Raw genomic sequence first — 55,222 nt, forward strand, 5'->3', positions numbered from 1 at the left:
CTTCCTTTCGATGTACCAGAACCAGCGTATCCGGATACGGATCTCGGTGCGCGAGGAAGACATGGTTCCGTCGATCGTCGATGTGCACCCCTCGGCCAACTGGTTCGAGCGTGAAGTGTTCGACATGTTCGGCATTCTGTTCTCGGGCCACCCGGACCTGCGACGCATCCTGACCGACTATGGGTTCCGCGGCTATCCGCTGCGCAAGGATTTCCCGACCACCGGGTATATCGAAGTCCGCTATGACGAAGCGCAGAAACGGGTCGTGTACGAACCGGTCTCGCTGGTTCAGGAGTATCGCCAGTTTGATTTCATGAGCCCGTGGGAAGGTGCGAACTATGTTCTGCCGGGGGATGAAAAACAGGAGACCTGACAATGGGTGGCATCTGGTGGCTGATCCTTTCTGCACTGACCATCATTCCGATGGTGAAGATTTTGCCGTTTTTTGGGATCAACAAATACTGGTGCCTTCTTTGCCTGGTCCCATTCGGCACGATCGCGTTGCTGTGGTGGGTCGGGTTGAAACTGCAGGAACTGGAGCGCCGCTGAGATGGTCATGCTGCTGGGGGAACTGATTGCGTTGGGTGCGCTGGGGGTTCTGCTGGCGGGGGCCGCGGCCAAGGCGCTTGAGGCGGAAAAGGTCCGGGTTCGGGCCGAAGCGAAAAAGAAACGAGGGCGTTGATGGACGGCTCAAGATACGATGACGGCAGCACGGACGCGCTGAGCGGAGAACAGAAGATCCGCAATTTCAACATCAACTTCGGCCCGCAGCACCCTGCGGCGCACGGAGTTTTGCGTCTTGTGCTTGAGCTGGACGGCGAGATCGTCGAGCGTTGCGACCCACATATCGGCCTGCTGCACCGCGGTACCGAAAAGCTGATGGAAAGCCGGACGTATCTGCAGAACCTGCCATATTTCGACCGGTTGGACTATGTGGCGCCGATGAACCAGGAACATGCCTGGTGCCTGGCCATCGAAAAGCTGACCGGCGTCGGAGTTCCGCGCCGGGCCTCGTTGATCCGGGTCCTGTATTCCGAGATTGGGCGCGTTTTGAACCATCTGCTCAACGTGACCACGCAGGCGATGGACGTGGGCGCGCTGACCCCGCCGCTGTGGGGCTTTGAAGAGCGCGAAAAGCTGATGGTGTTCTACGAGCGTGCCTGCGGTGCGCGCCTGCACGCGGCCTATTTCCGCCCCGGCGGTGTGCATCAGGACTTGCCGCCCGAGTTGCTGGATGACATCGAGACCTGGAGCCACGAGTTCCCCGCCGTTCTGGACGACATTGACGGGCTGCTGACCGAGAACCGCATCTTCAAACAGCGCAACTGCGACATCGGCGTGGTCACCGAGGAGGATATCCAGCAATACGGCTTCTCGGGCGTGATGGTGCGCGGATCGGGCTTGGCCTGGGACCTGCGTCGCGCGCAACCCTATGAATGCTACGACGAGTTTGAGTTCCAGATCCCCGTTGGCAAGAACGGGGACTGCTACGATCGTTACCTGGTGCGGATGGAAGAAATGCGCCAGTCGGTGTCGATCATCCGGCAGGCCATCGCCAAGCTGCGCGACTGCCCGGGCGACATTTTGGCCCGCGGCAAGATCACCCCGCCGAAACGCTCGGACATGAAGACCTCGATGGAGAGCCTGATCCATCACTTCAAACTTTACACCGAAGGCTTCCACGTCCCCGCAGGCGAAGTCTATGCCGCCGTCGAAGCGCCCAAAGGCGAGTTCGGCGTTTATCTGGTCGCCGACGGCACCAACAAGCCGTACCGCGCCAAGCTGCGTGCGCCCGGTTTCCTGCACCTACAAGCCATGGACCACGTCGCCAAGGGCCACCAACTGGCCGACGTCGCTGCCATCATTGGCACCATGGACGTCGTATTTGGAGAGATTGACCGCTAATGCTCCGCCGTCTTCATCCCGAACAACCCGAAAGCTTTGCCTTCACCGCCGCCAACCAGCAATGGGCCGAAGCGCAGATCACCAAATACCCCGAGGGCCGTCAGGCCAGCGCGGTCATCCCGCTGCTCTGGCGCGCGCAAGAGCAGGAGGGTTGGCTGAGCCGCCCGGCGATTGAAACCGTCGCTGACATGCTGGGCATGTCCTACATCCGGGTGCTTGAGGTTGCGTCCTTCTACTTCATGTTCCAGCTGCAACCGGTTGGTTCCATTGCGCATATTCAGGTTTGTGGCACGACGTCCTGCATGATCTGCGGGGCCGAGGATCTGATTGCTGTCTGCCGCGAAAAGATCGCGCCCAAGCCGCACCAGCTGTCGGCGGACGGCAAGCTGAGCTGGGAAGAGGTCGAGTGCCTGGGTTCCTGCACCAACGCGCCGATGGCACAGATCGGTAAAGACTATTACGAGGACCTGACCGCCGAGAGTTTTGGTCGGATCATTGATGAACTGGCCGCTGGCAAGGTTCCGGAGCCCGGGCCCCAGAATGGGCGCTATGCGGCCGAGCCTCTGGGCGGGGTGACCAGCCTGAAGGACTACGAGGGTGGCAAGGCAAAGCACAATGCCAGTGTACAACTGGCGACGGAACTGGGCGATACCGTCAAGCGCATCGACGGAAACGAGGTTCCGATACTAACGCCATGGTTGGGCAAGGATGGCAAGGCCGCCGGAGCGAAAGCCGCACCCAAGCCGCCGAAGGTGCCAGAGCAGGGCAAACCAGCCGCCCGTCAGGCCGCGCCCAAGAAATCCGCCAAGGCGGAGCCATCTTCGCCCGAGGGCGCCGCGGCCAAGCCAGAAGCGACTGAGGCTCAGCCCGAAACGCTGAGCGGTGCGCGCGACGGCAAGCCCGACGACCTCAAGCTGCTGAAAGGTGTGGGGCCGAAGCTCGAGCAGACGCTGAACGAGCTCGGGTTCTACCACTTCGATCAGATCGCAGCTTGGACGCCAGAACATGTCGCCTGGGTTGATGCCCGGCTGAAGTTCAAGGGCCGGATCGAACGCGACGGTTGGATCGAGCAGGCGGCCAAGCTGGCTGCTGGCGAGGAAACCGAATTTGCCAAACGTGCCAAGCAAGACGGCACCTACGAAGACTGAGAGACGGTGCCCGATACGGGCATCGGAGTGTGATGGACAAGGACAAGGAACAGGCCATCGCCCGCAAGGGCCGACATATCGGCGTGGTCATCGCGGTGACCATGCTGTTGTGGCTTGCCATGACCCTGTTCATCGGCCCGGCGCTGGAGCTGCCGGGACGCTTTGCGCTGCTGTTTGATTTCGCCGCGATCGCGGCGTTCATCTATGCGGGCGTCAACATATTTCAACTCTGGCGCATGCGTCAGGACAGCTGAAGGTAACACGCGATGCTGAAGGATCAGGACCGGATCTTTACCAACATCTACGGGATGCACGAGCGCACCTTGAAGGGCGCCCAGGCCCGGGGGCATTGGGACGGCACTGCTGGCCTGATGGAAAAGGGTCGTGACTGGATCATCCAGACGATGAAAGACTCAGGGTTGCGCGGGCGTGGCGGTGCGGGCTTCCCGACTGGCCTGAAATGGTCGTTCATGCCGAAGGAAAGCGATGGCCGCCCGTCCTATCTGGTGGTCAACGCCGACGAATCCGAACCGGGCACCTGCAAGGACCGCGAGATCATGCGCCACGATCCGCACACGCTGATCGAAGGCTGCCTGATTGCGTCTTTCGCGATGAATGCGCACACCTGCTACATCTACCTGCGCGGCGAGTACATTCGTGAGCGCGAGGCACTGCAGGCTGCAATTGACGAAGCCTATGACGCGGGCCTTCTGGGCAAGAATGCCGCTGGATCAGGATGGGATTTCGACCTGTTCCTGCATCACGGGGCAGGCGCCTACATCTGTGGTGAGGAAACCGCCCTGATCGAAAGCCTCGAAGGTAAGAAGGGCATGCCGCGCATGAAGCCGCCGTTCCCGGCGGGGGCGGGTTTGTATGGCTGCCCGACCACGGTGAACAACGTGGAATCCATCGCCGTCGTGCCCACGATCCTGCGCCGCGGTGCCGACTGGTTCGCCGGTTTCGGTCGCCAGAACAACGCGGGCACCAAGCTGTTTGCCGTCTCGGGTCACGTCAATACCCCCTGTGTGGTCGAAGAGGCGATGTCGATCAGCTTTGAAGAATTGATCGAGACCCATTGCGGTGGCATCCGCGGCGGGTGGGACAACCTGTTGGCCGTGATCCCCGGTGGATCGTCCGTGCCTTGCGTGCGCGGCGAGAACATGCGCGACGCGATCATGGATTTCGACTATCTGCGCAACGACCTGGGCTCGGGGCTTGGCACGGCGGCGGTGATCGTGATGGACAAGTCCACCGACATCATCAAGGCCATCTGGCGCCTGTCGAAATTCTACAAGCACGAAAGCTGCGGCCAGTGTACGCCCTGCCGCGAAGGCACGGGCTGGATGATGCGGGTGATGGATCGCCTGGTACGCGGCGAGGCCGAACTGGAAGAGATCGACATGCTGTTCGAGGTGACCAAGCAGGTCGAAGGCCATACGATCTGTGCGCTGGGTGACGCGGCCGCATGGCCGATCCAGGGCCTGATCCGCAACTTCCGCGAAGAAATCGAAGACCGCATCAAGGCTCAGAAATCGGGCCGTATGGGTGCGATGGCGGCGGAGTGACAACGATGGAAGCCTATGCAGAGTATTCCCACGCGATTGCGTCTTTGGTGATTTTCACACTGGTCGTTTTGTTCCTGTCGCCGTTTTCGGCACTGGCGAAACAGGGCAAGGGGCTGGCTCCTGGCGCGACCCCCGACCAGGACTACGCCGACAAGGCCTATCGCCTGAACCGTTCCTACCTGAACGGCACCGAGACTTTGCCCGCGTTTCTGGCCGTTACTGTGGCAGCCATTCTATTGGGCGCCAGCCCGTTCTGGGTGAACTGGCTGGCCGCGATTGCCTTGGTCGCGCGACTGGTGATGCTTGTCGTACACATTCAAGGCGTCGGCAAACCGCATAGCGGTATTCGTTCTGTCCTGTATGTGGTGGCGTGGGCCTGCATGTTCGTGATTGGGATCCTTGCATTGGTGGCTGCGTTCTGATGGCCGTCACACTTGTTGATATCACCGCGAACCTGCGTCGCCCGGCTGTCGGTGTCCTTGTTCTGCTGACGCTGCTTTCGGCCTGCGGGACAGCGCCAACAAGCGACCGGATCCTGTTTGACGGCAAGTCGTTTCGGGCCAAGGCAAAGCCGGTCGACAAGAAACGGTCGCCTGCGGATTTCACCGTGACGATCAAAGGCGTGTCGGCTTCGCTGGACGGCGCGCGCGAAGCTGGTCGGTACGAGGGCACCCGGTTCTGCATTCAGAATTTCGGTTCCTCCCGCATTGCGTGGAAGGTTGGTCCTGACACCGAACCGCAAAACCTGCGCGTCGAAAATGACAGCCTGACATTTGCCGGAGCCTGTCAACGACCATGAGCTTCGCTATTGCATATCCTGCGCTGATCGGACGGTCGTTATTGCATAACAGCCGTGTCGCGGAACGTCTTGGGGAACCCAAGACGAAAGGATATGTCATGAAACTTGTGAAACTTGCCGCATTTGCCTGCGCGATGGCGTTGCCCGTTTCGGCGGACGCCAAGCCGCCCTTGCGCGAAGTCAAGGAAATCGACAACGAGCTCTACTACATCGCCATCGCAAATGAGATCTCGGAATACTGCCCGTCGATCAGTGGGCGGCGTATGAAAGCAATCGGTGTGATGTGGAGCCTGCGGTCCAAGGCCAACAGCCTGGGTTATTCGGACGGCGAGATCCGGGCCTATGTCGAGTCGGATTCCGAAAAGGCGCGGATGCGAGCCAAAGGCGAAAAATACCTCGCGCAGAACGGCGTGAGCTACGGAAAAGCTGAAACATTCTGTGCCCTGGGGCGCAAGGAAATCGAACGAAACAGCGCCATTGGCGTGTATTTGAGGGCGAACTAGACCATGTCTGACCTCCGCAAGATCGTAATCGACGACAAGGAAATCGAAGTCGATGGCGCGATGACCCTGATCCAGGCCTGCGAACAGGCCGGGGTCGAGGTGCCACGGTTCTGCTATCATGAGCGCCTGTCGATTGCTGGTAACTGCCGCATGTGCCTGGTCGAGGTCGTGGGCGGGCCGCCCAAGCCCGCCGCCTCGTGCGCGATGCAGGTGCGCGATCTGCGCCCAGGGCCGGAAGGTCAACCGCCGGTGGTCAAGACCAACTCTCCCATGGTCAAGAAGGCCCGGGAAGGGGTCATGGAGTTTCTGCTGATCAACCACCCCTTGGATTGCCCGATCTGCGACCAGGGGGGGGAATGCGATCTGCAGGACCAGGCAATGGCCTACGGTATGTCGGCCAGCCGGTTCAAAGAAGCCAAGCGGGCCGTCGATGATCTGGATCTGGGTCCGCTGGTTGGTACGGCCATGACCCGCTGCATCAGCTGTACCCGCTGTGTGCGTTTCACGACCGAGATCGCGGGTATCGACCAGATGGGCCAGACGGGCCGGGGCGAGGATGCGGAAATTACCTCGTACCTGAACCAGACGCTGGATTCGAACCTGCAGGGCAACATCATTGACCTGTGCCCGGTGGGGGCGCTGACTTCCAAGCCTTATGCCTTTACCGCACGCCCGTGGGAACTGACAAAGACCGAAACCATCGACGTGATGGATGCGCTGGGATCGAACATTCGTGTCGATACCAAGGGCCGCGAAGTGATGCGCATTCTGCCGCGCAACCATGATGGCGTGAACGAAGAGTGGATCTCGGACAAGACGCGTTTCGTCTGGGACGGTTTGCGCCGTCAACGTCTGGACACGCCCTATATCCGTGAAAACGGTCGCCTGCGCGCCGCCAGCTGGCCCGAGGCTTTGGCCACCGCCGCAGCGGCGATGAAGGGCAAGAAGGTTGCCGGTCTGATCGGCGATCTGGTTCCTGTCGAAGCCGCCTTTGCGTTGAAGCAGATGATTGAGGGGCTGGGTGGCAAGGTCGAATGCCGAACCGACAATGCCCGCCTGCCTATCGGCAACCGTTCGGGCTATGTCGGCAATGTGACGATCGAGGAGATCGACACGGCGAAAGAGATCATCCTGATCGGCACCAACCCGCGGGACGAGGCCCCGGTGCTGAATGCGCGCATCCGCAAGGCGTGGCTGGCGGGCGCCGATGTCAAATTGATCGGCCCGACCGTTGATCTGACTTATGACTACGAGCATCTTGGCACCGACCGCGATGCGCTGGCCAAGGCCAAGGCAAGCAATGAAGCCGTTGTGATCGTCGGACAGGGCGCCGTGTCCGAGGCAGACGGTCTGGCTGTTTTGGCCGCCGCGCGCGCGCTGTCGGGTCGGATGCTTGTTCTGCACACTGCGGCCGCCCGCGTTGGTGCGATGGATGTGGGTGCCGCGACGGAGGGTGGCCTTGAGGCTGCAATCGACGGCGCCGAGGTGATCTTCAACCTGGGCGCGGACGAGGTCGATATCGATGCGGGCCCGTTTGTCATCTACCAAGGCAGCCACGGAGACCGCGGTGCACACCGCGCCGACGTCATCCTGCCTAGCGCGGCCTATACCGAGGAAAACGGTCTCTTCGTCAACACCGAGGGTCGCCCTCAATTGGCGATGCGCGCCGGATTTGCGCCGGGTGAAGCCAAGGAAAACTGGGCGATCCTGCGGGCGCTTTCGGCGGAGTTGGGCGAGAAACTTCCTTATGACACGTTGGCCCAGCTGCGGCAAAAGCTGATCGAAGCAGTGCCGCATCTGGCCGGGATCGACCAAGTGCCCGAGAACGAAGAACAGGCAATCGAGGCCGGACCTTTGGGGCAGGCCGATTTCCGGACCGTGATCAAGGATTTCTATCTGACCAACCCGATTGCACGAGCCTCGCAGTTGATGGCCGAGCTTTCGGCGCTGGCCAAGGTTCGCGGTGACCAAAAGATTGCCGCGGAATGAGGCTTGCGACGACCATAAACCGCAAAGCGGGCGGAAACCCGAGCTCGTTTTTCCGAGAGGAGATGCGAGGGGCGTGGTCGTGTGTTTTGCCGAATGAAATGAAGGAAAAAGGTGGCGTGCAGGCAGCGGATGCTGTTTACACCAACTCGCCAAACCAATCGCAGGCGACGCGAGTCTCCGACCGGCCGGTCGGGCCTCGCGATGGCAGCGGAAAACGGAATACCCACGGTGTGAGGACCAATGGCTGAATTCTTTGACACCCCAGGCGGAATAGCCCTGATCATATTGGCGCAGGTGCTGGCCGTCGTGGCCTTCGTGATGATCTCGCTGTTGTTTCTGGTCTATGGCGACCGCAAGATCTGGGCCGCGGTCCAGATGCGTCGCGGTCCCAACGTGGTTGGCGTTTACGGCCTGCTGCAATCGGTGGCGGACGCGCTGAAATACGTCGTCAAAGAGGTGGTGATCCCTGCCGGCGCGGACCGGACTGTGTTCATTCTGGCGCCGCTGACGTCCTTCGTCCTGGCCATGATCGCCTGGGCAGTCATTCCGTTCAATGACGGCTGGGTCCTGTCCGACATCAACGTGGCTATCCTCTATGTGTTCGCAGTGTCCTCGCTAGAGGTGTACGGCGTGATCATGGGCGGATGGGCATCGAACTCGAAATACCCGTTCCTGGGCTCGTTGCGCTCGGCCGCGCAGATGATTTCTTATGAGGTTTCGATCGGCCTGATCATCATCGGGGTGATCATTTCGACCGGGTCGATGAATTTTGGTGACATCGTGCGGGCGCAGGATGGCTCGTTCGGGTTCTTCAGCTGGTACTGGCTGCCGCATTTCCCGATGGTCTTCCTGTTCTTCATCTCGGCCCTGGCCGAGACCAACCGCCCGCCGTTCGACCTGCCCGAAGCGGAATCGGAACTGGTCGCCGGTTATCAAGTCGAATACTCGGCAACGCCCTTCCTGCTGTTCATGGCGGGCGAATACATCGCCATATTCCTGATGTGCGCGCTGACCACGCTGTTGTTCTTCGGTGGCTGGCTGTCGCCGATCCCCGGCCTGCCCGATGGTGTGCTGTGGATGGTCGCCAAGATGGCGTTCTTCTTCTTCCTCTTCGCGATGGTCAAGGCAATCACGCCCCGCTACCGCTATGACCAGCTGATGCGGCTGGGCTGGAAAGTGTTCCTGCCGTTCAGCCTGGTGTGGGTGGTGTTCGTGGCCTTTGCGGCGAAATTCGACTGGTTCTGGGGTGCATTCGCCCGTTGGAGCGTAGGAGGCTGACAATGGCAAATATCGACTATACCCGCGCGGCCAAATACTTCCTTCTGCAGGATTTCTGGGTCGGCATGAAGCTGGGGCTGAAGTACTTCTTCGCGCCCAAGGCAACCGTGAATTACCCGCACGAAAAGGGTCCGCTGTCGCCCCGGTTCCGCGGTGAACACGCCCTGCGCCGTTATCCAAACGGCGAGGAGCGCTGCATCGCCTGCAAATTGTGCGAGGCTGTGTGCCCCGCGCAGGCCATCACAATCGACGCCGAACCGCGCCAGGACGGCAGCCGCCGTACCACGCGATATGACATCGACATGACCAAGTGCATCTACTGCGGCTTCTGCCAAGAGGCCTGCCCGGTCGATGCCATCGTCGAAGGACCTAATTTCGAATTCGCCACGGAAACCCGCGAAGAGCTGTTCTATGACAAGCAGAAGCTGCTGGACAACGGTGAACGCTGGGAAGCCGAGATCGCCCGCAATCTGGAACTGGACGCGCCCTACCGATGAGCGATCCGACGAAAAACCCATTCGAGCAGATGCTCAGACAGGCGCATGACATGGCCAAGGCGTTCAACCCGGCGCTGGAGAGCTATTCGCCCGTCGACGCGATGCGCGGCTTCGAGGCGCTGTGGCCGACCATGCCCAAAGAGGTCATGGAGATGATGTTCGGCAACACCGTCAATCCGGGCGGACTGGATGCCAAGACCCGCCTGTTGCTGACGCTGGCCGGGCTGACCTGTCAGGGCGCACAGGCCGACACGGCCCTGCGCCAGACGGTACGCCATGCCATCGAGGCAGGGGCCAAGAAACAAGAGATCGTGGAAACGATCGGTCAGATGTCGGTCTTTGCCGGCATCCCGGCCATGACCCGGGCGCTGGAACTGGCGCAGGAGGCCATGGGCGAAAACGAGGAAGATGACCAATGAGCGTATTTGCCTTTTACCTCTTTGCCATCAGCGCCATCACCGGCGGGCTGTTCACCGTGATCAGCCGGCAGCCGGTGCATTCGGTGCTGTGGCTGATCCTGGCCTTCCTTTCGTCGGCGGGACTGTTCGTGCTGCTGGGGGCGGAATTCGTCGCCATGCTGCTGATCATCGTCTATGTCGGCGCGGTGGCGGTGCTGTTCCTGTTCGTGGTGATGATGCTGGACGTGGACTTTGCCGAGCTCAAGGCCGAGATGGCGCGCTACATGCCTTTGGCCCTGCTGATCGGTCTGGTCATCCTGATGCAGTTCGTCATGGCCTTTGGCGCTTGGGACAGTGCGCAAGGCGCGGCGGCCAACCTGGCCCAGCCGATCCCTGCCGACCGCCACAACACCGAGGCGCTGGGTGTCATCCTTTACGATCAATACTTCCTTCTGTTCCAACTGGCGGGTCTGATCCTGCTGGTGGCCATGATCGGCGCCATCGTGCTGACGCTGCGCCACCGCAAGGACATCAAGCGTCAGGACATCGTCGGCCAGATGATGCGTGACCCGGCCAAGGCGATGGAGCTGAAGGATGTGAAACCGGGGCAGGGACTTTGAGACGATGATCGGACTTGAACACTATCTTACCGTCGCGGCGACTCTGTTCGTCATCGGCATCTTCGGTCTCTTCCTGAACCGCAAGAACGTCATCATCCTGCTGATGAGCATCGAACTGATGCTGTTGGCGGTGAACATCAACCTCGTGGCGTTTTCCAGCTTTCTCGGCGATCTGGTCGGGCAGGTGTTTACGCTGTTCGTGCTGACCGTGGCCGCGGCCGAGGCTGCGATCGGGCTGGCCATTCTGGTCTGCTTCTTCCGCAACCGCGGCACCATCGCGGTTGAAGACGTCAACATGATGAAGGGGTAAGGGATCATGGAAACCACAATCCTCTTTGCCCCGCTCGTGGGCGCGCTGATCTGCGGCTTTGGCTGGAAGTTCATCGGCGAAAAGGCCGCGCTGTGGACGGCCACGGGCCTGCTGTTCCTGGCCTGTCTGCTGTCCTGGATCGTCTTCTTCAGCTTTGACGGACAGACCCAGCAGATCGAGATCATGCGCTGGATCGAGAGCGGCTCGCTGTCGACCTCGTGGGCCATTCGTCTGGACCGGCTGACCGCCATAATGCTGATCGTCGTCACCACGGTTTCGGCGCTCGTGCACCTTTATTCGTTCGGCTACATGGATCACGACCCGCAGTGGCGCGAGGGCGAAAGCTACAAGCCGCGCTTCTTTGCATATCTGTCCTTCTTCACCTTCGCCATGCTGATGCTGGTGACGGCCGACAACCTCGTACAGATGTTCTTCGGCTGGGAAGGCGTGGGCGTCGCGTCGTACCTGCTGATCGGTTTTTACTATCGCAAACCCTCGGCCAATGCGGCGGCGATGAAAGCGTTCATCGTCAACCGTGTGGGCGACTTCGGCTTCGCGCTTGGGATATTTGCGCTGTTCTTCCTGACCGACAGCATCAACTTCTCGGATATCTTTGCCGCTGCACCCCAGCTGGCAGAAACGCAACTGACCTTCCTGTGGGGCGAATGGACCGCGATCGAGGTCATCTGCGTGCTACTGTTCATCGGTGCGATGGGCAAGTCGGCGCAGTTGATCCTGCACACCTGGTTGCCGGACGCGATGGAGGGCCCGACGCCCGTGTCGGCGCTGATCCACGCAGCCACCATGGTGACGGCCGGTGTGTTCCTGGTTTGCCGTATGTCGCCGCTGATGGAGTTTGCGCCTGGAGCAACCGGGTTCGTCACCGTTGTGGGGGCTGCCACCGCTTTCTTTGCCGCGACCGTGGGCTTGGTGCAGACGGACATCAAACGCGTGATCGCCTATTCGACCTGCTCGCAGCTGGGCTACATGTTCGTGGCCGCAGGCGTGGGCATGTATTCGGCGGCGATGTTCCACCTGTTCACGCATGCCTTCTTCAAGGCGCTCTTGTTCCTGGGGGCGGGTTCGGTGATCCACGCCATGCACCACGAACAGGACATGATGAACTATGGCAACCTGCGCAAGAAGATCCCCTATACCTTCTGGGCGATGATGATCGGTACCCTGGCCATCACCGGTGTCGGCATCCCGCTGACCACGATCGGCTTTGCTGGCTTCTTGTCCAAGGATGCCATCATCGAAAGCGCCTATGCCGGCGGATCGGCCTTCGGGTTCTGGGCGCTGGTGATCGCGGCCGCGATGACCTCGTTCTACAGCTGGCGCTTGATCTTCCTGACCTTCTATGGCGAGGAGCGGGGCGACAAGCACACGCATGAGCACGCGCATGAAAGCCCGATGGTCATGCTGGTGCCGCTGGGTGTTCTGTCGCTGGGCGCCGTGTTCGCGGGTATGATCTGGTACAACAACTTCTTCGGTCACGCCGATCAGGTGGGCAAGTTCTATGGCATTCCGGTTGCCGAGGCGCATGCCGACGCCGGTGACCATGCCAAGGCCGATGAACATGGCGACGACACGCATGCCACCGAATCCCATGGCGACGAGGCTGCGCATGATGACAAGGCGAAGGGCGGAGATCACCACTATGCCTTTGTCGGCAAACCGGGCGAGGGTGCGCTGTACATCGCGCCGGACAACCATGTTCTGGACGACGCGCATGCGGCGCCGAAATGGGTCAAGGTCTCGCCGTTCATCGCAATGGTTCTGGGCTTTGGACTGGCCTACCTGTTCTACATCGTGAACCCGGCGCTGCCGGGCCGCCTGGCCGAGAACCAGCGTCCGCTGTACCTGTTCCTCAAGAACAAGTGGTACTTTGACGAAATCTACGACGCGATCCTTGTCAAACCGACTGTGGCCCTTGGCCGGTTCCTGTGGAAGGGCGGTGACGGCAAGACGATCGACGGTTTCCTGAACGGAGTAGCAATGGGCGTCGTTCCCTTCTTCACCCGCCTCGCAGGCAAGGCGCAGACGGGCTACATCTTCACTTACGCCTTCTGGATGGTTCTGGGGATCGCCGCCCTGGTCACCTGGATGTCGATCGGCGGAGGCGCAAACTGATGGACAATATCCTATCCATTGTAACGTTCATTCCGGCCATTTCCGCCGGTCTGATGGCGCTGTTCCTGCATGGGAACGATGTGGCCGCACAGCGCAATGCCAAGTGGATCGCGCTGGTTGCGACCACAGTGACCTTCCTTGTTTCGATCGGAATCTATACTGAGTTCGACCCATCGAACACCGGCTTCCAGATGGTGGAAGAGGGTCAGTGGCTGCTGGGCCTGAAGTACAAGATGGGCGTGGATGGCATCAGCGTTCTGTTCGTGCTGCTGACCACCTTCATCATGCCGCTGACCATCTTGGCCAGCTGGAACGTGACCGACCGGGTCAAGGAATACATGATCGCCTTCCTGCTTCTGGAAACGCTGATGCTCGGCGTGTTCATGGCGCTGGATCTGGTGCTGTTCTACCTGTTCTTCGAAGCCGGGCTGATCCCGATGTTCCTGATCATCGGGATCTGGGGCGGCAAGGACCGGATCTACGCCAGCTTCAAGTTCTTCCTCTACACCTTCCTCGGCTCGGTTCTGATGCTGGTGGCGATGGTGGCGATGTATGCGGATGCAGGCACAACGGACATTGCCGCGCTCATGACGCACCAGTTCTCGTCCGAGAGCTTCAGCGTGCTGGGTGTCCACATTGTCGGCGGTATGCAGACGCTGATGTTCCTCGCGTTCTTTGCGTCCTTCGCGGTGAAGATGCCGATGTGGCCCGTGCACACCTGGTTGCCAGACGCGCACGTTCAGGCACCGACGGCGGGCTCGGTCGTGCTGGCGGCAATTCTGCTGAAGATGGGTGGCTATGGTTTCCTGCGTTTCAGCTTGCCCATGTTCCCTGTCGGGTCGGCCGTGATGACCGATCTGGTGCTGTGGCTGTCGGCAATCGCCGTGGTCTATACCTCGTTGGTGGCGCTGGTGCAGGAGGACATGAAAAAGCTGATCGCCTATTCTTCGGTCGCGCATATGGGTTTTGTGACCATGGGCATCTTTGCCGCCAACCAGCAGGGCATCGACGGGGCGATTTTCCAGATGCTCAGCCACGGGTTCATCTCGGCCGCGCTGTTCCTTTGTGTTGGCGTGATCTACGACCGGATGCACACCCGCGACATCGAGGCCTATGGCGGCCTGGTGATCCGGATGCCGGCCTATGCGTTGGTGTTCATGCTGTTCACCATGGCCAATGTGGGTCTGCCGGGCACCAGCGGGTTCATCGGCGAATTCCTGACGCTGATGGGCACCTTCCAGGTCAACACCTGGGTGACCGCAGTGGCGGCCAGCGGTGTGATCTTCTCGGCGGCTTACGCGCTGTGGCTGTATCGCCGCGTGGTCTTTGGCGACCTGATCAAGGAAAGCCTCAAGTCGATCACCGACATGAGCACACGCGAACGCCTGATCTTTGCGCCGCTGATCGTCATGACCATCCTGCTGGGCGTTTATCCGTCGCTGGTCACCGACGTGATCGGCAATTCGACCGCTGCGCTGATTTCGAACTATGACACGGCTCTGGCCGCGGCCGAGGCCGCGACCCAGGTCGCTTCGCACTAAGGGAGCTTTGGAGACATGATCCAGGCTGATCTCACTGTAATTCTGCCGGAAATCATTCTGGCGATCTATGCGATGGCGGCGCTGATCGGAGCTGTCTACACCAGCAAGGATGCGCTGGCTCCGGTTCTGGTCTGGACGACGGCCGGACTGATGGCGGCGCTGTCGTTCTGGATCGCGTCGAACGGCTCGGGGACCAACGTGGCCTTCAACGGCATGTTCATCGACGACGGGTTCGCCCGATTTGCTAAGGTCGCAATCCTGCTATCTGCCGCAGCGGTTTTGGTCATGAGCCAGGAATATATGGCGCGCCGGAACCTGCTGCGTTTCGAGTATCCATTGCTGGTGGCTTTGGCAGCGGTCGGCATGATGATGATGGTCAGCGCCGGCGATCTGATGTCGCTCTATATGGGTCTCGAGCTGCAGTCGCTGTCTCTGTATGTCGTGGCGGCCCTGCGCCGTGACAGCGCCAAATCGACCGAGGCAGGGCTGAAGTATTTCGTTCTGGGTGCGCTCAGTTCGGGATTGCTGCTGTTCGGCGCATCTCTGGTCTATGGGTTCACCGGCACGACGCTGTTCTCGGGTATCATCAACACGGTGCACCACGGAGATGTCTCCGTTGGCCTTCTGTTCGGCCTTGTTCTGCTGATCTCGGGTCTGGCATTCAAGATCTCGGCGGTTCCGTTCCACATGTGGACACCGGACGTTTACGAGGGCTCGCCCACCCCGGTGACGGCTTTCTTTGCAACCGCACCCAAAGTTGCAGCGATGGCCTTGTTCGCGCGCGTTCTGCATGATGCGTTCGGCGGTGCCATCGCGGACTGGCAGCAGGTGATCGTGCTGCTTTCGGTCCTGTCGATGTTGCTGGGGGCCGTGGCTGCCATCGGGCAGCGCGACATCAAACGGCTGATGGCCTATTCGTCAATTGCACATATGGGGTACGCGCTGATCGGTCTGGCCGCGGGCACCGAATTGGGTGTCAAAGCGATGCTGATGTATCTGGCGATCTATGTGACCATGAATATCGGCACCTTCGCCTTCATCCTGATGATGGAGCGCGACGGCAAGCCGGTGACAGACATCGACGCCCTGCGCCAGTATTCCAAGCGGGACCCGGGCAAGGCGCTGGCCGTGCTGATCCTGATGTTCAGCCTTGCCGGCGTACCGCCAATGCTGGGGTTCTTCGCCAAGTTCGGCGTCTGGCAGGCCGGTGTGCAAGCTGACCTGATTGGGTTGGTTATTGCATCGGCAATCGCCTCGGTGATCGGTGCCTTCTACTACCTGCGGATCGTCTTCTACATGTATTTCGGCGACGAAAACGAAGATCCGATCGAAACCCGCTCGACCCCGGTATTGTGGGTTGCTCTGATGGGGTCGGCCGCATTGATGTTGATCGGTGTGGTCTACCAGTTCGGGATCGAGGGCGCAGCGGCAGCCGCGGCGACGACGCTTGTCAACTGACCGTTTCAACAAAATCTGGAAAGGGGCTCGGCCATCAGGCCGGGCCTTTTTGGCATGAGCACCTGGCCCCAAGGATACGGTCTGCATATCCTGCAGGAAGTTGACAGCACCCTGAATGAGGCCGCGCGGATCGCACCCACTGCAACAGGTCCGGTCTGGATCATGGCGCATCATCAAACCGCCGCGCGTGGCAGGCGCGGCCGGGCGTGGTCCAACCCCCAGGGCAACTTGGCAGCAACCTTGTTGCTGCGGCCCGAGGGCAATCCAGAGCAGGCAGCCCTTCGCAGCTTTGTTGCCGCGCTGGCGCTTTTTGATGCCTGTGTTTCGGTCACCGGTCGCGCACAGGGGTTCGCATTGAAATGGCCGAATGACGTGTTGTTGAACGGCGGGAAACTGGCCGGCATCCTGTTGGAAAGCACGGGGCAGGGGCGCGACGTATCCCACCTTGCGATCGGCATCGGGGTGAACCTCGCAGACGCGCCTGATCCTGAGACAGTTGAGCAGGGAGCTCTGCGGCCCGTTTCGTTGTTGTCGGAAACCGGGGCTCAGGTGTCCGCCGAGGATTTTCTGACTGAGCTCGCCGATGCCTACGCAAAGCTCGAACTGCAGTTTGTTACCTACGGGTTTGAACCGATCCGCAAAGCGTGGCTGGACCGGGCCGCGAAGCTGGGCGAGGTGATTACCGCGCGCACAGGTGCTTCGGAAACCGTCGGGACCTTTGAAACGGTGGACGCGGGCGGCAACCTTGTCCTAAACACCGCCAAGGGCCGCGTCAGCATTCCGGCGGCAGACGTTTATTTCTGAAAGGGGCGCATATGCTTCTGGCCATTGACTGCGGCAACACGAACACCGTTTTCTCGATCTGGGATGGCGAGAAATTCCTGTGTACGCTGCGCACCTCGACCCACCATGCCCGCACGGCCGACGCTTACTTCACCTGGTACTCGACCTTGGTGAAACACTACGGGATCGAAGCTGACATCACCGACGTCATCATCGCCTCGACCGTGCCGCGGGTGGTGTTCAACCTGCGCGTATTTGCCGACCGGTTCTTTGGATGCCGGCCGCTGGTGGTGGGCAAGCCCGATTGCGAGTTGCCGGTGGCGCCGCGCGTTGATGAAGGGACGATTCCCGGTCCTGACCGTCTGGCGAATGCGGCCGGTGCATTTGATCGGCACGGCGGGAATGTCGTGGTGGTGGATTTCGGAACTGCCACGAATTTCGATGTGGTCGCTGCCGATGGCGCCTATGTCGGGGGGGTAATCGCCCCCGGCGTGAACCTCAGTCTCGAGGCATTGCACCAGGGCGCTGCAGCTCTGCCGCATATCGACGTGACGCGTCCCGAGAAAGTCATCGGCACAAACACGGTTGGATGTATCCAGTCAGGTGTGTATTGGGGGTATTCCGGCCTCATCGAAGGTTTGATCGACAGGATCAAGGCGGAATACGGAATGCCCATGAAGGTCATAGGAACAGGTGGTCTTGCACCGCTGTTCGATCAGGCCGATGTGGGCTTTGATGCAATTGAAGACGATCTGACGATGCACGGGCTTACCGTGATCCATCGCTACAACAAGGATACTGGCTCGGCATGAGCAGCGAAAGACTGATCTACTTGCCGCTCGGCGGCGCGGGCGAAATCGGTATGAACGCCTATGTCTACGGCTATGGCAAACCCGGTCAGGAACGCCTGATCCTGGTCGATCTGGGCGTGACCTTTCCCGACATGGATACAACGCCGGGCGTCGATCTGATCTACGCCGACATTTCTTGGTTGAAGGAACGTGCGGATCGGCTTGAGGCGATCTTCGTCACCCATGCGCACGAGGATCACGTCGGTGCCGTGGCCCATTGCCATGAGGCCCTTGGCGCGCCGGTCTACGCGCGTGCCTTCACCGCAAATATCGCGCGCCGCAAAATGGAAGATGCCGGACATCCGCCCGAAGCCGTGCGCACCGTTTCCGCCTGGCCCGAGCAGATCAAGGCTGGTCCGTTTACGGTCGGGTTCCTGCCCGTTTCGCATTCGATCCCCGAGAGTGCGGCGCTGGTGATCGACACGCCGGCTGGCCGTGTCGTGCATACCGGTGATTTCAAACTGGACACCAATCCGGTTGTGGGCGAACCGTTTGATCCCGATCTTTGGGCCGAAGTGGCCAAGCCCGGGGTCAAGGCGTTGGTTTGTGACAGCACCAACGTGTTTTCCTCGCATCCCGGTCGCTCGGAGTCGGAGGTTGGGCCGGCCATCACCCAATTGGTCGAGGACGCGACCGGTATGGTGGTTGCAACGACCTTTGCGTCGAATGTCGCGCGGGTCAAAACGCTGGCCGAGGCTGGGCATCGGGCGGGTCGGTCGGTGGTTCTGTTGGGCCGGGCCATGCGCCGTATGATCGAGGCTGCGACCGAGACCGGTATCCTGTCTGATTTTCCCCGCGTGATCAGCGCTGAGGAAGCCTTGGATCTGCCCCGCCAGAACCTGATGCTGATCGTCACCGGCAGCCAGGGTGAGCGCCGCGCGGCCAGCGCGCAGTTGGCGCGCGGCAAATACCGGGGGATCGAGCTGAAGGATGGCGACCTGTTCCTGTTCTCCTCGAAGACCATTCCGGGGAATGAACGCGGTGTGATCCGCATCATGAACCAACTGAGCGAAAAAGGCGTCGACGTGGTCGATGACAGCGCTGGCTTGTACCACGTTTCCGGCCACGCCAACCGCCCTGATCTTGAGCAGATGCATGCCTTGGTCGATCCTCAGATCGTCGTTCCAATGCACGGTGAACACAGGCATCTGCGGGAACACGCCAAGCTGGCCGAGGCCGCAGGTCGTGCCGGTGTCCTGGCGGTCAATGGCACGATGCTGGATCTGTCGGGGAACGCGCCCGAGGTCGTGGATTATGTCGAGACCGGCCGGACCTACCTGGACGGTTCCGTCAAGATTGGCGCGCTGGACGGTGTGGTGCGGGACCGTATCCGCATGGCTCTGAACGGGCACGTGACCGTAACTGTAATCCTGGACGAAGACGACGAGCCACTGGGCGAGCCTTGGTGCGATAGCATGGGCCTGCCGGAAACCGGCGTGTCGCGGGCCGGATTGATCGAGGTGCTGGAAGAGGACCTGAACCAGTTCCTGATGCGGGCTGATGTCAAAACGCTGCGGGACGATGACAAGCTGGAAGAAGCCATGCGTCGCATCGTTCGCCAAAGTTCGCAGATCGAAATCGGCAAAAAGCCCGAAGTCACAGTTGTGGTAAGCCGAATGAAATAAGGTGGCTCAGTCTGCTTCGGGCATCGCGTGGCCCTTGAGGCGCTGGAACAGGCTGGCTTCTTCGTTGTTCAGAAAGAACGGCACAGAGTCGGGGGGCGTTGTATCTGATACGCGCGCCTCGACTTCCGACAGAACAACCTCGGTGATGAACGGCAAGTCGAACTCCCGCGCCTGTTCCAACGGAATCCACTGTAGATGTGACAGCTCATCCGAAGCCTGGCTGAAGTCGTCCAGATCACCGTCGATGGCATCTGCGTCCAAAAGAAAAAAACGGGCGTCGAACCGTCGTGGGCGTCCGGGCGGGGTAACCGCGCGGAACACGAACTGCAGCGCTTCAGCCGACGGAATGTAGCCTCTTTCCGCGAAGCCGGTCCAGGCATGTGGAACCGGACCCGGCCAGGTATCCCGGGCACCGAGGATAAGCCCGGTCTCCTCCCACAACTCGCGAATTGCCGCCGCCGCCAGTGGCACATGCAGCCCGGCAGGGGCCTGATCGCTCAGCCGTTGCCGGCAAATCTCGGGTACCGGAGTGGCCAGCGGAACTAGCGCGTCTTCGGCATCCACGGCACCTCCCGGAAACACGAACTTGTTCGGCATGAAGGCCGCCGCGGCACCACGTTGGCCCATCAGGATCGACGGGGTTCGAAAACGGTCGCGCAAAACGATGATCGTCGCGGCGTCGCGAATTGCGGATTTGTCCACGGTCATGAGAGGCTCAGCTGCATTAACGGATCACTTGCTGTCGTCGAACCCGTGCATCTTCCGGGCCCATTGAACGCCGACGACCGCTCCTTTGAGTCTGGGCAGAAGGAACAGCGACAGCGCAACGCACGCGATCGAAAAGCCGATTGCCATGGCCCACGGAGACGGGCGCAGGCCGACGTAAGTGACATGCAGCGCCGGAGCCAGAAGATGTCCGACCAGCAGAATGGTCAAGTAGGCCGGCCCGTCATCTGCCCTGTGGTGAAACAATTCCTGACCGCAGTTTGCGCAGGTATCATTCACCTTCAGGTAGCTATGCAACAGCTTGCCTTTGCCGCAGTTGGGGCATTTGCACCGGAACCCTTTCACGATGGCGGGCCACGTGGGGCGTTCCTCCTGAGGGAGGGTGTCGATGGTTTGATCTGTCATCTTGATACTCGCGCTCGGATTTCGGGGATATTGCGCTTGTTTCATCCCGCAGAAAAGGGGGGTGCGTCGCTTTGCACCGACCCTATCGAAAATATTGACCGGAAATGCAGGTTTCAATGCCGGAAAAAATCTACGGACAGCGACGGAAACTTTGCCGGGCTGCGTTTGAATGAATGTAAGCAGCGGCACAGGGCCGCGACAACAAAGGAAACGAGCAATGAAGAGCGCAAAATTTATCTCGGCCATCATTCTTTCTGCAGTTGCCGTCACCGGGACGGCTGCGCTGGCCAAAGGACCTCGCGACCGTGAACCGGTGAGCTTTCAGGAGCTGGATGCCAACGGGGACGGCCAGGTGACCAAGGCCGAGATGGAGGCCCATCGCCTGCAGAAGTTCACCTCGGCCGATACCGACGGTGACGGAAAGATCAGCGTCGAAGAAATGCAGGCCGAGGCCCAGAAGAAGGCAAACGACCGCGTTTCCGACATGTTCGAGCGTCATGATGCCGACAAAGACGGCTTTCTGACTGCGGACGAGTTGCCGAAACCGCGCCGGGCTGACAAGATGTTTGACCGCCTTGATGTGGATGGAAACGGATCTCTGTCCGAGCAGGAGTTCGCCAATGCACGGGATGGAATGGGTCGGCACCACAAGAAGGGTGGCCGCCCGGACCCAGACAACAACTGACGCAGGATGAAGGACGTGCCGTCCTCTGCGCATACTGTCCGCGGCGACACGGTCGCCGCGGATGCCTGCAGCGACGACGTGTTGCTGAAGCGGTTTGCCGAAGGCGACGCCCAGGCAGCACGCCTGTTGACCGATCGGTTGGGGCCGCGGTGCTATTCGGTTGCTCTGCGCATGTTGAACAACAGGGCAGAGGCCGAAGACGTAACCCAGGAAGCGATGCTTCGGCTGTGGAAAGTGGCGGCGGACTGGGTTCCGGGGCAGGCCAAGATCTCGACCTGGTTGTACCGCGTGGTCTTGAACCTGTGTGTCGATCTGCGGCGGAAGAAAACAGCAGGCACATTGGACGATGTGCCAGAGCCTGAGGACGACCAGCCCAGTGTCGTGGACCGAATGCAGCAAAACGCCCGCGTGGATGCGTTGCAAGCGGCCTTGGCACAATTGCCCGAACGGCAGCGCGAAGCTGTCATTCTCAGGCATATCGAGGAGTTGTCCAATCCGGAAATCGCGGGAATCATGAGGATTTCCGTAGAAGCGGTAGAAAGTCTTGTTGCCCGCGGAAAGCGGTCGTTGACGGCCATACTGTCAGGCCGTCAGGAAGAGTTGGGGTATGACCATGTCTGACCAAGATACAGAACTGGATCTTTTGTTTGCCGAGGCACGGCAGGCACATGTTGATCTGCCCGACGATTTGGCCGTTCGTATCCTCACGGATGCCGAGGCCATCCGGCTTGCGGCGACAAAAACAGCGAAACCCAAGTCACAGGGGTTTCTGGGCAATCTCGTTGCCGGTCTCGGGGGCTGGCAGGCGCTCAGTGGGCTTGCGGCGGCCAGCGTTGTTGGCGCATGGGTCGGTTTTGCCGCGCCGTCCTTTCTGCCGGACCCGGCAAATTACATAATGACCCAGGATGCATCCTACATGGTCGCCAATCTCGGTCTCGAGGCCGCGTTTCTGGAGGAAGCGGAATGAATGAACACGTCAAACCCCCACGGCGCTGGGTGCCTGTGCTGCTGGTCGTATCCCTTGGTCTGAATCTGCTGGTCGCCGGGGTGATCATCGGGACTGCGCTGCGGTTTCATGGTGTGCGGGACGATGTTCCTCCCGGATTTGGGCCTGCCCTGTACCGCGCACTTCCTGATCCGCAACGCAAGGCGTTGAGAGGAGATCTGGCTGACAAGCATCGGCGCGGGGCCGAGAAAAGGTCTCGTGATTTCAAGGCGCTTGGCAAGGCGCTGCGGGCCAATCCGTTCGACCGCGATGAAGTCCAGAACCTGCTGGAAGAACAAGCCAGGGCGAATGACGAAATCCAGGCAGCACTGCAAGAGCAATGGCTGGCTCGGGTTTCGGCCATGTCCGACGAAGAACGAAAAGCTTATGCCGACCGCTTGGAAGACGTGTTGAAGCGGCGCCCGGATCCCAAGAAACGCAAGGACTGACCCGTTTAGGCAGCGTTCTGTTTAATCCACACTTGGTTCCGGCCGGCCTGTTTGGCCGCATAAAGCGCCTTGTCCGCACATTTGAACAGGCTTTCGGCCGACAGTGAGCCGTCCGGAATTGGGGAGAAGGGTGGCTCGCATACCTTCAGCCCGATGCTGACCGTCACCGGAAGCCGGGCAGGAATGTCCGGCAGGACGACCGGTACGCTGCTGACGCCGTTGCAGATATCGGCCGCCTTCCTGAGCGCCTTTTCGCGGGTCGCGTTTGGCAGTCCGAACAGGAATTCCTCGCCTCCGATGCGGGCGAGGAAACCGTCAGGTCCGAAAGCACGTTTCATCCGTTTTCCGGCCTCGACCAAAACCCTGTCGCCGGCACTGTGGCCGTAACGGTCATTGATGGATTTGAAATGGTCCAGGTCGGCCAGCATGATCGCAAAACCCCGCTGTTTGTGCACCGAACTGTGCAGCAATTGGTCCATCGCGGTCTGTGCGAAACGACGGTTGTTCAGGCCGGTCAGCGTGTCGATCCACGATTCCTCAATCCCACGGCGCAACGAGTCGCGCATTTGCTCGTCATGCGCCTTGCGTGCAATCAACGCCTCGACCCGAAGCGATACTTCGTCAGGGCAGAACCCTCCGAGGCAAATTGCATCGGCGCCACGATCCAAGGCCTCGGCGGCAAGAGTGGCGTTGTCATCGGGAATGATTCCGATCAGAGCGGTCCGCCGGGTGCCGGTGCGGGATTTGAGGTCGGCCAACATGTTCAGGCCGGATGGATCGCGGTTCAGTTCGACAACTATCGCGTCAGGTATGGTGCCAGACAAGACGCCGCTAAGGTTGGGCAGGGTATGGCTGCACACCGAATACTGCGTTCGTCCGTTCAGGGCTTTGTGCCACAGCGTGCGAGTACGTGCGGTGTGGGCCAAGACGGCGATCTGACCATGCCGCGCGGGCGTGATCATTGCTGCGGGGGCTTCGGCAAATCCCACGGATTGAGGGTTGCCACTGTTCTTCAGATCCTGAGTTTCCGCACGGGCGCGCAGCAGGCTTCGCACACGCGCCAGCAACAGCGTATCTTTGAACGGATAGGCCAGAACGTCATCCAGCCCCTCGGACAGGTTCCGCAGCCGGGCGGTCCGGTCGTTCTGAGGCGCAATCGCGACCACAGGGACATCCTGCAGGGCCGGAACGGACAGCATCAGTCTTTTGACGTCGCCCGCGTCTCCGTCGGGTAGTGTCTGGGCCGTCAGCACCAGATCCGGCCGGGTCCGGCGCAGCAACGCCCCAAGACCAGCCAGCTTCTCGCCCTGCACGACATGATACCACGCCGCCGTCAGCTGCACCTTCAGCATGATGCGATTGGTCGAGACCCCGTCGAGGACAAGGATGGTTCCCTGCACGGACATTGTTTTCACCGTAGATTGCATGCCTTGCCAAAGTGTTTATGAGTCTGGTTAACAAACCCTTTCCAAATCTTCGAACCGGGGCCTGATCATGCCGATCTCTGCCGAATTCGCCGAAACTCTGGCCTTGAAAGCGCTTGGGTGGCTTGTTGGGAACGATGAATTGTTGCCTGTTTTCCTTGGTTCGACCGGCGCCTCGGCGGATGACCTGAGGGACCGCGCCACAGAGCCCGAGTTTCTTGCTTCGGTGCTGGAATTTCTGATGCTTGACGATTCGTGGGTGTTGGCCTTTTGTGACGCAAACGCTGTCCCCTACGATCAACCGGCCCAGGCCCGAAGCGTCCTGTCAGGCGGCGCGGATGTTCATTGGACCTGAACGGGTCCGCGCAGGAGCAAAAATGCATGTCGATTGATGCGCTGGTTTTTGACAAGGACGGAACCCTGTTTGATTTCGCCGCCACGTGGGGGGCGTTCGGCAAGGCGGTGCTGCTGCGTCTGAGCGAGGGCGACAATGCGCGTGCGTCCGTGCTTGGAAAGAGCATTGGCTTTGACTTCGCGACAGAGACCTATTCCGAGGACAGTATCGTGATCGCTGGCACCGTCGACGAGGTCGCAGACGCCTTGTTCCCAGACCTTGACGGCTGGTCCCGCGAGGATCTGGTTCAGACCTTGAATGCGGCTTCTGCCCATGCGCCTCAGGTCGAGGCCGTTGCGCTTGCACCTTTTCTGCAATTCCTGAAAGACGCCGGCAAGAAGCTGGGTGTTGCGACCAATGACGGCGAGATGCCGGCGAAACGGCACCTGGCCTCGGTCGGAATCGAGACCTATTTCGATTTCATTGCGGGGTATGACAGTGGCCACGGGTTCAAGCCTGGGCCCGGCCAGTTGTTGGCCTTTGCCCAACATGTTGACGTCGCACCGGAGCGGATCGCCATGGTCGGCGACAGTCTGCACGATCTGGAGGCCGGTCGCGCCGCCGGCATGACCACGATCGGTGTTCTGACCGGATTGGCGAAGGTTGAGGATCTTGCACCGATGGCTGATGTCGTTCTTCCCGATATCAGCCACATCCCCGGCTGGCTGAACCTTCGTTAAAGCGCCTTGCCTGAAAATCGGCGGTTCATGAGTTGAAACCGACCTTGGCTGTCGCAGACAGAGCGGCCAGAGACCGGACTTCGGGTCTTGTTTGAGAGTAACAAACGCCGGAGGAACAGATGGCCGACACGAATACTCGCAAGCGCAGGGGTGGTGGACGCGCAGGCGCTGCAGCGCGCCGCGGTGCGGCAGTCATCGACCAGATGCCATGGAACCCGCCGATCAACATCGACCGGCCAACCGAACCGTTGGGCCCCGAGGGCGTCGAAGCCATCCATGACGGCGCCATGCGTATTCTCGAGGAAATCGGCATCGAGTTCTACAACCAAGAAGCCTTGGAGATCCTGCGTGAAGCTGGATGCATCGTCAACGGAGACAACGTGCGCATGGGTCGTGACTTCGTTATGGAAATGGTCGCCAAGGCGCCGTCGACCTTTACCATCACGCCGCGCAACCCGAACCACACGATCGAGATCGGCGGCAAGACGATGTTGTTCGGAAATGTCTCGTCACCGCCGAACTACTGGGACATGGAGATCGGCAAGAAGGTTCCCGGCAACCGCGAAATGTGCCAGAACCTGTTGAAGTTGACGCAGTATTTCAACTGCATCCACTTTGCCGGAGGCTACCCGGTCGAGCCGGTTGACCTGCACGCCAGCGTCCGGCACCTGGATGTCCTGTATGACAAGCTGACGCTGACGGACAAGGCGATGCATGCCTATTCGTTGGGCAAAGAGCGCGTAGAGGATGTCATGGAAATGGTGCGCATCGCAGGCGGTCTCAGCCACGAGGAATTCGAGGCGTCGCCGCGCATGTACACCAACATCAACTCGACCTCGCCTCTGAAACACGACCACCCGATGATCGACGGGTGCCTGCGGCTGGCCCGGCGGGGGCAGGCCATTGTCGTCACGCCGTTCACTTTGGCTGGGGCCATGGCCCCGGTGACGATGGCCGGGGCCGTTGCGCAGTCGTTGGCCGAGGCGCTGTGTGCGATTGCCTTGTTCCAGTACGTACGACCCGGCATCCCATGTGTCATCGGGACATTCACCTCGAATGTCGACATGAAGTCCGGTGCGCCCGCGTTTGGCACGCCTGAATACATCCGGTCGACCCAGATGACCGGCCAGATGGCGCGGTTCTATGGGCTGCCCTTGCGCTCATCCGGTGTTTGCGCGGCCAATGTACCGGACGGCCAGGCCGTCTGGGAGACGTCGAATTCACTCTGGGCGGCGGTGCAGTCGGGGACCAACATGGTCTATCACGCGGCCGGATGGCTGGAGGGCGGCCTGATCGCGAGCCCGGAGAAGTTCATCATGGATTGCGAGATATTGCAGCAAATCCAAAGATATATGCAGCCTGAGATCTGCGCCACAGGCCCGGACGAAATCGCACTGGAAGCCATCCGCGCGGTCGGGAACGATGGGCACTTCTTTGGCATCCAGCACACCCAGGATCGCTATACCAACGCATTCTATCAACCCTTCCTGAGCGATTGGAAAAACTACGAGGGTTGGGAAGTCGCGGGTGGGATCTGGACAGCCGAACGGGCGCATCTGATGTTCAAGGAGATCATCAACAGCTTTGAGGCTCCGCCCATGGATGAGGCGATCCGAGAGGAACTGGCTGACTTCGTCGCGCGACGCAAAGCCGAAGGGGGCGCACCGACCGATTTCTGACAGCGCTACATCGGGCAGACAGTCTGAGCGTTAGGATGTCTCAGTCTGAGATTTTCGTGAATTTTCCGCATCTTGAAGTGCCGCATTTGGCTTTTGTTAAGATCTTTGAGGTGGGATCGGGCATGAAACCTTTTTGAGGGCATTCATGCACGGATTGATCAACAGGGCAGTTCAATCGTTTGTATGCGCGACCTATGGGCGTGAGCGCTGGCTTCGGGCGACCGAGGCCGCTGAACTTGGGTTCGCCGAGTTCGAAGCGATGCTCGTCTACGACCGGGAAAAGTCATATCGCCTGCTGGACGTGGTCTGCGATCAATTGAACCGTTCGCGGGACGAGTTCCTGGAGGATCTCGGAACCTATCTGGTCTCACACCCCAAAATGGAAGGATTGCGGCGCCTTCTGCGCTTTGGCGGCGTTACCTATGTCGAGTTTCTGCAGTCTTTGGATGATCTGGCCGACCGGGTCAAACTGGCGGTCTCTGACCTTGAATTGCCTGCCCTGGAGCTGCAGGAGTGCTCGCCCAACGAATTCGAACTGCGCTGCCATCCCGGGCTGGATGGGTATGCCAATGTCATGATCGGGATTTTGCGAGCAATGGCGGACGATTATGGCGCGCTCGTGATTCTGACGCATGCCGGGCAAAGGGGCGGGGTGGACGTCATCTCGATGGTTCTGGTCGAAAGCGCCTTTGCCGAGGGTCGTCACTTTGATCTGGGGGCGCGGAACTGATGATGGATCTGGATCAACTGGGCAGGATGTTGGAGACGTTGTGCCCGATGTTCACCTTGGTAGATCAGGATGGGCGTATCCTTCAGGTCGGGCCGACACTGCAAAAACTGCGCCCGGACCAGCCGATGGTCGGCAGCGGTTTTCTGGAAATTTTTGAACTGGAAAGGCCCAGAACCGTAACGACTCTGCCGGCGTTGATGGCGACGGCAGGTACCAAGCTTCATCTCAAGCTTCACGATGAACCGCGCACAGCACTGAAGGGGTTGGTGGCGCCGCTGCCTGACGATGCAGGCGCGGTTATCAACCTGTCCTTCGGGATATCGATCCTGGACGCCGTACGGGATTATGCCCTGACAAGTGCGGATTTCTCGGGTACCGACCTCGCGATTGAATTGCTCTACCTGGTCGAGGCCAAGTCTGCGGCGATGGAGGCTTCGAGGTCGTTGAACCTGCGGCTTCAGGGGGCAATGCTTGCGGCCGAGGAACAGGCCTATACGGATACTCTGACCGGCCTCAAGAACCGGCGCGCGATGGACCATATTCTCGAGCATTTGGTTTCAACGAAATCCACTTTTGCGTTGATGCACCTGGACCTGGATTTCTTCAAAGCCGTGAACGACGAATTGGGGCATGCCGCAGGCGACTATGTCCTGTCCCAGGCCGCCCGGATCATGCTGGAAGAAACCCGCAGCGATGACACCGTCGCCCGGATCGGCGGCGATGAATTTGTTCTGATATTCAAAAGCCTGTCGAGCAGGGCTCAACTTGAACGGATCGCCAATCGCCTGATTGGCCGCCTTCAGAAACCGATGGTTTTCGAGGGCGAGACCTGCGCGATTTCGGCGAGCATCGGTATCGCCCTCACGTCACAGTTTTTGTCCCCGAAACCGGCTGAGATTCTGCATGCGGCAGATTTGGCCCTGTACGAGGCCAAGCGAAACGGTCGGTCGTGCCATCGCTTCTATTCCGAAGAGGCGCGGGCACCGGAGTAGACCGGTGCGTCGATAGGCTGGTTGCTTGACTACTCAGCGAAAGCCCCGTCCAATGTGCGCGCGATGTGCGACTGGATTTCATCCAACTCGCCGACCACAGGCAGCACCGGGCCAGGAAATGCGGCCTTGCCCAGCTCGGCGGGAATATCATCCAACACGTGGCCCCCGGTGCAGGCAAAGAACGGCAGGCAGATCGCATGGTCCCCGGTCATTTGGGCGGCGTCACTGATCGATGGGGGTTCTTCGACAAATCCGCAGTGGATTGATTTCAGTGATATCAACCCGGCCAAACGGTCAGCGAATTCGTGGGTGACGGCTGCCGGGTTGCGGCTGCGGCCTGAGCCGTGTGCGGCAATAAGCAGATCCGTGGATGAGGTACTCCAACCTTGCTCGTCGATCAAGGGTTGAAGGGCGCGCGCCACCAGATTGGGTAGCTGCGGGTCAACGCCCAACGGGTCGAGTTGCCGAACTGCGCGCCCTTCAAGGCGCTTGGGAAGCGCAGAAGTCACGAACCATCCTTTCGCCATGAACAATGGATAAATCGCGCTGCCGTCCGGAATGTCATCAAGGACCTTTTCCAACGCGCCTGGCGCGGCGAGGGTCGCCGATCTGACTGTGACTCTATCCGTAAGTTGATCGATCCGAGCGGCCAGTATGGCCAGAGATGCCTCGGCCGGACCTGGGTCGGAGGGTTGGCCATGCGCTACGATGACGGCAGTCGGCATGCTGGGGCTTCCTTGTTCTGTTTCGGGATAGGTGTGGCGCCCTCCCGCAAAGTCAATTCGTCTTTATCCGAGCAACGTCAACCACATCCATACCGTAAGAATGGACACGCCTGTGCCAATCAACACCGAAGAGGCGGCAACTCGTTTGGCCCGGCCATACATGTTGGCGAAGATGTAGGCGTTGAAACCGGGCGCCATCGCCGCGTTCAGAACGCCCGAGCGGAAAAGATCTTGCGGCAGGGCGGTCGCTGTACCGAACAACCAGACCAGGCTTGGATGCAGAACAAGTGAAACGCAGCAAACATAGCCGATTGTCCGCAGGTCGCCTTCGGGCTTGTATTTGACCAGAACTCCACCCAGGGCGAACAGGGCGCCGGGCAATGCGGCGCGGGTCACCAGACTCAAGGCCTCGTCTGCCACTGCCGGAATGCCGACGCCCGTGAGATTGACGATGAAGCCCAGAGCGATGCCCAGGATCAGCGCGTTCTTGAACATTGCCGAAAGCACCGATCGAGCCATGCGCATACCGCCATTGCCTCGGTTGCGGATGACCTCCATCACGGTAATGCCGACGCAGTAGCAGAACGGCGAGTGGAACGCGATGATCGCATAGTTTCCGGTCAGGTTGTCGGGCCCATAGGCGCGTTCGGTGATCGGCAGGCCCAGCAGGACCGAGTTCGAGAACAGGCAGCAGAACCCGATTGCGACGCAGTCTTCCCATTCGCGCTTGAATATCAGGCGAGCGCCGAAAACCCCCGCAAGGAAACACAGAGCTGCGGCGGTATAGAAACTGCCCAGAAGGCGCGGGTCAAAGCTGGCGCTCAGATCCAGATGGGCGATGGCCAGAAACAGCAGGCAGGGGATTGCGAACCCCTGCGTGAACTTCATCAACCCGTCAATATGAACTTCTTTGAAGTAGCCCGTCAGCGTCGAGACATAACCAGCCCCAATCACAAGAAAGACCGGAAGGATGACGTCGATCAGGCTTTGCAACATGTCACGACCTCAATCCAGGCTGTTCGGTCAGAGCTGGGGGAAGCGCGTGCAATCCGATGTCCTAAAATGGCTGCCGGATCACCATGCCGTCATAGGCAGGCTCGACATGGTCCGGGGTCTCGGCATCGACGGCTGCATAGTCCAGATCGATGTGCATATTGGTCAGAACTGCCCGAGCCGGCTTTAGCTGTTCGATCCAGCCAAGGGTCTTTTCCAGGTGGGCATGGGTCGGATGCGGGTTCCGGCGCAGCGCGTCGATCACGAGGCAGTCCAATCCTTGAAGCTCGGGCCAGGCATCATCGTAGATTTCCGCAACATCAGGCAGATAGGCCAGGTTATTCATACGAAAACCAAGCGCATCGATCGATCCGTGGTTCACCTTGAACGGGCGAAACGGGATTGACCCTCCTGGACCGTCTATCGCGAACGGGCCGTCAATTGTCTTCAGGTCGAGGATCGGTGGATAGGGCGAGCCTTCGGGTTGAATGAACGCGTAGCCGAACCGCCCCAGCAATGCGTTTTGCGTGTCGCCATCCGCCCAAACGGGCACCCGCGCGCGCATGTTGAAAACGATCATGCGCAGGTCGTCGATGCCGTGCACATGATCGGCATGTGAGTGTGTGTAGACAACGGCGTCGAGGCGTCCGGTTCCGGTGTCCAGCAGTTGGCTGCGCATGTCCGGGGTCGTGTCGATCAGAACCGAGGTCGTGCCGTCCGGCCCGTCCCGTTCAACCAGCATCGAGCATCGGCGGCGGATATTGCGCGGATTTTGCGGGTCACAGTGTCCCCAATGCCCACCCAACCGGGGGACACCGCCAGAGGAGCCACAGCCCAGGATCGTGAACCGCAGCATGCTCATGCGGCAACCGGGTAGGCGGCCGCCTTCGCAAACAGTCGATCAAAATTCGCTTGGGTCTGCGCGGCGAAATCCGGGTAGTCCATGCCAAACAGTTCTGCGCCGACCCGGGCGGTGAAAGCGGTATAGCCGGGCTCGTTCCGCTTGCCCCGGTGCGGCGGCGGGGCCAGGTATGGTGCGTCGGTCTCTACCAGAATTCGATCGACGGGCGCCGCCGCAAAGATATCCCTCAGCTCTTGGCTTTTTGGAAAGGCCGCGATGCCGGACATGGAGAGGTAGAACCCCAAATCCAACGCCGCCCGCGCCAGTTCGGCCGAGGACGAGAAGCAATGCATCACACAAGAGTAAGGTGCGTTCCGAAACTCGTCCTGCAGGATCGTCGCCATGTCCTCGTCGGCTGCACGGGCGTGAATGATCAGCGGCAGGCCTGTACTTTGGGCGGCCTGAATGTGAACCCGCAACGAGCGTTTTTGGATTTCGGCGCTGTCAGCGGTGTAGTGATAGTCCAGCCCGGTTTCGCCGATGCCGACAAATTTCGGATGTCGGGACAATGCGACAAGTTCGTCGACGCTCGCCAGTGGCTCTTCGGACGCGCTCATGGGGTGGGTGCCGGCAGCGTAGAAAACCGGGGCATATGTTTCGGCGATCGCGCGCACGGTCGGCTCATTGCGCAGACGTGTGCAGATCGTCACCATCCGTGTCACGCCCACTTCGGCCGCACGAGCGATGATTGCGTCCAGCTGGCCCTCGAAATCCGGGAAATCCAGATGGCAATGGCTGTCAGTGATTGCGGGAGGTTGGGGCGTGTCGCTCATCTGCTCGGACCGGCGGTTTCCTGAATCTTGAACACCGTATCTAGGACGACGGCGACAGGGTCAAGGTTCACCGCCTGCCCGTGCCGCGCACGGGCCGTGATGATGGACGCGGCCTCGGCCCAGCCCAAGGCTTGTGGGCGCGAGGATGACAGGCGCAACAGAACTTCGGCTTCGTTTGGCGCAGCTTCGGGCTGCGGAGGCGCGCCGGTCGCACCTGTCAGAGCAAGGCGAGAAAGGGCGATGTCAATCAGATTCAAAAGCAGGTCATAGCGCTCGGCTGCTCCGCGCTGCGCGGCCGCTTCGGCCAAAGCCAGCGCGCGCTGGCGGTCAAGGCGGGGCAGGGTGCCAAGTATCTGGATCAGCTCGGCATAGATCTCCATCCCGCCCAGATTGATCAGCCGTACCGCGTCGCCTACGGAACCGGCGGCCAAAGCCGCGAGGTGATCGGATTGCGGAGGCAATTCGGCCCCGGTCTGTGCCAGCGCCGATTTCATGTCCTCCGGCGACAGCGGTGACAGGCGCAGGGTACGGCACCGCGAGCGGATCGTCGGCAACAGCCGTGACGGCTGATGCGAAACCAGCAGCAGTGTCGTGCGGGCAGGGGGCTCTTCAAGCATTTTCAACAACGCGTTTGCGGCGCTGACATTCATTTCGTCTGCCGCATCCACGATAACCACGCGGCGCCCGCCGTCCGCTGAACTGAGGCCGAAGAAGCGCCCCAGTTTTCGGATGTCATCGACAACGATCTCGTTACGCAGGCGGCCCTGATCATTCAGGGATCTGGTGATCGCGGCCAGACCGGGTTCGGCCCCCGCCAGCATCCGCGCTGCAACCGGGTGGTCCGGCGCGATGTCGAGTGTCGTCGGAGCCTCGGGCGCGCCGAACAGCCCGTCATCCTGTAGCGGCGGCGTGGCCAGCAGAAACCGCGCGATGCGCCATGCCAGGGTCGCTTTGCCCACGCCACGAGGGCCGGTCAGAAGCCACGCGTGATGCAGCCGGTCAGACGCAAAGGCGGTCAGGAAGGCTTGCTCGGCCGCATCCTGTCCAAACAGCCCGCGTGTCTCGCGCGGGTGAAGCGCGCCGGGCGCCTGGTCCGGTGTGGGTGTGTCGTCGCTCATTCGTGAATTACCGCAGAACCTTCAGGACGGTTTCTCTCACATCCACGGCCACGCTGTCCACGTCGCGATTGCCATCGATCACACGGAACCGGTCCTTGAACTCGTCCGCCAGCGCAAGGAAACCCGAGCGCATACGTTTTTGAAGGGCCGGACCAAAATCCTCGAAACGCTCTTCGGTGCCTTGCCGGCCTTTGGCGCGGGATAGCCCGATTTCCGGATCCATATCGATCAGCAAGGTCAGATCGGGCTCGCGGCCGATCATCAGGCCGTGGAGTTGGTCCACCAACGCGCGCAGATCTCCGCGCGACAGGCCCTGATACATACGGGTGCTGTCGGCGAACCTATCGCAAATCACGATCTTACCCGCATTCAAGGCCGGTTCGATCGTGCGCTCCAAATGATCGCGTCGTGCGGCCGTGAACAGAAGAATTTCGGTTTCCGCCGACCACCTGTCGGGGTCGCCTTCGAGGACCAACCGGCGAATTTCCTCGGCCCCGGGCGAACCGCCCGGTTCGCGCGTCAGAACAACGTCATGTCCGGCCGCCTCGAGGCTTTCTGCCAGCCTGCGGGCCTGCGTGGACTTGCCCGAACCGTCGATCCCCTCGAATGTCAGGAACAGACCGCGCGGACTCACATCGACTCCAGCGGGGTGTTGATCATGTCTTTCAGGACGATGCCGCCCACGGTCATCAGCCGCACTAGGAACCCGCCCATCGCCACATCCTCGGCCGCGACCAGAGGGCGCCGGATTTCGGGCAAACCTTCGGGCTGGATCACAAGTTCGGCCAGTTGTTGGCCCTTGGCGATCGGAGCGTTGATCGGGCCTTGATACACGACTTCGGCCTGCACGTTCTGATCGCCCAGAACGGGGAACAGAAGGGTGAGGTCACCGTCGGGCACAAGCCCAACCGTCTTTTGCGCGCCCATCCACACTTTGGCCTGTGCTATCGGCGTTTCGGCGTTGGCAACTGTCCTCTCGATAAAATTTCGAAACGACCAGTTAACCACGGCCTCAGCCTCCTCTGCCCGGCGAGAGATGCTGTCGAGCCCGGAAAGAACGAAGACCACCCGGCGATCGCCTTGCTTGGCCGATCCGACAAGGCCATAGCCCGCCTCTTGCGTGTGGCCGGTCTTCAGGCCATCGGCACCGATATCCAGTTTCAGCAACGGGTTGCGGTTGTTCACGTTCGACGGGGCGCGGCCGTCAAATTCGAAGGTTTCCTCGGCAAACAGCGGATAATATTCGGGAAAATCGGTGATCAGCCGGTCGGCCAGCACGGCCAGATCATGCACCGACATCATGTGACCTGCAGCAGGCCAGCCGTTCGAGTTGGTGAAGTTCGAGTGGTTCATGCCCATCTGCCTGGCGCGTTGGGTCATATAGCGCGCAAAGCCGGCCTCGGTACCGTCCGGGCTGAGCGCTTCGGCGATCACGACACAGGCGTCATTGCCGGACAGGACGATGATGCCCCGTAGTAGGTCCTCGACCCGGACCCGGTCCTGCGTGTTCAGGAACATGGTCGAGCCGCCATAGCTCATGGCATGTTCCGAGACCGGAAGCGTTTCATCCAGCGTCAGTCGACCGTCGCGCAGGGCTTCGAAGGCAACGTAGAGCGTCATCAGCTTGGACATCGATGCCGGTGGAAGCGGTTCATCGGCATTCTTCGACAACAGCACAGTGCCTGTCGTCTGATCGATCACGTAGGCCGCGCGCGCGGACGTGTCGAAGGCGTGAACCGGCAGGGCCAGCAGGGCAAGGCCCGCGGCCAGAACAGCCGATTTGAATGAGGTCAGCATTGGACCCTCCTGTTCAGTTCTTCACGATAAAGGCATCGGTAAAGCCCAGGTCTTTCATATCTCCGAGGATCGCCTTGCGTTCGGCGCGGGTTGTGGCAGGGCCGACCAATACACGCCAGACCGACTTGCCCGCCGACTCCAGTTCCAGAACTTCGGCCGCCAATCCGTTCGTGCGGACCTTTTCGGCCGCGGCTTTCGCATTCGCTTCAACCCCGAACGTTCCGATCTGAACATAGGGTTTGGTCAGGTTCGACGATGCGGCTGTGGCACTGGCCGCCGCAGCCGGCGTCGGCTCGGATGCGTCAATGGCGGCCGCTGCACCTGCGATCGGGTCCAATGGCGTCTCGGTAATTTCATTGGGATCTTTCTTCTGCCACCACTTGCGTTTTTTCTGGGCGGGTGGCGGTGCGACGACCGGATCCGTCAATGCAGCGGTCGCGGACGCATCTGCTGCTTCCTCAATTGCGGGCGCAGCTTCTTCGGCGGCGGCGCTTGCGGCCGCTCCGGCCGCGGCAGCACCGGCGACCACGGCACCGGTGTTTTCAGGTGTTTTTTTCTGCCACCATTTCCGCTTGGCCGGCTTTTCTTCGACATTTTCGTCGGGCCCGGCCGTTGTGACTTCTTCGGCTGCGGTTGCTTCGGCGGCGTCTGCAGTTTCTTCGGTCGGGGCTGCTTCGGGTTCCGGCGAAGACTCCGGCTCGATCGTTTCGCGGCGGAGTGCAACCACCTGCAGACGGGCAGGAGCGCCGGCAAGCATTCCCAGTTTTTCAGCCGCTGCCGAGGACACCTGAAGGGCCGGCCCGGGCAGGTTTCGTTCCCGGCGGAACAAGGCGCCCGTTACGGTCTTGTTGTTGCTTGTGTTTTTGATGGCGACCCGCTCGGGCTGAGACGCGCTGGGGTGTGCCACCCAGATGCCACCCAACGAAGGACGCCCATCCCATAGCCCAGCCTCGGTCACTTCGAAGACGTCCGGCGCTTCAACATCGCGCTGAGAGCCGCTGGCGACTTCGGGGAACAGTTCCGTGGTGTTGCTTTGGGTCTGCCCATCGTCACTGGCTGCCTCCGAGGAAGACTTGCCTGCGTTCAAAGCTTCGTCGCATCCCGTCAGCGCAGTCATTGCAACAACCAGCACCGCCAACGGCCGCGGTCCAAAGCGTGTCTCTGTCGCTCGCTTCATATTGTGTTATCCCTTGCCTGTAGGGCCTTTGCGTGGCTGGCCCCAACCGCGGTTCGACCGGTTCTTTTGCCGGCCTCCTGCAGTCATTGCGCAAATCATAACCTGCGGGTTGTTTCAAGGAAAGACCGCGGGTCCGGCTTCGGCAAGAAATCCCTCTTTTGGACTTGCCACCAACCGATGTTCGTCCTAGACCGCTGCCAGCGCCGGGGAGGTGGCAGAGTGGTCGAATGCGGCGGTCTTGAAAACCGTTGGGCGTGAGAGCGTCCCCAGGGTTCGAATCCCTGTCTCCCCGCCACTCATACCTGTCTCACTTCAGTTGTATTTTCTGATCCGGAATTGTTACGCAATTCCCGCGCGTTGGCGCATGCGCTTTCAATCAGAGACGAAGCAAACCGTACATTCAGAGGACAATTCAGGCGCGAGTCTCAGTGTCGCATTTTAGCGGGGTCGCTTTGGGCTGGATTTCCCTGATAACCTGCAATTTACAGGGAATATTCGCAAACCGGGACTGACTTCCGTCATTTCTTCTATCAGAACTGTATGTTTCTCAGAGGTTTATGTTGCAAATTCCCTAAAAGGTGGAACAGGGAATTTCCTCGTGCGAACAGGGAATTGTTCCGCCGGATCAGGGAGGGCGAAGTCTGTATCAGGGACGCAGGAGCTGGAGATGTCAGAAGCCGAACAGGCGTTCCTGTTCGGACCATTCAAGTGGGTGGGTCACGCTGACCAGACGCTTGAGTGTGAGTTCGGGCGGCTGGCTCCCGTCGAGAATCGCCGTTTGAATCTTTGGTGAGAGAAAGGCGAGCTGAGCACGGGTGCGGATGAAGGCGTCAGGGACGCTTTCGCGGCGGGCAATCTCCATCAGTTGAACTCCGGCCTTCAGATCACGGGCCCAGCCATGGGCGCGGATCAGCATGGACCGGAGGTGGGGATCAGGTTGGGGTGCCATGTCTCCGGCGATGACCTTGGCCTCAACGCCGCGGCGGCACAGATCGAAAGATGCGGTGACGTGGGTGAGATCCGGGTGCAGATGATCGGCCGCGATGCCAAGTGCGCTTGCCAGAGTTTTGGGGTTAAATTCGAGGTCGATCTGTCCTCGTGCAAGTCTGCCTTTGGCCAGAAGAGCAGCGCCGATCTGACAGCCATGGCCTAGAAGCCGGGTTACTAAATCCGCAACTGAAGTCTGAACTGCCTCGGCTGACCCGGCCTCCGGCTGCGCCAGTACTTGGTGCGCCGCGGCGGCGTCTTGCAAATGTCTGACGATGACATCAATGACCGCGTTTTCCAGCGCTGGGCCGGGCAGTCGCCAGCCAGAGATATCCTTGCCGCCTGAGATCAGTCGATTGGAGATATAGTAGCGCAACCGTCGGCCTTTGCGCGTGGTGTGGGTCGGCGTCAACCGATCACCAGTTTCGTCATACAGCAGACCGGTGAGCCAGGCCCCGGGGTCAGTGGAGTGTTGGCGCGCATCGGAGTCGCCGCGTGCCCGCGAGCGGTTGGAGGCCTGTCGCATTTTTTCCTGCACCCGGTCCCAGATGTCCTGATCGATGATCGCCGGATGTTGTCCGTCCCAGATCTTATCCTTGTGGCGGATTTTTCCGAGATAGACCGGATTGCGCAGCAGGTAATAGATTTGACCCCGTGACAGCGGACAATCCCCCTTCACACTGCCATCTGTCCGAACAACCCGTTTTGACCGCAGGTCTTCTGCCGTTGCCCGTTCTTCTACTTTGCGCAGGCAACCAAGCTCGTCATAAAGCCCAAAGAGATGCCGGACCGTTCTGGCCTCCTCTTCATTCACCACCAGCGTTCTTGCCTTCGGATCGGGGTGGCGATCATAGCCCAGAGGCAGGTTGCCACCCATCCAAAGCCCCTTCTTCTTCGACGCTGCAATCTTGTCGCGAATACGTTCGGCGGTGACTTCCCGTTCAAACTGAGCAAAGGACAACAGCACATTCAGCGTTAACCGGCCCATGGAAGATGAGGTATTGAAGGCCTGCGTGACGGACACAAAAGAACAGTTTGCCTGTTCCAGCCGGTCGACCAGCTTAGAGAAGTCGGCAAGCGACCGGGTCAGCCGGTCAATCTTGTAGACCACCACCATGTCAATACGCCCGGCATCGATCTCTTCAAGAAGGCGCTGAAGGGCGGGTCGCTCTAGGGTGCCGCCCGACAGGCCACCGTCATCGTAGCGCCCGGACAACAGGGTCCAGCCTTCATGTCGCTGGCTTGCGACATAGGCCGCGCAGGCCTCATATTGCGCATCCAGCGAATTGAAGTCCTGATCCAGACCATCTTCTGAGGACTTGCGCGTGTAGATGGCGCATCGGATTTTTCGGCGCGGGCTCATTTGGCCGCCTTGCCGGTGAGCCCAAAGAAACGCGGCCCTGACCAATGCGCGCCGGTAATCTCTCGGGCGATGGCCGAGAGTGAGCGATAGGACCGACCGTTCCAAGTGAAGCCGTCTTCTGTAACGTCGACTACATGGGTCACACTATTCCACTCGCGTAGCAGGCGCCCGCCGGGTTTTAGGGCAGGGCATGTAGGCCGGGGTTTCTTCCCAGAGCCCTTTTCCAGCGTGGCTTTGACCTGGCGGGGTAGCCTGCCATGACGGCGGGACTGCATCTCAAAGGCGATAAAGCGGCGCAGAAAGGGTTGGCTGAGCATGGCGGGGGCGGTTTGATCAAACAGTTGCTGCCAAAGCGTGACCAGATCCGATCGACCCATGGCGGCGAGATCGGCGACATCGCTCGTCTTGGTCATGACGCTTCTCCAGTTCCCGCCGCCAGATGATATGTGGATGGTCCATTTGGTTTGTCGGATGTCCGCCGTTCAATTGTGACGCCTTTTTTCCGCAGACCGCTTAGAGCTGCTCGGACCGAATGAGGCTGCCATCCCGTTGCTTTGCAGAGCGCCTCAAGGCTGGCGCCGCTCGGACGGCGCAACAAGTGTTGCACTTTGTCAATTTTGGTTTGCTTCCGCTTGGACATGTATTGTCTCCTCTGATTTGGGGCTGGCTAGATGCCGAACCCCGGTACCGAGGAGCGCCCGAATGGCTCGGGCGTGGGTTCAGTGATGCGTGGTTGACGGCAACAGTCCAGCTCTTTCTGAAGCGATTACTTGAGGCGTGTGTTTTGAAGGGCGTTGCTGGCGTACCCCCGATTATTCGTCAACAATCTTAATTGGTTACTTTTAGTTTGGGGGGTTGCGTCTCGTATTGATGGCACCTACATTCGACCTAATCGCCCGGACTATCAGGGCGGGAAACTGCTCCCGCAGGCAGCACTCATTGGAAACACAGGTTTCCGCAGAGAGCATTCAAAGGAGCAACGTCTCGGATCGATTGGTCCGGGGAGTTGCGATTTGTGCTCTCTCCGATTTTCCAGCGCGATCCCTCCATCTCGACGTCCGCGCGGCGTCACGCAAAAGGAGGCGGTTATGCCTGCCAAAAACACACACAGCGACGTTCGGGCGTCCAATACGCCTATCTGGATGGCCGAAAAAGTTATCCAATCCCAGATCAGCCAGATCAAGCCCTACGCCAACAACAACCGCGTGCACGCGGCCAAGAATGTCGACAAACTGAAAGCATCGGTGGCCCAGTTTGGCTTTGTCACTCCGATCCTGTTGGATGGTTCGGGCACAATCATCGCGGGTCATGGCCGCTATGAGGCCGCTAAGGCCCTGGGGTTGAATTCCGTACCGACTGTTGTCGCGGATCATTTGTCAGAAGCGGAAGTGCGCGCTCTGCGCATTGCGGACAATAAGCTGGCGGAATTGTCGGACTGGAATGAAGCGGCGTTGCAGATCGAATTTGCCGAGCTGATGGACCTCAGCCTTGATGGCGAGTTGAACTTTGATCTGGACATCACAGGGTTCGAAACACCGGAGATCGACATCATTATCGACAGCGTCGGTGAGGTGACGGTATCTGTAGCGGAAACTGTTGAGACGCCGGACCCTGCGGCACCCGTAGTCACGGAGCCGGGCGACCTCTGGGTTCTCGGAGATCATCGCATTTTCTGCGGGGACGCCCTTCAAGCCCAGAGCTACGACACCTTGCTGGAAGGCGAGACCCCGCAGATAGTCTTCACCGATCCGCCTTACAACGTGCCTGTCAATGGGCATGTGCGGTCCGGCAATAGCGCCGAATACCGCGAGTTTGCCATGGCGTCGGGAGAAATGACGGATAGCGAGTTCCGCGGCTTTCTTTCAGGCGCGATCACGCAGTTGTTTGACTGCCTGCCGAACGGAGGCATCGCGATGATCTGCATGGACTGGCGTCATATCGAAGAACTGATTACGGCGGGCAAAGCAGCTGGATTGGACCTCATCAATCTCTGCGTCTGGAACAAGACGAACGGAGGCATGGGCAGCCTTTATCGCTCAAAGCATGAGCTGATTTGCATTTTCAAGAAGCCTGGTGCGCCGCACATCAACAACGTCGAGCTGGGCAAACACGGGCGCAACCGGACCAACGTCTGGGATTACGCCGGTGTGAACAGCTTTGGGGCAGGGCGCGAGGCGGATCTCGCGGATCATCCCACGGTGAAGCCGACAGCTCTGGTTGCAGATGCCATCATGGATGTGAGCCACCGCGGCGATGTCGTGCTGGACGCCTTTGGCGGGTCCGGCGCGACTCTGCTGGCAGCTGAGAAAACCGGGCGCCAAGCGCGGCTTATTGAGCTCGACCCGGCTTATGTCGATGTGGCCATCCGCCGTTGGCAGGAGATGACCGGTGAGAGCGCCGTGCACGCGGTAACAGGCCAGACGTTCGATGCGCGTTTTGCGGCCAACGATACCACTTCAGAACAGGAGGTGGGTCATGTCTGACGATACAAAAGAGTATGAGGTCGGCTACGGCAAACCGCCCAAAGCGACCCAATTCAAAAAAGGCCGATCCGGCAATCCGAAAGGGCGGCCGAAAGGTGCCAAGGGGGTGAATGCCAGCTTGAAACGTGAATTGGAAACCAAGATTACGGTTCGCGAAGGCAGCCACGAAATCCGGATTTCCAAGGCTGAGGCAATTGCCAAGCGGTTCACGGCAGGCGCGTTGAAGGGCGACACGAAATTGTTGATGGCGCTGCTTAAGCTGGACACAGATCTGTTCAACGCAAGTGAATTGGACGCGCAAGAAAGCGTCCGTACGGTTTAGCCCGACGCTGTCGACTACGACATCCTCCGGGATTTCTTTTCCAGCCAACTGGACGGTGACGGTGATCTGGAAAACGAGGAGGCGGAAGATGACGACTCCTGATCCAAAAATCGTCGTGCAAGCCGCTCGCGAGGTTTGCCGGGACAATTTCTTTCCCTTCGTTTGGCGTGTGTTTGGCACGCTGCACCAGGGAACTGACCGCAGCTTTGATCCGGCCTGGCATGTGCGGGCCATGTGCCATGAGTTGGACAATGTCCGTCGAGGCGAAAACAAGCGACTGATCATCAACATCCCGCCACGTTGCCTGAAATCGGTCACCGTGGCCGTTGCATATGTCGCTTATCTTCTCGGTCAAAACCCCAGCGCCAAGATCATCGTTGCCAGCTATGGGTTGGATATGGCGCGCAAACATTCCGAAGATTGTCGTCGGATCATGTCTGCGCGCTGGTACCGGGAAATGTTCCCTGAAACGGTCTTGGCTAAAAAGGGCAACACCTCAGAAGAAATCCGCACCACAAAGGGAGGCAGCCGTAAGGCTGTCTCCATTGGAAGTTCTGTCACCGGTCATGGCGCCGATTACATCATCATCGATGACCTGCTGAAAGCCGGAGATGCCGGCTCCGAAGCCGAGCTGGTCAAGGCGCAGGAGTTCATTGAGGGGACCTTGTTGTCGCGCTTCGACAATCCGGCCGAAGGGCGTGTGGTTATGGTTGCGCAACGGTTGCACGAGATGGATCCGCCGGGTTATCTGCTCGAACGCGGGACCTACCGGCATCTGAATCTGCCTGCCATCGCAGAAGGCCATGAGGTGGTTCCTCTTGGGCGTGGAAGGGTCATGCGCCGCAAACCGGGTGATCTCCTGTGCCCGTCCCGTTTGGATCAGCAAACGCTGGATACCAAGCGTCGCGAAATGGGCGCGGCCGTGTTCAATTGCCAGTATCAGCAGAACCCCATTGCTCCCGACGGGTCGCCCTTGCGCTGGGAGTGGTTTGGCACCTACGAGACCATCGAAGATCGCCGCTGGTTCCAACTGGTGGTTCAGAGCTGGGATACGGGCATGTCGGCAGACCCCCGGTCTGATTTCTCTGTCTGTACAACCTGGGGGTTCCGCGAAAATGCGTGGCATCTTATCGACGTCTGGCGCGGGCAGGTAGACTACCCAGACCTGAAAGCCAAGGCACTGCAACTTGTCGGCCGTTGGGATCCCGATCGTGTCCTGATCGAAGATGCGGCCTCCGGCAAACCTCTTTTGGACGAATTGTTTCGTGATGACCGTCGGCGCTACGAACGCATTAAACCCGACAAGGACAAGGAAACCCGGTTCCAGTCCGCTTGCGGTCCTGTCGAAGAGGGCAAGGTTTATCTGCCTGCAGATGCACCCTGGCTGCCGGTATTCAAACGGGAGCTTCAGTCCTTTCCACGCGGACGCAACGACGATCAGGTCGACAGCTTTGCCCACTTTCTGAACTGGTCCAAGGGACCGGGCTTCTACCGGGCATTGGGCCGCGACCACCGGATCAACATCGAACGTCGGGAGCGTAATCGAGAGAGGGTCAGGCGACGGTAGGATCTCGGAGTTGAGCTTGAAAACTCGTTGAATAGTACTGGGAGGGCCGATGTCGGACCAATCCTGAGAGCGGCCCCAATGACCGCTCGCAACCACAAACCGGTCTAATCGCTAATGCCGTCGGATGACGGCTTTGAGCCCATTTTGACCAACGCTGCGTAATGTTCGAATGGCAGGAATTCGAATGAAGCGGACATGGTGCTATTACTGAGCATTCGGTCTCAATGCCGTTGATAGAAACTCAAGCGGTCGCAATGCGAAATCACACTCCTAATTTGGTGGAATCCAATTGGCTTGTCTCATGGCGTCACCGAGGTCTTGCCCATATTTCGGATTTGCAAAAAGTTTCTTAAACAGTGCATCCACGCGACTGTCCGGCCACTCGCGTGACAGTTGTTCTGATAGAGACTGAGCTTGAGCCTTATTCCCCAACATCTGATGTGACGCCATTAGGTAAGCAACGGAGACAGGTCCGACAGGGCCGCCTTTCTCCGTTACTTGTTCAAAGGCTGACACAGCACCTTCATAGTCCTTCAGATGGAATTTTGCTGACCCCATCGCATTCTGAAACACATAAGCCCGTTCTAGCTCAATTTTTGAGAGTGCGTCCTCGCTAATTGCTATGACTTGTTCGAATGAACCAGAATAAAGCAGGACCAGCGACACGAACTCCAACACATGTACGTCGTGTGGTGCCAAACGTTGCGCTCTTTGTGCAAATTCTATTGCCTCAGGCCAGTTTCCCTTGGCAAAGTTGACCCAGGCCATTGCGGATTGGCTCCAACCCGTTTCCGGAGCCAACTCGATGGCCCGTTTGGCTTGAGCATCGGCATAGTTCAACATGTCCTGAGCCAAGTCGGTATCGGATGTAAGTACAGCAATTGTCGCAGCGACCTGAGCAGTACCTGCATAGCCGCCGAAATAGCTGTCGTCGTTTTCAATTGCCCCCTTGAATATGGTCAGGGCCGCTTCAAGACGCGCAGGTTCCAAAGCCGGAAAGATCAGGTCTCGACCAGTATTGGCTAGATTTACAGCCTGTAGACGCATTGGGGATGCGCCAAAAATTGCGCTGCGCTCGTCACGGCTCAGGCCATCTACGGATAAATCAGTCGGAAGATCCTGCTTTGTCGAGCTCATCCAAAAAGCAACAGCAACATAGCCTAAAATGATAATCCCGATAATCCCAACACCTGGCCGAGCCCATGCGCGCGCACTGGTTCCCAGCTCTGAGAATTCGGGCTGTGCCGGTTCGAAGCCGCTTCTCAAAATCCGAGGTGCGTAACCACCCTTTGGCAGTTCAAACACCGTTTTCTCGTCCTGCCCGTCGGCAGCGTAATATTCAGCAAGCTTTCGGCGCAGGCGACCAGCATCGACCCGAACCACGTTTTCACGGCGCGACATCTCTGACAGGGTCCCACCATAAACATCCATTGCGATGGTCTTGGCACGAATATCATCGGCCCGACCATTGAGCGACTCTTCAACCACATACACCAGAAAGTCCTGCAAGCGCTGCGAGCCCGTGAAAGTCGAAGACCTGATAAGCCGCTGAAGTGCCGCCCGAACATCTTTTGCAGCAGGTGACCCGCTCTCATTCAGTGGAGAAGATGTGTCTTTGGTTAAACCCATATTTTCAGTAAGTTACGCATCTGATTACACCGTATTATGCCCCGATATACCTATTGTTAAAAGTGAATTCGTCCAACACTCCCCTAAACCAGTTGATCCATTGAACGAGCTCCGAAATGAAAGGCATCGCCCTTGATAACCTGTTTCCCAACCATCGGGCCGCGATTGCGGACCTAAGGCGGGCGGACACCGTTTTCGATGAAATCTGCCGAGACTATCAGCTTCTAAGTGACGAGTACCTCTCCGTGAACACTGAGCCGAGAAGTCGGTCGTACACGATTGCCCGCGACATCCGCGAGTCTTTGGATGGTCTTCGGGATGAAATTGCTGAATCGCTGCGGCGTGCAGGGAAGATATAATTCAAATAGGGGAAGGGAAACCGATGAGATCAATATTGAAACATGCCACAGCCATGGTGCTGATTTCTGGCGCGGGTTTTGCCCAAGAAGCGCCTATCATACACGACGGCGAGTTCGAGTTTCTCCGCGCGCAGTTTGGCGAGCAATGGGATGCTCAGGATGCGGAGATAGAAGTTAAGCTTGCCGAGATCCGTGACGCGAATGGAGGACAACCACCCAACATCCTCTACATTCTGATTGACGATGTGAGTTTCGGTCAAATGGGCAACCGGACGATGAACTATGTCACCGGTTTCGATACGCCCAACATCAATGACTTTGCCACAGAAGGCATGTCTTTGATGCGAATGTACACGGAGCCATCCTGCACACCGACTCGAACGGCGATGTTGACCGGTCGACATCCGGTGCGCGCGGGCGTGGAAGAGGTCAAGGTCGCCCTGGTCGGCGAAGGTCTTGCGTCCGAGGAAGTCACCATCGCCGAAATCCTCAAGGAAGTAGGGTACAACACCGCGCACGTCGGGAAATGGCACCAAGGCGATATTGAACAGGCCTATCCGCACAATCAGGGCTTCGACTGGGCGGCTTTTCCCTTGCATCAGCAGGTTCAGCTGAGCTTGATGACACGTGATGCGATGGTCGCCAACAATATGCTTGGTTACCATTGGTCAGGGCAGTCCAACCAATTTCAATTGGACGAGCGGTTCAAACCCTATGGCCTTGTGACCGGCGTAGAAGGTGAAGCGGGTGGTCTGGCTCGCGAAGTCGAAATGGAGCCCGGCGAAGAATGGACCCAAGCGAAATACGAGGAAATGAACTTGCGCTATCAGCTTCAAGCATTGGAGCAGCTGGAGCGGCTGGCTTCGCAGGACGCGCCATTCTTTATGCAATACTGGCCACTCTATCCGCTGAACTTTGCTTATCCTGAGCAGGCCGTATCTCGCAACGGCGGCTTCCATGCGGACAAATTGCAGGTTCTAGACGGTTGGATCGGCGAGGTTTTGGCCAAGCTGGATGAAACCGGCAAGGCGGATAACACCGTCGTCATGATCATGGCTGACAATGGCTTGATGTATCATTATGAGGGGACTTCCGGCCTAAACCAACTGATCTATCGCGGTGGAAAGACACAGCACCTTGAAGGCGGTGTGAGAACTGATGCGTTCATCCGGTGGCCCGGTGCAATCGAAGCGGGCAGTGCGGCAGGTGACATCGTTCATGTCTCGGATTTGTTTTCTACATTTGCCCGGATCGCAGGCGCGACAGACCACATTCCACGCGACCGGGTGATTGATGGCATCGATCAGACGGCATTGTTGCTCGAGGGAGAAGGCAATTCGCGCCGCGATTACGTCTATGTGTACGAAGGGCCAGTATTGCGTTCGGTGGTGAAGCAAGAGTTCAAGATGCATCTGCCAGCCCCCGGTCAGCCAGGCGCGGCGGCCCCTGTCTTCAATGTCTATCGCGATCCCCGTGAAGAACATCCGCTTGTCGGGTATTCACTGTGGTCCGGGGCGTCTTTCCAAGACATGGTAAAGCGCCATCAGAAAACCATCGTGAAGCACCCTCACAAACCGCTCGGCAAGGGTGTCCCTTATGAAGGAATTGAAAATCTCAGGCCCGAAAGCGAATTGGCCCGAGAAGTCTTTTCAAGCTGGCAATGACGAACTTGAGACGGCGGTGCCGATACACCGCCGTCTGACTGGTCGCATGAATTTTTCCAAGGTGTACTATGACCCGCATCACCTTTCATCTGGCAGTCTTATCCTTGGCGATGCTCGTAGTGGCTTCTACCACCAAAGCTGAGGAAAACGCGTCAAATCCACTGGCGGCGGTTAACAACACGGACATTCGCTATCAGTATTTCGATCTGGAAGGGGGGGCAGACCGTCAGGACATTTTCATCGATGGTGCATACATGCTGCGCCCCGATCTGAAGCTAAAATACGAACTACATTACAATTCAACGAATGTGACGGGACAGAGGTTCAATGGGTTCGAGAAGACCAGCTTCAAGCTGATCTACTTCCCTTCCCAAAACCTCTTGCATGACACATGGGCTGTAAAATCCGCGCTTGGTTTTGAATGGATACTTGATTTTGGCGACCCCGATGAAGGCATAGGCACCGGGTCTGATCAAATTGCTCCGTTCGGAGGCTTCGCTTTTGCAAACACAAAAAGTGGGCTGACACTGATCCCGCTGGTCCAGCATTTCGCATCTTACAATGGACCGACCGATGTCAACCAAACCGCGATGCGCCTAATTGCACTTCAGCCATTTGGTGAGGGGTATTGGATCAAAGCGGATATCAAAGCGCCCTATGATTGGGAGAATGACGCCTGGCCCGCGACCGCAGAATTCCAGATCGGAAAGAACCTGAGCCCCGGAATGGCCCTCTATGCAGATGTGCTGATCGGGATTGGTGCTGATCGACCCTATGACCAAGCCGCCGGGATCGGTCTTAGATTCAATTATTAAGTCGCAATTTCCTTATGACAGCAGTCACTCGCTGCACCGCATCACAAAATGCCATGGTACTTGAGACAAGCCCTATGGCTTTGCCAGTGTTCGTACCAGTTCAATCACTACCAGCATCTGGTCAAAACGAAACCGGTTGACGTTATGGAGCGTCTTTCTATTTTTTATCCCTCTATCCTGCGCGACTCGCAAATATCCAAGGGATGTGAAGTGTCAATCTTTCGAGTTCTGTGAAACGTCGGAAAGCGTTGTCAGCTTTGAGTAGCTTGCTGTCCTTGGTGGACAGATGAGTCGCGGCAGCTTTGTCCGCACAGCGGTTGCTCATGGCGAATGCAACAAATGACAGCTACGAGCCCAGAGCCGCCGGATTGAAATCGCGCCCTTCGCTCATGCAGCAAAAAAGTTGCCTTGATTGATCCAAGCGCTGCGCTGCAACGCAGCCTTAAAAGCGGCCATTCGTTGTGGGCGCAGCAAAGCTTGGAGGGTCTATGACCGAGTTGCGGACAAATCCGCCGCTCCCATTGCCGAGAACGATGGAGGCAATCAGCCCAAAGCGGTCATGCTTGATCAGCACGTTGGGCGGAAAGTGTGAATTCGCGGCCGTGCAGCGTGTAACAGATGAGATCGCAAAAGGGGACCTTCATTCCCGCGACCTGCGGCCCGTCCTGCCCAGAGATAGTGCGTACAAGGCACACCCAGAAAGGCCTTCTCGGCTTTCAATCCCTAAGCGCGGACAAAGTCTTTTCTTGTGGTTTCTCCACCGGGCCCGTCTGGGATGCGAGCGGTTGAACGGGCGCACTCCATGACGTGACGAACAATAGCACTCCGACCACGGTCACACAGGTCGCACCGGCGACTTGGGCAACGCTTTCAAAGCGTTGGTGGGTGGCTGCATTCGAACCGATCCGCTGCGCAACCTTTGCGCGCCCCCAGATGGCCGCTACGCCGATCAGAGACATGGAGATCGCCATGCCCAGCGAGATCGCGCTCACCATGGTGAGCGCCGGCCACACAAGGTCATTTGCAAATCCAACCAGCATTACGATCAGCGCGCCGGTACAGGGCACAATACCCACCGCTGTCGCAAGCCATCCGTCAGTTCCTCTGGACGATTTTTTGGCAGTTGCGCAGGCAGCGCAGCCGCTGTGGGTATTGTCGTCATTCGGGTGCCTGTGATGCGGCCCGTGTTCATGGGCTGTTGACGCCGTTCTTCGGAGGTCATGAATTGTCCGAAGGCTTTTCCAAAGCATACAAAGGCCAATTGCAATGATCAGCGCATAGCTGCCCAGCCGGATGAGCCGGTAATCGGATGGTGCCCCGCCGGTGGTTTGCCGGATCGCAAGGTCGAGCAGGAAAACAGCCGCAACGGCCGAGAACACGTGTACGATGGCGATGCGAACTCCCATCCCGACACCGCGGCGCAGGCTACCCCCTTCACCGACGAAATAGGAAATCACGACGGCCTTGCCGTGCCCCGGCCCAAGCGTGTGCAGGACCCCATAAAGAAACGCGACAAGAAGAGCGAACGCTACCGTCGCCAGCGACTTGCCCTGATCCATCGACGTCATTGATGTTGTGAAGAGATTGCTGATCCAGGCCTGGGTTCGGACCACGATATTGCCCTGAACAGGCGCAGCGACAGACGCCTTGATTTCACCCGGTACGCCCCAAACCTGTGCCTCTTTCAATGAGTAGGATGCTTCGACCATCCTCTGCCCGTCGACGAGGAACAGGTTGCTGACAGACGGTTTATGTTCCAGAACGCCACGGAGCCGAATTGCGTGAAACGCTTCGTCTATTTCAATGCCTTCAGGCACATCGACACGGACCATCTGGTTGGGCGGCGGCGGCGGAGTGTGAATGCAGGCCCCTACCCACGGCACCAGCAGAAAACTGAATACGCGCCCGTTATCCCCGCGCAGCGGCAGGACGTATCCATCAAGCGAAACTTCGTGCCCGAGATACTGCCCGGTTACGCCGGTCGCCTCTTCGCGCCGTTTCTCCATCACCACAAGGCGCTGGGTCAAAAGCTCGTCCGCGTCAAAGCCTTGGTCGCGCAGCCGCACACGCGCCTCCTGTGCCCGCTGGCCGAGTTCGGCGTCATCCACGCGGCGCGCGGCATCCAGGATCGTTCGCAGGTCATCCTTCTGCTTGTAGGACATCTCGAGGAACGGATCGTCATAAGGCGCCGTTGACGGCGCCAGATCATCCCAGACCACATGCGCTGGCGCATCGGCCAGCGCGGTCGAAGGGTGCAGCCCCAGCACAAGCAACAGCAAGAGCACCATACGCCCGAAAAAGGTGATGACTTGTTGCGCGTCCATAGCAGGCCTTTCCATGTCACACCGCGTTCTTGAATTTGACGCTGCCCATCATGATCAGATCAATGTTTCCCCACGGGTTGGCGGCCAGTCTCAAATCCTCGAGAGGGTTGACGACAACCAGGATCAGGCCTCCGTCGGTGACGAAACTGGTGACGTCGATCATCTCCGCGGACAACCCGTCAAGGACATTAGTGTGTGTATTGTTAATAGGACAGGGGGCGTCCCGCGCCCCCGCGACCGAAGCCGCGAGGACGAAAGCAAAGGTAGTCAGCTTTCGGCCACGCATGACCGGTCACTCCATGTCGAACTTGTAGATGGTGCCGTCCTTCATGATCATGCCGAAGTTCGCCTTGGCATCGCCGATCAACTGCAGATCCTCCAGAGGATTGCCGTTGACGAGGATCATGTCCGCATAGGCGCCTTCCTCGATCACTCCGAGCGGGCCCAGTGGGTAGGGTGTCAGGTCGCCCGACATCTTCAGCAGCTCGGCGTTGTCACAGGTTGCCATTTTAAGCGTTTCATACGGCGTGAACCAACGTTCCATCTTGGCCAAGACGGCACCCTGACGTTCGGCAAGATCCGCGCTGAACAGCGTATCGGTACCGAAGGCGATCTTCATGCCCAGATCCTTGGCGGTCTTGTAAACGAAGTCGGTGCCGTCGGTGACAAACTTGTACTTGGCTTTCTGGAACTCGTTCAGGGCCGGCGCATCCTCGTCATCAAGGAAAGGCTGCATGCTGAGCCAGACGCCCTTGTCTTTCATCATCTGCAGGGTCTCACGGGTGGCCATGTGGCCGTGCTCGACGCTGCGCGCGCCATTCTCGATCGAATGCCGAACCGCTTCATCATTGATCGCATGGGTCGTCACATAGGTGCCCCAGGCTTCGGTGGCTTCGACAGCGGCCTGGAATTCCTCGTCCGTGAACTGGATCGTGTGGATCGGGTCATATGCTGAGGTCACACCGCCACCCGCCATCAGCTTGATGTGCGTCGCGCCCTGCATCAGGTTCTCGCGCACACGTTTCAGCACATCCGGAACGCCGTCGGTGATGTAGAACATGTTGTTCGTCTCGAACGAATGAAGATCGCCGATGGCCTGAGGCACTTCCCGCGTAATCCGGAAATCCTGGTGGCCGGCGGTGATTGACAAGGCTGGCCCGGATGGAAAGACCCGCGGCCCGTCGATCAGCCCCTCGTTCGTTGCGCGCGCGATGTCGAACATCGGTCCGGCCACGTCACGCACTGTTGTGAACCCGCGCGACAGCGCGTTGTTCTGGGCCTTGGCAGCCAAAAGGTTCCAGTAGCCCTCGCCCGTCAGGGCCAGTTGCGCGATCGTCGCTTCGGCAAAGACCCCATGCCAATGCGCGTCGATCAGGCCGGGGATGAGCGTGTAGCCCTCGGCATCGATCTCGAAAGCGCCTTCGGGTGCCTCAAGATCGGAACCAATGGCGGAGATCAACTGACCGGAAATCAGAACGTCAACATCCGCGAGCTCTTCGTCACACCCGTTGAAGACCTGTGCCCCCCTGATCAGGACACTGTCGAATTTCATCTTTACGTTGGTGGTTTCAATTTCACCGACGACACCGGCCGGGACGACCTCATGGTTGGCCTCATGCGCCAGAACGCTGACCGGAGTCGCGGCGAGCGTCGTGCAGAGCAGATAGGTGAGTGATCTGTTGGTCATGATGTACATCCTCATTTTCAAGCGATGAATGAATTTGGTTTTGGTCGCGCAAAACTGTTTTGGGGTGCGCAGCCTGGGTTTTCAAAAAATAGCGGATCGCGGTGAGTGGACCCGCTGGGCTTTCTTGTGCTTCCGTGGCACTGAAATGTTCAGTCACATGAGGGCGTGAGCAGACCCAAGAAGTCAACAGTGACATCGCCCCGCATCAGAAGTTCAGCACCTTATATCCAACCTGGACAGACCACTCTGCCGGCCTGTCGCCGCCAAACAGAATGCCAGGCTTGATGAACACTTGACCGTCACCGCCAAATGCCTTGCCCGTCAGCATGCCCGCGGTCACCTGTAGGCTGCCGAACGTCGCGTCCGTTTCCCAATCGTGGATGATGGCCGGGTCGAAGGTCAGGTAGAAACGCGGATTTTTCAGCTTGGGAACATAGTAGAAGTCGATCGTGGTAGTGTTCACATTCTGACCTTGATCATTTCCGCCCTCCAGTCCGAATGTCTGAACCCAGGCCGGGGCGAAAATTGCTCCGTTGTTGAGAAACCACGCGTAGAAGGCCGAGGTTTCACCGGCAAATTGACCATAGCCGGCGGCTTCGGTTTCTGCTGTGTCCAGAAACAGTTCAAAAGTGAAAGCGGCCCCGTTTTTCTCGGTAAGGTAAAAAACGTCAATGTAGGTAACGCTGATGTCGCCCAGCGTGAATTCAACCCCTGGCTTTCCGCCGAAGATGGGGTTTGCGTTGAACGGGCTGTCCGATCCGGGCACGGTGATCCGGAAGGCCCGTTTCCCACCCTCACCAAAAGGCTGCGTATAGAAGGCCTCGAACAGACCGGTGTTCAGGTCGGAATTGATCTGGTTGAACTGATACTGAAGCCCAAACTGCGTCGTGAGCAGCGTTGGATTTGTTCCGTTGTTGATCTCGCTGAGGTCTTCCTGAGCTTTGGCAGGTGGTGCAATGGTGGCTGCAAAGAGAGCTACCATTGCAGGTAATCTGCGCAGCTTCGGTGCAAGCGATGTGCCCGAGGCTCGATACAAGGATTTGATTTCGACGGTGTCCACTCGGCTGTTCCCCATCTCGAGTTGGTGCTGATCTCGTCAGCCTTTCGACACGCGCTGACACTCTCGCATGAGACAAGCCCAGATCTCGAATTGCAACCTGCAAAAATTTTCATACACCATGAGGGATCATGAGGGATGATGTGCTACCCAACGCGTCCTCGACCGTTGTCAGATTTTCTGCCGATCTGGCCGGAGGTTTCTGTTCCATTGATCTATGCTGCCAGTTCGGCCACCATACTCAAGTCCGTTTCGACGACCTTGGCTGTGAGAATGGTCCTATTGATGGGTTTTAATTGGACACGGCTATCCAAAGCCGGCCTTCACCCATAGCCGGGCACCGGCGGTTGCGTCCGCACTGTGTAATTCGCCAATCCGCAGATTTAGCCGTTGCAGCGAATATCAGGTTCGGCGGGCCGCACCGCAGCATGCCGTGCTACGAGTGAACGGCAGGTCTGGGCCGTCCTCAAACTATGCAATGGTCCCTATCCTGCGCATTGCTGTAATTGGGGGATCGCGCAGCATCGGTCAAAGTGGGCTCAGTGTTGCCGTTCTCCGCAGCAAGCATGATTGGCTGGTCCCAGCCTGAAGCAAGCATTCACAATCACGCTTTTCAGTTTTGCACCAAGCCATTGACTAGGACATGCGCGACGTTCAGGAAATCATGTTGTCTGCTGTAGACGACTGAATTGGGCTCGGTGCCATCGTTGTCTGCTGTTAGCATGATTGGCCGCACGCAGCCCGAAGCGGACCTTCGCAACCAAGCTTTGCTAACTCCGAAATACACAACGAAACGGCCAGTTGCAGAGGTTGTATCGGCGGTGGCAACCAACCATTCATGTCGTCGACTAACCTGTTCAACGTCGCACTACAACTTCTCCGAACTGATCCCACGAGGACCTAATCTTCGAAGCGTTCATTTGGCTCGACCACATTTACTTGCTTCGGAACTTGGTCGGTGTCATTCCGGTCTGACCTCGGAAAAAGCGAGTGAAATGGGACTTGTCAGAATAGCCGAGCATCAGTCCGATCTCTGCAATTGTCATCTGGTTTTGTTTGAGGTGCTCCTTGGCGACATCGATACGCAGCCGTTTGATTTCGCGCGGTAGCGTTGTGCCTTGTTTTTGAAGCGCTTTCAGAAACCGTTCCGGTTGTATTCCCAGCATTCCAGCCACCATCTCTGGTCCCAAATCGGTTTCATCCAGTTTGTCGCGTAAGACAGATCGCAAAGCTGCCACCACGGTTACTTCTTCATCTTGTCGAAGTGATGCTATGGGCTTGGCAGAACCCTCAGAGACGTGGTGCAAAAACAACCATTCCACAGGAAAACTAATTTGCATTCCGGGATCAGTCCCAAGGCCAACCTCGATCCCTTTGTAGTCGATAGGCAGCCCATTGATGTATCTGCTTTCCCATCGCACACGGGAAGAGTCCCAGGACTCTCCGACGACGGTCTGCAATAGGCGTACATAGATTGCGGCACCAAAACCGGTCACCTGAATGGGTGGGACGGTTGGTTCCTGTTGCCTCTCGATACGATAAGTCGCTTTGTCTGCTTCAATGACAAGGCTGTGCCGCACAGAATTGGACTCCTGCGGCACGAGCTCAACAAAGCGGGTAAAAAACTCGAACAGCGTTTTTGTAGATTGCAAGGCTTGAGCGAAGGGCGGCCATCCTTGTAGGTCAAACGCTTCCCCTACATTCAGTCCTAGGTATCGATCCCCTGATACTTCTGAGAAAGCATTTACCAAGCCGTAAACCAACTCGGAGTGAACGAACACGGATGGGTTAGTCATCAGTTCAGCTTTCAAGCCGACCTGATCCAATGCTGGTTGCGGATTGATCTTACGTTCGGTGAGATATTGCAGAAAGGGAGCGGCTAAAGAGAGGCGAACAAAGCCCTCGCTATGCTCTCGGGAGGTGGAGTTGAAAGGCAAGCTCATAACCCTTGTTGGATTAGCTTTAAGAAGTGGCCATTTTTGCAGTCACATTCGTACATCCTAATTCAAAAGGGGCAACCGAGCCAATGAATTCCAGACTATAGTTGGCAAAACATGAATATGAAGGGAGTACTTATGTCCGGCTTACGAATGTCTCTTTGCTCGACGGCAATTGTCGCGGCAGTTCTTTCTTTTTCGGCGACCGCGCAGGCTCAGGATCAAGAAGAACCCCAAACGCTGTTTACCAACGTGCATGTCTTCGACGGTGTGAATGAACAGCGGATCGAAAATGCAAGCGTTCTGGTTGAGGGCAACCTTATCAAGGTCGTCTCAACTGATGCGATCGATGCCCCCAATGCGGAGGTGATCGATGGCGGCGGTAGGACACTCACACCGGGCTTCATTGAGCTTCACGCACACCTCATGCTCATGGGACCGTCTATCGCTTCCATGGAAACGAACTCGACCTGGGAGGATTTTGGCATCCATGGAACCAGGATGGCCGAGATGTACCTGATGCAAGGATTTACGACTGTAAGAGATGCTGGCGGCGCCAACGGCGGTCTGCGGAGGGCCATCGACGCCGGACAGATCGTCGGTCCACGTCACTATGCGTCAGGCGCGTTCCTCGGGACACGCGGCGGCCACGCTGACTTCGCATCCTTCACCTCGCCGCCGGGCGGACAGACCAACTTCGGTAATCTGAACATGGCGCAACAAGTCAGCGGTGTCGATGATGTCTACCTGTATGGTCGTAATAACATGCGCATGGGGGCGACACAGCTGAAATTCATGCAGTCGGGTGGGGTGATCTCGGCGTTTGACCCATGGCAGTTGCTCGCCGGCTCCAAGGAAGAAATCGAAGCTGCCGTTCAGGTTGCCAACGAATACGGCACCTATGTCATGGCGCATTCTTACCGCAAGGAAGCAATCATGAACGCCCTTGAGGCCGGTGTAATGTCCATTGAACACGGCTTCTCCTTCGATTG

Annotated in this window: 58 protein-coding genes and 1 tRNA gene (2 of these 59 cut by a window edge); 39 read left to right on the plus strand and 20 right to left on the minus strand. The window is 58.8% G+C overall.

Annotated features, from left to right (window positions below; all coding sequences use genetic code 11):
- The 22 genes from ACR0EF_RS02720 to ACR0EF_RS02825 form a co-directional block, all read left to right on the plus strand.
- Window positions 1–373 carry the 3' portion of an NADH-quinone oxidoreductase subunit C gene (locus ACR0EF_RS02720; protein WP_170341004.1) on the plus strand. The gene continues 230 nt to the left of window position 1, outside the view, so only the last 373 of its 603 coding nucleotides appear in the window; its start codon lies beyond the left edge, outside the window; it ends in the stop codon at window positions 371–373.
- A gap of 2 nt (window positions 374–375) precedes the next feature.
- The gene (locus tag ACR0EF_RS02725; protein WP_010442775.1) at window positions 376–549 is read left to right on the plus strand and encodes a hypothetical protein; all 174 of its coding nucleotides are present in this window, start codon (window positions 376–378) and stop codon (window positions 547–549) included.
- Between the two features lie 7 nt (window positions 550–556).
- Window positions 557–682 carry a hypothetical protein gene (locus ACR0EF_RS02730; RefSeq protein WP_261391884.1) on the plus strand — a complete coding sequence of 42 codons (126 nt, stop codon included), beginning with the start codon at window positions 557–559 and terminating at the stop codon, window positions 680–682.
- Entirely contained in the window at window positions 682–1,905 is a 1,224-nt protein-coding gene (locus tag ACR0EF_RS02735) for an NADH-quinone oxidoreductase subunit D (protein WP_170369307.1), read from the plus strand. The genes ACR0EF_RS02730 and ACR0EF_RS02735 overlap by 1 nt, the downstream gene beginning before the upstream one ends.
- Window positions 1,905–3,053: an NADH-quinone oxidoreductase subunit E gene (locus ACR0EF_RS02740; protein WP_170371488.1), complete on the plus strand. Its 1,149-nt coding sequence runs from the start codon at window positions 1,905–1,907 to the stop codon at window positions 3,051–3,053. Before ACR0EF_RS02735 ends, ACR0EF_RS02740 begins: the two co-directional genes overlap by 1 nt.
- A gap of 32 nt (window positions 3,054–3,085) precedes the next feature.
- Entirely contained in the window at window positions 3,086–3,307 is a 222-nt protein-coding gene (locus ACR0EF_RS02745; RefSeq protein WP_093964908.1) for a DUF5337 domain-containing protein, read from the plus strand.
- 12 nt (window positions 3,308–3,319) lie between these two features.
- Entirely contained in the window at window positions 3,320–4,618 is a 1,299-nt protein-coding gene (gene nuoF / locus ACR0EF_RS02750) for an NADH-quinone oxidoreductase subunit NuoF (protein WP_093964909.1), read from the plus strand.
- A gap of 5 nt (window positions 4,619–4,623) precedes the next feature.
- Entirely contained in the window at window positions 4,624–5,040 is a 417-nt protein-coding gene (locus ACR0EF_RS02755; protein ID WP_170341009.1) for an MAPEG family protein, read from the plus strand.
- Complete coding sequence (locus tag ACR0EF_RS02760) at window positions 5,040–5,417, plus strand: hypothetical protein (protein ID WP_170341011.1); 378 nt, start codon at window positions 5,040–5,042, stop codon at window positions 5,415–5,417. The genes ACR0EF_RS02755 and ACR0EF_RS02760 overlap by 1 nt, the downstream gene beginning before the upstream one ends.
- 98 nt (window positions 5,418–5,515) lie before the next feature.
- Complete coding sequence (locus ACR0EF_RS02765) at window positions 5,516–5,920, plus strand: DUF5333 domain-containing protein (protein ID WP_170357345.1); 405 nt, start codon at window positions 5,516–5,518, stop codon at window positions 5,918–5,920.
- A 3-nt stretch (window positions 5,921–5,923) separates the two neighbouring features.
- The gene (gene nuoG / locus ACR0EF_RS02770; RefSeq protein ID WP_170371486.1) at window positions 5,924–7,909 is read left to right on the plus strand and encodes an NADH-quinone oxidoreductase subunit NuoG; all 1,986 of its coding nucleotides are present in this window, start codon (window positions 5,924–5,926) and stop codon (window positions 7,907–7,909) included.
- A gap of 240 nt (window positions 7,910–8,149) precedes the next feature.
- Window positions 8,150–9,187 (plus strand): NADH-quinone oxidoreductase subunit NuoH, encoded by a 1,038-nt coding sequence (gene nuoH / locus ACR0EF_RS02775; RefSeq protein ID WP_170340401.1) that lies wholly within the window; start codon window positions 8,150–8,152, stop codon window positions 9,185–9,187.
- Between the two features lie 2 nt (window positions 9,188–9,189).
- Window positions 9,190–9,684, plus strand: a complete 495-nt coding sequence (nuoI, locus tag ACR0EF_RS02780; protein ID WP_170341017.1) for an NADH-quinone oxidoreductase subunit NuoI — start codon at window positions 9,190–9,192, stop codon at window positions 9,682–9,684.
- Window positions 9,681–10,103 (plus strand): carboxymuconolactone decarboxylase family protein, encoded by a 423-nt coding sequence (locus tag ACR0EF_RS02785; protein WP_170341019.1) that lies wholly within the window; start codon window positions 9,681–9,683, stop codon window positions 10,101–10,103. Before nuoI ends, ACR0EF_RS02785 begins: the two co-directional genes overlap by 4 nt.
- Window positions 10,100–10,702 carry an NADH-quinone oxidoreductase subunit J gene (locus ACR0EF_RS02790; RefSeq protein ID WP_170340404.1) on the plus strand — a complete coding sequence of 201 codons (603 nt, stop codon included), beginning with the start codon at window positions 10,100–10,102 and terminating at the stop codon, window positions 10,700–10,702. Before ACR0EF_RS02785 ends, ACR0EF_RS02790 begins: the two co-directional genes overlap by 4 nt.
- Before the next feature lie 4 nt (window positions 10,703–10,706).
- Entirely contained in the window at window positions 10,707–11,012 is a 306-nt protein-coding gene (nuoK, locus tag ACR0EF_RS02795; RefSeq protein WP_005984024.1) for an NADH-quinone oxidoreductase subunit NuoK, read from the plus strand.
- Between the two features lie 6 nt (window positions 11,013–11,018).
- Window positions 11,019–13,145: an NADH-quinone oxidoreductase subunit L gene (nuoL, locus tag ACR0EF_RS02800; RefSeq protein ID WP_170371484.1), complete on the plus strand. Its 2,127-nt coding sequence runs from the start codon at window positions 11,019–11,021 to the stop codon at window positions 13,143–13,145.
- On the plus strand, window positions 13,145–14,686 hold the full coding sequence (locus tag ACR0EF_RS02805) for an NADH-quinone oxidoreductase subunit M (protein ID WP_170340407.1): 1,542 nt from the start codon (window positions 13,145–13,147) through the stop codon (window positions 14,684–14,686). Before nuoL ends, ACR0EF_RS02805 begins: the two co-directional genes overlap by 1 nt.
- 15 nt (window positions 14,687–14,701) lie before the next feature.
- Window positions 14,702–16,144, plus strand: coding sequence for an NADH-quinone oxidoreductase subunit NuoN (gene nuoN / locus ACR0EF_RS02810; protein WP_093964920.1), 1,443 nt, complete (start codon window positions 14,702–14,704; stop codon window positions 16,142–16,144).
- A gap of 54 nt (window positions 16,145–16,198) precedes the next feature.
- The gene (locus ACR0EF_RS02815) at window positions 16,199–16,948 is read left to right on the plus strand and encodes a biotin--[acetyl-CoA-carboxylase] ligase (protein ID WP_170369290.1); all 750 of its coding nucleotides are present in this window, start codon (window positions 16,199–16,201) and stop codon (window positions 16,946–16,948) included.
- A gap of 11 nt (window positions 16,949–16,959) precedes the next feature.
- Entirely contained in the window at window positions 16,960–17,739 is a 780-nt protein-coding gene (locus ACR0EF_RS02820) for a type III pantothenate kinase (RefSeq protein ID WP_093964922.1), read from the plus strand.
- Window positions 17,736–19,403: a ribonuclease J gene (locus ACR0EF_RS02825; RefSeq protein ID WP_170371482.1), complete on the plus strand. Its 1,668-nt coding sequence runs from the start codon at window positions 17,736–17,738 to the stop codon at window positions 19,401–19,403. Before ACR0EF_RS02820 ends, ACR0EF_RS02825 begins: the two co-directional genes overlap by 4 nt.
- Before the next feature lie 6 nt (window positions 19,404–19,409).
- Here ACR0EF_RS02825 and ACR0EF_RS02830 read toward each other — a convergent pair whose 3' ends face one another.
- Together ACR0EF_RS02830 and ACR0EF_RS02835 are read right to left on the minus strand one after the other, a co-directional pair.
- Window positions 19,410–20,111, minus strand: coding sequence for an NUDIX hydrolase (locus ACR0EF_RS02830; protein ID WP_093964924.1), 702 nt, complete (start codon window positions 20,109–20,111; stop codon window positions 19,410–19,412).
- Window positions 20,112–20,135: 24 nt separating this feature from the next.
- Complete coding sequence (locus ACR0EF_RS02835; RefSeq protein WP_170369286.1) at window positions 20,136–20,534, minus strand: DUF983 domain-containing protein; 399 nt, start codon at window positions 20,532–20,534, stop codon at window positions 20,136–20,138.
- Between the two features lie 217 nt (window positions 20,535–20,751).
- Between ACR0EF_RS02835 and ACR0EF_RS02840 the strand changes: the two genes are divergently transcribed.
- Genes ACR0EF_RS02840 through ACR0EF_RS02855 form a run of 4 tightly spaced genes read left to right on the plus strand, consistent with a single transcriptional unit; the run spans window position 20,752 to window position 22,653 of the window.
- Window positions 20,752–21,219 carry an EF-hand domain-containing protein gene (locus ACR0EF_RS02840; RefSeq protein ID WP_170371480.1) on the plus strand — a complete coding sequence of 156 codons (468 nt, stop codon included), beginning with the start codon at window positions 20,752–20,754 and terminating at the stop codon, window positions 21,217–21,219.
- 6 nt (window positions 21,220–21,225) lie between these two features.
- Window positions 21,226–21,840, plus strand: a complete 615-nt coding sequence (locus ACR0EF_RS02845; protein WP_093964927.1) for an RNA polymerase sigma factor — start codon at window positions 21,226–21,228, stop codon at window positions 21,838–21,840.
- Window positions 21,833–22,186, plus strand: a complete 354-nt coding sequence (locus ACR0EF_RS02850; RefSeq protein WP_254429904.1) for a hypothetical protein — start codon at window positions 21,833–21,835, stop codon at window positions 22,184–22,186. Before ACR0EF_RS02845 ends, ACR0EF_RS02850 begins: the two co-directional genes overlap by 8 nt.
- Window positions 22,183–22,653, plus strand: coding sequence for a periplasmic heavy metal sensor (locus ACR0EF_RS02855; protein WP_170369278.1), 471 nt, complete (start codon window positions 22,183–22,185; stop codon window positions 22,651–22,653). Before ACR0EF_RS02850 ends, ACR0EF_RS02855 begins: the two co-directional genes overlap by 4 nt.
- Window positions 22,654–22,658: 5 nt before the next feature.
- On the opposite strand, the gene ACR0EF_RS02860 is transcribed toward ACR0EF_RS02855, so the two are convergent.
- Complete coding sequence (locus ACR0EF_RS02860; protein ID WP_170371478.1) at window positions 22,659–24,059, minus strand: diguanylate cyclase; 1,401 nt, start codon at window positions 24,057–24,059, stop codon at window positions 22,659–22,661.
- An 88-nt stretch (window positions 24,060–24,147) separates the two neighbouring features.
- Between ACR0EF_RS02860 and ACR0EF_RS02865 the strand changes: the two genes are divergently transcribed.
- The 5 genes from ACR0EF_RS02865 to ACR0EF_RS02885 all read left to right on the plus strand — a co-directional run bounded on the left by ACR0EF_RS02865 (window position 24,148) and on the right by ACR0EF_RS02885 (window position 28,552).
- On the plus strand, window positions 24,148–24,432 hold the full coding sequence (locus ACR0EF_RS02865) for a DUF3572 domain-containing protein (protein WP_170369274.1): 285 nt from the start codon (window positions 24,148–24,150) through the stop codon (window positions 24,430–24,432).
- A gap of 26 nt (window positions 24,433–24,458) precedes the next feature.
- A complete protein-coding gene (locus ACR0EF_RS02870; RefSeq protein ID WP_170369272.1) occupies window positions 24,459–25,151 on the plus strand; it encodes an HAD family hydrolase in 693 nt (230 codons plus the stop codon).
- A 119-nt stretch (window positions 25,152–25,270) separates the two neighbouring features.
- Entirely contained in the window at window positions 25,271–26,830 is a 1,560-nt protein-coding gene (locus tag ACR0EF_RS02875; RefSeq protein ID WP_170369270.1) for a trimethylamine methyltransferase family protein, read from the plus strand.
- A gap of 145 nt (window positions 26,831–26,975) precedes the next feature.
- Window positions 26,976–27,560, plus strand: coding sequence for a heme NO-binding domain-containing protein (locus ACR0EF_RS02880; protein WP_170369268.1), 585 nt, complete (start codon window positions 26,976–26,978; stop codon window positions 27,558–27,560).
- Window positions 27,560–28,552, plus strand: a complete 993-nt coding sequence (locus ACR0EF_RS02885; protein WP_170369266.1) for a GGDEF domain-containing protein — start codon at window positions 27,560–27,562, stop codon at window positions 28,550–28,552. The genes ACR0EF_RS02880 and ACR0EF_RS02885 overlap by 1 nt, the downstream gene beginning before the upstream one ends.
- 29 nt (window positions 28,553–28,581) lie before the next feature.
- On the opposite strand, the gene ACR0EF_RS02890 is transcribed toward ACR0EF_RS02885, so the two are convergent.
- The 8 genes from ACR0EF_RS02890 to ACR0EF_RS02925 form a co-directional block, all read right to left on the minus strand.
- On the minus strand, window positions 28,582–29,277 hold the full coding sequence (locus ACR0EF_RS02890) for a CbiX/SirB N-terminal domain-containing protein (RefSeq protein WP_170369265.1): 696 nt from the start codon (window positions 29,275–29,277) through the stop codon (window positions 28,582–28,584).
- A 63-nt stretch (window positions 29,278–29,340) separates the two neighbouring features.
- A complete protein-coding gene (locus ACR0EF_RS02895) occupies window positions 29,341–30,273 on the minus strand; it encodes an AEC family transporter (protein ID WP_170341050.1) in 933 nt (310 codons plus the stop codon).
- A gap of 61 nt (window positions 30,274–30,334) precedes the next feature.
- On the minus strand, window positions 30,335–31,132 hold the full coding sequence (locus tag ACR0EF_RS02900; RefSeq protein WP_170369263.1) for an MBL fold metallo-hydrolase: 798 nt from the start codon (window positions 31,130–31,132) through the stop codon (window positions 30,335–30,337).
- Window positions 31,129–31,944 carry a TatD family hydrolase gene (locus ACR0EF_RS02905; protein ID WP_170369261.1) on the minus strand — a complete coding sequence of 272 codons (816 nt, stop codon included), beginning with the start codon at window positions 31,942–31,944 and terminating at the stop codon, window positions 31,129–31,131. The genes ACR0EF_RS02900 and ACR0EF_RS02905 overlap by 4 nt, the downstream gene beginning before the upstream one ends.
- Window positions 31,941–33,062 carry a DNA polymerase III subunit delta' gene (locus ACR0EF_RS02910; protein ID WP_170369259.1) on the minus strand — a complete coding sequence of 374 codons (1,122 nt, stop codon included), beginning with the start codon at window positions 33,060–33,062 and terminating at the stop codon, window positions 31,941–31,943. The genes ACR0EF_RS02905 and ACR0EF_RS02910 overlap by 4 nt, the downstream gene beginning before the upstream one ends.
- Before the next feature lie 7 nt (window positions 33,063–33,069).
- Entirely contained in the window at window positions 33,070–33,696 is a 627-nt protein-coding gene (gene tmk / locus ACR0EF_RS02915; RefSeq protein WP_170341058.1) for a dTMP kinase, read from the minus strand.
- On the minus strand, window positions 33,693–34,859 hold the full coding sequence (locus ACR0EF_RS02920) for a D-alanyl-D-alanine carboxypeptidase family protein (RefSeq protein WP_170364444.1): 1,167 nt from the start codon (window positions 34,857–34,859) through the stop codon (window positions 33,693–33,695). The genes tmk and ACR0EF_RS02920 overlap by 4 nt, the downstream gene beginning before the upstream one ends.
- 13 nt (window positions 34,860–34,872) lie before the next feature.
- Window positions 34,873–35,976 carry an SPOR domain-containing protein gene (locus tag ACR0EF_RS02925; protein ID WP_254433920.1) on the minus strand — a complete coding sequence of 368 codons (1,104 nt, stop codon included), beginning with the start codon at window positions 35,974–35,976 and terminating at the stop codon, window positions 34,873–34,875.
- Between the two features lie 265 nt (window positions 35,977–36,241).
- Between ACR0EF_RS02925 and ACR0EF_RS02930 the strand changes: the two genes are divergently transcribed.
- A tRNA-Ser gene (locus tag ACR0EF_RS02930) sits at window positions 36,242–36,331 on the plus strand.
- A 375-nt stretch (window positions 36,332–36,706) separates the two neighbouring features.
- Here ACR0EF_RS02930 and ACR0EF_RS02935 read toward each other — a convergent pair.
- The 3 genes from ACR0EF_RS02935 to ACR0EF_RS02945 are packed head-to-tail and all read right to left on the minus strand — an operon-like array spanning window position 36,707 to window position 39,026.
- Window positions 36,707–38,386 (minus strand): recombinase family protein, encoded by a 1,680-nt coding sequence (locus tag ACR0EF_RS02935; RefSeq protein WP_170371476.1) that lies wholly within the window; start codon window positions 38,384–38,386, stop codon window positions 36,707–36,709.
- Window positions 38,383–38,799: a DUF2924 domain-containing protein gene (locus ACR0EF_RS02940; protein WP_170371474.1), complete on the minus strand. Its 417-nt coding sequence runs from the start codon at window positions 38,797–38,799 to the stop codon at window positions 38,383–38,385. The genes ACR0EF_RS02935 and ACR0EF_RS02940 overlap by 4 nt, the downstream gene beginning before the upstream one ends.
- On the minus strand, window positions 38,796–39,026 hold the full coding sequence (locus tag ACR0EF_RS02945) for a DUF3489 domain-containing protein (RefSeq protein ID WP_093964945.1): 231 nt from the start codon (window positions 39,024–39,026) through the stop codon (window positions 38,796–38,798). The genes ACR0EF_RS02940 and ACR0EF_RS02945 overlap by 4 nt, the downstream gene beginning before the upstream one ends.
- Before the next feature lie 448 nt (window positions 39,027–39,474).
- Here ACR0EF_RS02945 and ACR0EF_RS02950 point away from each other — a divergent pair, with 448 nt between their 5' ends.
- The 3 genes from ACR0EF_RS02950 (at window position 39,475) to terL (ending at window position 42,758) form a co-directional block, all read left to right on the plus strand.
- Entirely contained in the window at window positions 39,475–40,869 is a 1,395-nt protein-coding gene (locus ACR0EF_RS02950; RefSeq protein ID WP_244952328.1) for a site-specific DNA-methyltransferase, read from the plus strand.
- Window positions 40,862–41,191: a DUF5681 domain-containing protein gene (locus ACR0EF_RS02955; protein WP_170371031.1), complete on the plus strand. Its 330-nt coding sequence runs from the start codon at window positions 40,862–40,864 to the stop codon at window positions 41,189–41,191. Before ACR0EF_RS02950 ends, ACR0EF_RS02955 begins: the two co-directional genes overlap by 8 nt.
- A 433-nt stretch (window positions 41,192–41,624) precedes the next feature.
- A complete protein-coding gene (gene terL / locus ACR0EF_RS02960; RefSeq protein WP_170371473.1) occupies window positions 41,625–42,758 on the plus strand; it encodes a phage terminase large subunit in 1,134 nt (377 codons plus the stop codon).
- 270 nt (window positions 42,759–43,028) lie between these two features.
- Here the strand turns inward: terL and ACR0EF_RS02965 are convergent, their stop codons facing one another.
- Entirely contained in the window at window positions 43,029–44,387 is a 1,359-nt protein-coding gene (locus ACR0EF_RS02965; RefSeq protein WP_170371471.1) for a tetratricopeptide repeat protein, read from the minus strand.
- A 116-nt stretch (window positions 44,388–44,503) separates the two neighbouring features.
- Here ACR0EF_RS02965 and ACR0EF_RS02970 point away from each other — a divergent pair, with 116 nt between their 5' ends.
- The 3 genes from ACR0EF_RS02970 to ACR0EF_RS02980 all read left to right on the plus strand — a co-directional run bounded on the left by ACR0EF_RS02970 (window position 44,504) and on the right by ACR0EF_RS02980 (window position 47,225).
- Entirely contained in the window at window positions 44,504–44,746 is a 243-nt protein-coding gene (locus tag ACR0EF_RS02970; protein WP_170337406.1) for a hypothetical protein, read from the plus strand.
- A 35-nt stretch (window positions 44,747–44,781) separates the two neighbouring features.
- Window positions 44,782–46,410 carry a sulfatase-like hydrolase/transferase gene (locus ACR0EF_RS02975; protein ID WP_254433919.1) on the plus strand — a complete coding sequence of 543 codons (1,629 nt, stop codon included), beginning with the start codon at window positions 44,782–44,784 and terminating at the stop codon, window positions 46,408–46,410.
- 68 nt (window positions 46,411–46,478) lie between these two features.
- The gene (locus ACR0EF_RS02980) at window positions 46,479–47,225 is read left to right on the plus strand and encodes a hypothetical protein (RefSeq protein WP_170371467.1); all 747 of its coding nucleotides are present in this window, start codon (window positions 46,479–46,481) and stop codon (window positions 47,223–47,225) included.
- Window positions 47,226–47,941: 716 nt separating this feature from the next.
- Here the strand turns inward: ACR0EF_RS02980 and ACR0EF_RS02985 are convergent.
- From ACR0EF_RS02985 to ACR0EF_RS03005, 5 genes are all read right to left on the minus strand, one after another.
- A complete protein-coding gene (locus ACR0EF_RS02985; protein WP_170371465.1) occupies window positions 47,942–49,549 on the minus strand; it encodes a HoxN/HupN/NixA family nickel/cobalt transporter in 1,608 nt (535 codons plus the stop codon).
- 16 nt (window positions 49,550–49,565) lie between these two features.
- The gene (locus ACR0EF_RS02990) at window positions 49,566–49,712 is read right to left on the minus strand and encodes a hypothetical protein (RefSeq protein WP_170371463.1); all 147 of its coding nucleotides are present in this window, start codon (window positions 49,710–49,712) and stop codon (window positions 49,566–49,568) included.
- Window positions 49,713–49,841: 129 nt separating this feature from the next.
- On the minus strand, window positions 49,842–51,236 hold the full coding sequence (locus tag ACR0EF_RS02995; protein ID WP_217353715.1) for a metal-dependent hydrolase family protein: 1,395 nt from the start codon (window positions 51,234–51,236) through the stop codon (window positions 49,842–49,844).
- Window positions 51,237–51,441: 205 nt separating this feature from the next.
- Window positions 51,442–52,296, minus strand: coding sequence for a hypothetical protein (locus tag ACR0EF_RS03000; protein ID WP_170369649.1), 855 nt, complete (start codon window positions 52,294–52,296; stop codon window positions 51,442–51,444).
- A 932-nt stretch (window positions 52,297–53,228) separates the two neighbouring features.
- Window positions 53,229–54,236, minus strand: a complete 1,008-nt coding sequence (locus ACR0EF_RS03005; protein WP_170357373.1) for a helix-turn-helix domain-containing protein — start codon at window positions 54,234–54,236, stop codon at window positions 53,229–53,231.
- Between the two features lie 111 nt (window positions 54,237–54,347).
- Between ACR0EF_RS03005 and ACR0EF_RS03010 the strand changes: the two genes are divergently transcribed.
- Window positions 54,348–55,222, plus strand: the 5' portion of a protein-coding gene (locus ACR0EF_RS03010) for an amidohydrolase family protein (protein ID WP_253284273.1). It continues 544 nt past the right edge of the window; only the first 875 of its 1,419 coding nucleotides appear in the window; the start codon lies at window positions 54,348–54,350; its stop codon lies beyond the right edge, outside the window.

This window comes from Ruegeria sp. CG8 (genome assembly GCF_056537165.1).

Bases quoted from the DNA above. Each gene is read 5' to 3' on its own strand.
- ACR0EF_RS02925 (WP_254433920.1), bottom strand. From the start codon at position 35,976: ATGACTGCGCTGACGGGATGCGACGAAGCTTTGAACGCAGGCAAGTCT.
- ACR0EF_RS02895 (WP_170341050.1), bottom strand. From the start codon at position 30,273: ATGTTGCAAAGCCTGATCGACGTCATCCTTCCGGTCTTTCTTGTGATT.
- ACR0EF_RS02815 (WP_170369290.1), top strand. From the start codon at position 16,199: ATGAGCACCTGGCCCCAAGGATACGGTCTGCATATCCTGCAGGAAGTT.
- ACR0EF_RS02880 (WP_170369268.1), top strand. From the start codon at position 26,976: ATGCACGGATTGATCAACAGGGCAGTTCAATCGTTTGTATGCGCGACC.
- nuoN (WP_093964920.1), top strand. From the start codon at position 14,702: ATGATCCAGGCTGATCTCACTGTAATTCTGCCGGAAATCATTCTGGCG.
- ACR0EF_RS02885 (WP_170369266.1), top strand. From the start codon at position 27,560: ATGATGGATCTGGATCAACTGGGCAGGATGTTGGAGACGTTGTGCCCG.
- ACR0EF_RS02740 (WP_170371488.1), top strand. From the start codon at position 1,905: ATGCTCCGCCGTCTTCATCCCGAACAACCCGAAAGCTTTGCCTTCACC.
- nuoF (WP_093964909.1), top strand. From the start codon at position 3,320: ATGCTGAAGGATCAGGACCGGATCTTTACCAACATCTACGGGATGCAC.
- ACR0EF_RS02990 (WP_170371463.1), bottom strand. From the start codon at position 49,712: ATGATCGACGTCACCAGTTTCGTCACCGACGGAGGCCTGATCCTGGTT.
- ACR0EF_RS02970 (WP_170337406.1), top strand. From the start codon at position 44,504: ATGAAAGGCATCGCCCTTGATAACCTGTTTCCCAACCATCGGGCCGCG.
- ACR0EF_RS02945 (WP_093964945.1), bottom strand. From the start codon at position 39,026: ATGTCCAAGCGGAAGCAAACCAAAATTGACAAAGTGCAACACTTGTTG.
- ACR0EF_RS02790 (WP_170340404.1), top strand. From the start codon at position 10,100: ATGAGCGTATTTGCCTTTTACCTCTTTGCCATCAGCGCCATCACCGGC.
- ACR0EF_RS02845 (WP_093964927.1), top strand. From the start codon at position 21,226: ATGAAGGACGTGCCGTCCTCTGCGCATACTGTCCGCGGCGACACGGTC.
- nuoH (WP_170340401.1), top strand. From the start codon at position 8,150: ATGGCTGAATTCTTTGACACCCCAGGCGGAATAGCCCTGATCATATTG.
- ACR0EF_RS02825 (WP_170371482.1), top strand. From the start codon at position 17,736: ATGAGCAGCGAAAGACTGATCTACTTGCCGCTCGGCGGCGCGGGCGAA.
- ACR0EF_RS02870 (WP_170369272.1), top strand. From the start codon at position 24,459: ATGTCGATTGATGCGCTGGTTTTTGACAAGGACGGAACCCTGTTTGAT.
- nuoI (WP_170341017.1), top strand. From the start codon at position 9,190: ATGGCAAATATCGACTATACCCGCGCGGCCAAATACTTCCTTCTGCAG.
- ACR0EF_RS02940 (WP_170371474.1), bottom strand. From the start codon at position 38,799: ATGACCAAGACGAGCGATGTCGCCGATCTCGCCGCCATGGGTCGATCG.
- ACR0EF_RS02830 (WP_093964924.1), bottom strand. From the start codon at position 20,111: ATGACCGTGGACAAATCCGCAATTCGCGACGCCGCGACGATCATCGTT.
- ACR0EF_RS02725 (WP_010442775.1), top strand. From the start codon at position 376: ATGGGTGGCATCTGGTGGCTGATCCTTTCTGCACTGACCATCATTCCG.
- ACR0EF_RS02835 (WP_170369286.1), bottom strand. From the start codon at position 20,534: ATGACAGATCAAACCATCGACACCCTCCCTCAGGAGGAACGCCCCACG.
- ACR0EF_RS03005 (WP_170357373.1), bottom strand. From the start codon at position 54,236: ATGAGCTTGCCTTTCAACTCCACCTCCCGAGAGCATAGCGAGGGCTTT.
- ACR0EF_RS02965 (WP_170371471.1), bottom strand. From the start codon at position 44,387: ATGGGTTTAACCAAAGACACATCTTCTCCACTGAATGAGAGCGGGTCA.
- terL (WP_170371473.1), top strand. From the start codon at position 41,625: ATGTCTGCGCGCTGGTACCGGGAAATGTTCCCTGAAACGGTCTTGGCT.
- ACR0EF_RS02905 (WP_170369261.1), bottom strand. From the start codon at position 31,944: ATGAGCGACACGCCCCAACCTCCCGCAATCACTGACAGCCATTGCCAT.
- ACR0EF_RS02900 (WP_170369263.1), bottom strand. From the start codon at position 31,132: ATGAGCATGCTGCGGTTCACGATCCTGGGCTGTGGCTCCTCTGGCGGT.
- ACR0EF_RS02995 (WP_217353715.1), bottom strand. From the start codon at position 51,236: ATGACCAACAGATCACTCACCTATCTGCTCTGCACGACGCTCGCCGCG.
- ACR0EF_RS02855 (WP_170369278.1), top strand. From the start codon at position 22,183: ATGAATGAACACGTCAAACCCCCACGGCGCTGGGTGCCTGTGCTGCTG.
- ACR0EF_RS02785 (WP_170341019.1), top strand. From the start codon at position 9,681: ATGAGCGATCCGACGAAAAACCCATTCGAGCAGATGCTCAGACAGGCG.
- ACR0EF_RS02735 (WP_170369307.1), top strand. From the start codon at position 682: ATGGACGGCTCAAGATACGATGACGGCAGCACGGACGCGCTGAGCGGA.
- nuoK (WP_005984024.1), top strand. From the start codon at position 10,707: ATGATCGGACTTGAACACTATCTTACCGTCGCGGCGACTCTGTTCGTC.
- ACR0EF_RS02805 (WP_170340407.1), top strand. From the start codon at position 13,145: ATGGACAATATCCTATCCATTGTAACGTTCATTCCGGCCATTTCCGCC.
- ACR0EF_RS02765 (WP_170357345.1), top strand. From the start codon at position 5,516: ATGAAACTTGTGAAACTTGCCGCATTTGCCTGCGCGATGGCGTTGCCC.
- ACR0EF_RS02985 (WP_170371465.1), bottom strand. From the start codon at position 49,549: ATGGACGCGCAACAAGTCATCACCTTTTTCGGGCGTATGGTGCTCTTG.
- ACR0EF_RS02760 (WP_170341011.1), top strand. From the start codon at position 5,040: ATGGCCGTCACACTTGTTGATATCACCGCGAACCTGCGTCGCCCGGCT.
- ACR0EF_RS02875 (WP_170369270.1), top strand. From the start codon at position 25,271: ATGGCCGACACGAATACTCGCAAGCGCAGGGGTGGTGGACGCGCAGGC.
- nuoL (WP_170371484.1), top strand. From the start codon at position 11,019: ATGGAAACCACAATCCTCTTTGCCCCGCTCGTGGGCGCGCTGATCTGC.
- ACR0EF_RS02840 (WP_170371480.1), top strand. From the start codon at position 20,752: ATGAAGAGCGCAAAATTTATCTCGGCCATCATTCTTTCTGCAGTTGCC.
- nuoG (WP_170371486.1), top strand. From the start codon at position 5,924: ATGTCTGACCTCCGCAAGATCGTAATCGACGACAAGGAAATCGAAGTC.
- ACR0EF_RS02955 (WP_170371031.1), top strand. From the start codon at position 40,862: ATGTCTGACGATACAAAAGAGTATGAGGTCGGCTACGGCAAACCGCCC.
- ACR0EF_RS02850 (WP_254429904.1), top strand. From the start codon at position 21,833: ATGTCTGACCAAGATACAGAACTGGATCTTTTGTTTGCCGAGGCACGG.
- ACR0EF_RS02920 (WP_170364444.1), bottom strand. From the start codon at position 34,859: ATGCTGACCTCATTCAAATCGGCTGTTCTGGCCGCGGGCCTTGCCCTG.
- ACR0EF_RS02950 (WP_244952328.1), top strand. From the start codon at position 39,475: ATGCCTGCCAAAAACACACACAGCGACGTTCGGGCGTCCAATACGCCT.
- ACR0EF_RS02865 (WP_170369274.1), top strand. From the start codon at position 24,148: ATGCCGATCTCTGCCGAATTCGCCGAAACTCTGGCCTTGAAAGCGCTT.
- ACR0EF_RS02890 (WP_170369265.1), bottom strand. From the start codon at position 29,277: ATGCCGACTGCCGTCATCGTAGCGCATGGCCAACCCTCCGACCCAGGT.
- ACR0EF_RS02910 (WP_170369259.1), bottom strand. From the start codon at position 33,062: ATGAGCGACGACACACCCACACCGGACCAGGCGCCCGGCGCGCTTCAC.
- ACR0EF_RS02860 (WP_170371478.1), bottom strand. From the start codon at position 24,059: ATGTCCGTGCAGGGAACCATCCTTGTCCTCGACGGGGTCTCGACCAAT.
- ACR0EF_RS02730 (WP_261391884.1), top strand. From the start codon at position 557: ATGCTGCTGGGGGAACTGATTGCGTTGGGTGCGCTGGGGGTTCTGCTG.
- ACR0EF_RS02980 (WP_170371467.1), top strand. From the start codon at position 46,479: ATGACCCGCATCACCTTTCATCTGGCAGTCTTATCCTTGGCGATGCTC.
- ACR0EF_RS02745 (WP_093964908.1), top strand. From the start codon at position 3,086: ATGGACAAGGACAAGGAACAGGCCATCGCCCGCAAGGGCCGACATATC.
- ACR0EF_RS02755 (WP_170341009.1), top strand. From the start codon at position 4,624: ATGGAAGCCTATGCAGAGTATTCCCACGCGATTGCGTCTTTGGTGATT.
- ACR0EF_RS02820 (WP_093964922.1), top strand. From the start codon at position 16,960: ATGCTTCTGGCCATTGACTGCGGCAACACGAACACCGTTTTCTCGATC.
- ACR0EF_RS02935 (WP_170371476.1), bottom strand. From the start codon at position 38,386: ATGAGCCCGCGCCGAAAAATCCGATGCGCCATCTACACGCGCAAGTCC.